Annotated in this window: 54 protein-coding genes and 1 tRNA gene (1 of these 55 cut by a window edge); 32 read left to right on the forward strand and 23 right to left on the reverse strand. The window is 61.0% G+C overall.

Features of this window, described 5'->3' with window-relative positions; genetic code table 11:
* Nucleotides 1–92: 92 nt before the first annotated feature.
* Nucleotides 93–2,315, reverse strand: a complete 2,223-nt coding sequence (locus ACROHD_RS11855; RefSeq protein WP_432678097.1) for a hybrid sensor histidine kinase/response regulator — start codon at nt 2,313–2,315, stop codon at nt 93–95.
* Between the two features lie 532 nt (nt 2,316–2,847).
* On the opposite strand from ACROHD_RS11855, the gene galE reads away from it, so the two are divergent.
* Complete coding sequence (gene galE, locus ACROHD_RS11860) at nt 2,848–3,834, forward strand: UDP-glucose 4-epimerase GalE (RefSeq protein ID WP_432678098.1); 987 nt, start codon at nt 2,848–2,850, stop codon at nt 3,832–3,834.
* Here galE and ACROHD_RS11865 read toward each other — a convergent pair.
* Nucleotides 3,831–4,343 (reverse strand): putative pterin-binding protein, encoded by a 513-nt coding sequence (locus tag ACROHD_RS11865; protein WP_432678099.1) that lies wholly within the window; start codon nt 4,341–4,343, stop codon nt 3,831–3,833. The genes galE and ACROHD_RS11865 overlap by 4 nt on opposite strands.
* A 527-nt stretch (nt 4,344–4,870) precedes the next feature.
* Here ACROHD_RS11865 and ACROHD_RS11870 point away from each other — a divergent pair.
* On the forward strand, nt 4,871–5,914 hold the full coding sequence (locus ACROHD_RS11870; protein WP_432678100.1) for a methyltransferase domain-containing protein: 1,044 nt from the start codon (nt 4,871–4,873) through the stop codon (nt 5,912–5,914).
* 433 nt (nt 5,915–6,347) lie between these two features.
* Here the strand turns inward: ACROHD_RS11870 and ACROHD_RS11875 are convergent.
* From ACROHD_RS11875 to ACROHD_RS11890, 4 genes are all read right to left on the reverse strand, one after another.
* A tRNA-Leu gene (locus ACROHD_RS11875) sits at nt 6,348–6,432 on the reverse strand.
* 149 nt (nt 6,433–6,581) lie between these two features.
* Nucleotides 6,582–7,847, reverse strand: a complete 1,266-nt coding sequence (locus ACROHD_RS11880) for a vWA domain-containing protein (protein WP_432678101.1) — start codon at nt 7,845–7,847, stop codon at nt 6,582–6,584.
* 70 nt (nt 7,848–7,917) lie between these two features.
* On the reverse strand, nt 7,918–8,400 hold the full coding sequence (locus tag ACROHD_RS11885; RefSeq protein WP_432678102.1) for a peptidase S1: 483 nt from the start codon (nt 8,398–8,400) through the stop codon (nt 7,918–7,920).
* A 139-nt stretch (nt 8,401–8,539) separates the two neighbouring features.
* Complete coding sequence (locus ACROHD_RS11890; RefSeq protein ID WP_432678171.1) at nt 8,540–9,436, reverse strand: AAA family ATPase; 897 nt, start codon at nt 9,434–9,436, stop codon at nt 8,540–8,542.
* A gap of 300 nt (nt 9,437–9,736) precedes the next feature.
* Here ACROHD_RS11890 and ACROHD_RS11895 point away from each other — a divergent pair, with 300 nt between their 5' ends.
* The gene (locus tag ACROHD_RS11895) at nt 9,737–10,672 is read left to right on the forward strand and encodes a phosphoadenosine phosphosulfate reductase (RefSeq protein ID WP_432678103.1); all 936 of its coding nucleotides are present in this window, start codon (nt 9,737–9,739) and stop codon (nt 10,670–10,672) included.
* Between the two features lie 59 nt (nt 10,673–10,731).
* On the opposite strand, the gene ACROHD_RS11900 is transcribed toward ACROHD_RS11895, so the two are convergent.
* Nucleotides 10,732–11,442, reverse strand: coding sequence for a hypothetical protein (locus ACROHD_RS11900; RefSeq protein WP_432678104.1), 711 nt, complete (start codon nt 11,440–11,442; stop codon nt 10,732–10,734).
* 239 nt (nt 11,443–11,681) lie between these two features.
* Nucleotides 11,682–11,978 (reverse strand): hypothetical protein, encoded by a 297-nt coding sequence (locus ACROHD_RS11905; RefSeq protein ID WP_432678105.1) that lies wholly within the window; start codon nt 11,976–11,978, stop codon nt 11,682–11,684.
* A gap of 413 nt (nt 11,979–12,391) precedes the next feature.
* Here ACROHD_RS11905 and pyrC point away from each other — a divergent pair, with 413 nt between their 5' ends.
* The 11 genes from pyrC to ACROHD_RS11960 all read left to right on the forward strand — a co-directional run bounded on the left by pyrC (nt 12,392) and on the right by ACROHD_RS11960 (nt 22,886).
* Nucleotides 12,392–13,435: a dihydroorotase gene (pyrC, locus tag ACROHD_RS11910; protein ID WP_432678106.1), complete on the forward strand. Its 1,044-nt coding sequence runs from the start codon at nt 12,392–12,394 to the stop codon at nt 13,433–13,435.
* Between the two features lie 45 nt (nt 13,436–13,480).
* Entirely contained in the window at nt 13,481–14,155 is a 675-nt protein-coding gene (locus ACROHD_RS11915; protein ID WP_432678108.1) for an orotate phosphoribosyltransferase, read from the forward strand.
* Between the two features lie 222 nt (nt 14,156–14,377).
* Entirely contained in the window at nt 14,378–15,874 is a 1,497-nt protein-coding gene (locus ACROHD_RS11920; RefSeq protein WP_432678109.1) for a replicative DNA helicase, read from the forward strand.
* Between the two features lie 21 nt (nt 15,875–15,895).
* Nucleotides 15,896–16,849 (forward strand): isopenicillin N synthase family dioxygenase, encoded by a 954-nt coding sequence (locus ACROHD_RS11925; RefSeq protein WP_432678110.1) that lies wholly within the window; start codon nt 15,896–15,898, stop codon nt 16,847–16,849.
* Nucleotides 16,850–16,879: 30 nt separating this feature from the next.
* Nucleotides 16,880–17,923 carry an alanine racemase gene (alr, locus tag ACROHD_RS11930; protein WP_432678111.1) on the forward strand — a complete coding sequence of 348 codons (1,044 nt, stop codon included), beginning with the start codon at nt 16,880–16,882 and terminating at the stop codon, nt 17,921–17,923.
* The gene (locus ACROHD_RS11935) at nt 17,920–18,702 is read left to right on the forward strand and encodes an MlaE family ABC transporter permease (protein ID WP_432678112.1); all 783 of its coding nucleotides are present in this window, start codon (nt 17,920–17,922) and stop codon (nt 18,700–18,702) included. The genes alr and ACROHD_RS11935 overlap by 4 nt, the downstream gene beginning before the upstream one ends.
* The gene (locus tag ACROHD_RS11940) at nt 18,699–19,445 is read left to right on the forward strand and encodes an ABC transporter ATP-binding protein (protein ID WP_432678113.1); all 747 of its coding nucleotides are present in this window, start codon (nt 18,699–18,701) and stop codon (nt 19,443–19,445) included. The genes ACROHD_RS11935 and ACROHD_RS11940 overlap by 4 nt, the downstream gene beginning before the upstream one ends.
* Nucleotides 19,446–19,508: 63 nt before the next feature.
* On the forward strand, nt 19,509–19,880 hold the full coding sequence (locus ACROHD_RS11945) for a hypothetical protein (RefSeq protein ID WP_432678114.1): 372 nt from the start codon (nt 19,509–19,511) through the stop codon (nt 19,878–19,880).
* A gap of 143 nt (nt 19,881–20,023) precedes the next feature.
* Nucleotides 20,024–20,962 (forward strand): nucleoside hydrolase, encoded by a 939-nt coding sequence (locus ACROHD_RS11950; RefSeq protein WP_432678116.1) that lies wholly within the window; start codon nt 20,024–20,026, stop codon nt 20,960–20,962.
* Nucleotides 20,959–21,432, forward strand: coding sequence for a GNAT family N-acetyltransferase (locus ACROHD_RS11955; protein WP_432678117.1), 474 nt, complete (start codon nt 20,959–20,961; stop codon nt 21,430–21,432). Before ACROHD_RS11950 ends, ACROHD_RS11955 begins: the two co-directional genes overlap by 4 nt.
* 26 nt (nt 21,433–21,458) lie before the next feature.
* Nucleotides 21,459–22,886 (forward strand): protein adenylyltransferase SelO, encoded by a 1,428-nt coding sequence (locus ACROHD_RS11960; RefSeq protein WP_432678118.1) that lies wholly within the window; start codon nt 21,459–21,461, stop codon nt 22,884–22,886.
* Here ACROHD_RS11960 and ACROHD_RS11965 read toward each other — a convergent pair.
* Nucleotides 22,883–23,530 carry a DUF2238 domain-containing protein gene (locus tag ACROHD_RS11965; RefSeq protein ID WP_432678119.1) on the reverse strand — a complete coding sequence of 216 codons (648 nt, stop codon included), beginning with the start codon at nt 23,528–23,530 and terminating at the stop codon, nt 22,883–22,885. The genes ACROHD_RS11960 and ACROHD_RS11965 overlap by 4 nt on opposite strands.
* A 96-nt stretch (nt 23,531–23,626) precedes the next feature.
* Between ACROHD_RS11965 and ACROHD_RS11970 the strand changes: the two genes are divergently transcribed.
* Entirely contained in the window at nt 23,627–24,349 is a 723-nt protein-coding gene (locus tag ACROHD_RS11970; RefSeq protein ID WP_432678121.1) for an endonuclease/exonuclease/phosphatase family protein, read from the forward strand.
* On the opposite strand, the gene ACROHD_RS11975 is transcribed toward ACROHD_RS11970, so the two are convergent.
* Complete coding sequence (locus ACROHD_RS11975; protein WP_432678122.1) at nt 24,318–25,214, reverse strand: DMT family transporter; 897 nt, start codon at nt 25,212–25,214, stop codon at nt 24,318–24,320. The two genes, ACROHD_RS11970 and ACROHD_RS11975, sit on opposite strands and share 32 nt — an antisense overlap.
* A 113-nt stretch (nt 25,215–25,327) precedes the next feature.
* Here ACROHD_RS11975 and ACROHD_RS11980 point away from each other — a divergent pair, with 113 nt between their 5' ends.
* The 9 genes from ACROHD_RS11980 to ACROHD_RS12020 all read left to right on the forward strand — a co-directional run bounded on the left by ACROHD_RS11980 (nt 25,328) and on the right by ACROHD_RS12020 (nt 33,862).
* Nucleotides 25,328–26,590, forward strand: a complete 1,263-nt coding sequence (locus ACROHD_RS11980) for a cation:proton antiporter (RefSeq protein ID WP_432678123.1) — start codon at nt 25,328–25,330, stop codon at nt 26,588–26,590.
* Entirely contained in the window at nt 26,587–27,636 is a 1,050-nt protein-coding gene (locus tag ACROHD_RS11985) for a hypothetical protein (RefSeq protein WP_432678124.1), read from the forward strand. The genes ACROHD_RS11980 and ACROHD_RS11985 overlap by 4 nt, the downstream gene beginning before the upstream one ends.
* 79 nt (nt 27,637–27,715) lie before the next feature.
* On the forward strand, nt 27,716–28,126 hold the full coding sequence (locus ACROHD_RS11990) for a Fur family transcriptional regulator (protein WP_432678125.1): 411 nt from the start codon (nt 27,716–27,718) through the stop codon (nt 28,124–28,126).
* 55 nt (nt 28,127–28,181) lie between these two features.
* A complete protein-coding gene (locus tag ACROHD_RS11995) occupies nt 28,182–29,057 on the forward strand; it encodes a DMT family transporter (RefSeq protein ID WP_432678126.1) in 876 nt (291 codons plus the stop codon).
* Between the two features lie 105 nt (nt 29,058–29,162).
* A complete protein-coding gene (locus ACROHD_RS12000; protein WP_432678127.1) occupies nt 29,163–30,059 on the forward strand; it encodes a DMT family transporter in 897 nt (298 codons plus the stop codon).
* A 145-nt stretch (nt 30,060–30,204) separates the two neighbouring features.
* Nucleotides 30,205–31,479 carry a phosphopyruvate hydratase gene (gene eno, locus ACROHD_RS12005; RefSeq protein ID WP_432678128.1) on the forward strand — a complete coding sequence of 425 codons (1,275 nt, stop codon included), beginning with the start codon at nt 30,205–30,207 and terminating at the stop codon, nt 31,477–31,479.
* A gap of 3 nt (nt 31,480–31,482) precedes the next feature.
* Complete coding sequence (locus ACROHD_RS12010; protein ID WP_432678129.1) at nt 31,483–32,481, forward strand: alpha/beta fold hydrolase; 999 nt, start codon at nt 31,483–31,485, stop codon at nt 32,479–32,481.
* Nucleotides 32,482–32,546: 65 nt separating this feature from the next.
* The gene (locus ACROHD_RS12015; RefSeq protein ID WP_432678130.1) at nt 32,547–32,939 is read left to right on the forward strand and encodes a hypothetical protein; all 393 of its coding nucleotides are present in this window, start codon (nt 32,547–32,549) and stop codon (nt 32,937–32,939) included.
* On the forward strand, nt 32,936–33,862 hold the full coding sequence (locus ACROHD_RS12020; protein ID WP_432678131.1) for a sterol desaturase family protein: 927 nt from the start codon (nt 32,936–32,938) through the stop codon (nt 33,860–33,862). Before ACROHD_RS12015 ends, ACROHD_RS12020 begins: the two co-directional genes overlap by 4 nt.
* A 9-nt stretch (nt 33,863–33,871) precedes the next feature.
* Here ACROHD_RS12020 and ACROHD_RS12025 read toward each other — a convergent pair whose 3' ends face one another.
* Nucleotides 33,872–34,297: a GFA family protein gene (locus ACROHD_RS12025; RefSeq protein WP_432678132.1), complete on the reverse strand. Its 426-nt coding sequence runs from the start codon at nt 34,295–34,297 to the stop codon at nt 33,872–33,874.
* Nucleotides 34,298–34,500: 203 nt separating this feature from the next.
* Between ACROHD_RS12025 and ACROHD_RS12030 the strand changes: the two genes are divergently transcribed.
* The 3 genes from ACROHD_RS12030 to ACROHD_RS12040 all read left to right on the forward strand — a co-directional run bounded on the left by ACROHD_RS12030 (nt 34,501) and on the right by ACROHD_RS12040 (nt 36,024).
* A complete protein-coding gene (locus ACROHD_RS12030; protein ID WP_432678133.1) occupies nt 34,501–34,647 on the forward strand; it encodes a hypothetical protein in 147 nt (48 codons plus the stop codon).
* A gap of 65 nt (nt 34,648–34,712) precedes the next feature.
* Nucleotides 34,713–35,132, forward strand: a complete 420-nt coding sequence (locus tag ACROHD_RS12035; protein ID WP_432678134.1) for a cupin domain-containing protein — start codon at nt 34,713–34,715, stop codon at nt 35,130–35,132.
* A 1-nt stretch (nt 35,133) separates the two neighbouring features.
* Nucleotides 35,134–36,024, forward strand: coding sequence for a fatty acid desaturase (locus tag ACROHD_RS12040; RefSeq protein ID WP_432678135.1), 891 nt, complete (start codon nt 35,134–35,136; stop codon nt 36,022–36,024).
* On the opposite strand, the gene ACROHD_RS12045 is transcribed toward ACROHD_RS12040, so the two are convergent.
* On the reverse strand, nt 36,021–37,115 hold the full coding sequence (locus tag ACROHD_RS12045; protein ID WP_432678136.1) for an anhydro-N-acetylmuramic acid kinase: 1,095 nt from the start codon (nt 37,113–37,115) through the stop codon (nt 36,021–36,023). The two genes, ACROHD_RS12040 and ACROHD_RS12045, sit on opposite strands and share 4 nt — an antisense overlap.
* Nucleotides 37,116–37,169: 54 nt before the next feature.
* Between ACROHD_RS12045 and tyrS the strand changes: the two genes are divergently transcribed.
* Nucleotides 37,170–38,423 carry a tyrosine--tRNA ligase gene (tyrS, locus tag ACROHD_RS12050; RefSeq protein ID WP_432678137.1) on the forward strand — a complete coding sequence of 418 codons (1,254 nt, stop codon included), beginning with the start codon at nt 37,170–37,172 and terminating at the stop codon, nt 38,421–38,423.
* 81 nt (nt 38,424–38,504) lie between these two features.
* Here tyrS and ACROHD_RS12055 read toward each other — a convergent pair whose 3' ends face one another.
* Nucleotides 38,505–39,428 carry an endonuclease/exonuclease/phosphatase family protein gene (locus tag ACROHD_RS12055; RefSeq protein ID WP_432678138.1) on the reverse strand — a complete coding sequence of 308 codons (924 nt, stop codon included), beginning with the start codon at nt 39,426–39,428 and terminating at the stop codon, nt 38,505–38,507.
* 84 nt (nt 39,429–39,512) lie between these two features.
* On the reverse strand, nt 39,513–40,682 hold the full coding sequence (locus ACROHD_RS12060; RefSeq protein WP_432678139.1) for an N-acetylmuramoyl-L-alanine amidase: 1,170 nt from the start codon (nt 40,680–40,682) through the stop codon (nt 39,513–39,515).
* A gap of 213 nt (nt 40,683–40,895) precedes the next feature.
* On the opposite strand from ACROHD_RS12060, the gene ACROHD_RS12065 reads away from it, so the two are divergent.
* Nucleotides 40,896–41,834: an SRPBCC family protein gene (locus ACROHD_RS12065; RefSeq protein ID WP_432678140.1), complete on the forward strand. Its 939-nt coding sequence runs from the start codon at nt 40,896–40,898 to the stop codon at nt 41,832–41,834.
* On the opposite strand, the gene ACROHD_RS12070 is transcribed toward ACROHD_RS12065, so the two are convergent.
* Nucleotides 41,812–42,963 carry a pyridoxal phosphate-dependent aminotransferase gene (locus tag ACROHD_RS12070; protein ID WP_432678141.1) on the reverse strand — a complete coding sequence of 384 codons (1,152 nt, stop codon included), beginning with the start codon at nt 42,961–42,963 and terminating at the stop codon, nt 41,812–41,814. The two genes, ACROHD_RS12065 and ACROHD_RS12070, sit on opposite strands and share 23 nt — an antisense overlap.
* A 52-nt stretch (nt 42,964–43,015) precedes the next feature.
* On the opposite strand from ACROHD_RS12070, the gene ACROHD_RS12075 reads away from it, so the two are divergent.
* Both ACROHD_RS12075 and ACROHD_RS12080 read left to right on the forward strand, forming a co-directional pair.
* Complete coding sequence (locus tag ACROHD_RS12075; RefSeq protein ID WP_432678142.1) at nt 43,016–44,338, forward strand: M48 family metalloprotease; 1,323 nt, start codon at nt 43,016–43,018, stop codon at nt 44,336–44,338.
* 2 nt (nt 44,339–44,340) lie between these two features.
* Nucleotides 44,341–45,099: a DsbA family protein gene (locus tag ACROHD_RS12080; protein ID WP_432678143.1), complete on the forward strand. Its 759-nt coding sequence runs from the start codon at nt 44,341–44,343 to the stop codon at nt 45,097–45,099.
* A 75-nt stretch (nt 45,100–45,174) separates the two neighbouring features.
* Here ACROHD_RS12080 and ACROHD_RS12085 read toward each other — a convergent pair whose 3' ends face one another.
* From ACROHD_RS12085 to ACROHD_RS12120, 8 genes are all read right to left on the reverse strand, one after another.
* Nucleotides 45,175–48,018 (reverse strand): Rne/Rng family ribonuclease, encoded by a 2,844-nt coding sequence (locus ACROHD_RS12085; protein ID WP_432678145.1) that lies wholly within the window; start codon nt 48,016–48,018, stop codon nt 45,175–45,177.
* 607 nt (nt 48,019–48,625) lie between these two features.
* Nucleotides 48,626–49,945, reverse strand: a complete 1,320-nt coding sequence (locus ACROHD_RS12090; protein ID WP_432678146.1) for a sigma-54-dependent transcriptional regulator — start codon at nt 49,943–49,945, stop codon at nt 48,626–48,628.
* 19 nt (nt 49,946–49,964) lie between these two features.
* Nucleotides 49,965–51,731, reverse strand: coding sequence for a sensor histidine kinase (locus ACROHD_RS12095; RefSeq protein WP_432678148.1), 1,767 nt, complete (start codon nt 51,729–51,731; stop codon nt 49,965–49,967).
* A 40-nt stretch (nt 51,732–51,771) separates the two neighbouring features.
* On the reverse strand, nt 51,772–52,440 hold the full coding sequence (gene purQ, locus ACROHD_RS12100; RefSeq protein ID WP_432678149.1) for a phosphoribosylformylglycinamidine synthase subunit PurQ: 669 nt from the start codon (nt 52,438–52,440) through the stop codon (nt 51,772–51,774).
* Between the two features lie 70 nt (nt 52,441–52,510).
* Nucleotides 52,511–53,554, reverse strand: a complete 1,044-nt coding sequence (locus ACROHD_RS12105; protein ID WP_432678172.1) for a zinc-dependent alcohol dehydrogenase family protein — start codon at nt 53,552–53,554, stop codon at nt 52,511–52,513.
* A 5-nt stretch (nt 53,555–53,559) separates the two neighbouring features.
* On the reverse strand, nt 53,560–53,790 hold the full coding sequence (gene purS, locus ACROHD_RS12110; protein WP_432678150.1) for a phosphoribosylformylglycinamidine synthase subunit PurS: 231 nt from the start codon (nt 53,788–53,790) through the stop codon (nt 53,560–53,562).
* Between the two features lie 79 nt (nt 53,791–53,869).
* Entirely contained in the window at nt 53,870–54,631 is a 762-nt protein-coding gene (gene purC / locus ACROHD_RS12115) for a phosphoribosylaminoimidazolesuccinocarboxamide synthase (protein ID WP_432678151.1), read from the reverse strand.
* Nucleotides 54,632–54,720: 89 nt separating this feature from the next.
* Nucleotides 54,721–55,335, reverse strand: a complete 615-nt coding sequence (locus ACROHD_RS12120; protein WP_432678152.1) for a hypothetical protein — start codon at nt 55,333–55,335, stop codon at nt 54,721–54,723.
* 200 nt (nt 55,336–55,535) lie between these two features.
* Here ACROHD_RS12120 and ACROHD_RS12125 point away from each other — a divergent pair, with 200 nt between their 5' ends.
* A protein-coding gene (locus ACROHD_RS12125; RefSeq protein WP_432678153.1) for a DUF1476 domain-containing protein crosses the window boundary here: on the forward strand, nt 55,536–55,753 show its 5' portion. The gene runs 97 nt beyond the window's last position; 218 of the gene's 315 nt are visible here — the first part of the coding sequence; its start codon is at nt 55,536–55,538; the stop codon falls past the right edge of the window.

A 55,753-nucleotide genomic window follows, 5' to 3' on the forward strand; every position in this document is an offset into this window, starting at 1 on the left:
GGGATTTCCTGGACCCACCCCAAACCGATCAACACCCGCGCCCTCCAGCCATAAAGGAGGGCGCGGTTTTTTGTTGGCAGCAGTCCGACAGGCTACCCTGTCACATGGTGGTTCTGGAACAGCTGCTTGGCTTCGGAAAGCATGACGCCCAGGGCCTCTTTTTCACCCGGTTCGCCCTCCAGTTCCGAAACTGCGAGCTCCAGTGTCACGAAGGCATCTTGAAGATCACTGAGACCACTCACCGCCGCCAAACCCGCCGCCAGATGAGCCGTGTCTGTCACCTCCTGCATGGAGCCGTTCCCGTCAATGAGGTCCGAAAGCCGGTCCAGAAGAGTCGCCAATTCCGCAATTGCAGAAGAAATGACCCCGGGCGTCACCACGCCCCCCTGCGATTGATCTGAGCCAGCCGCCTCGACCAGCTGACCGGGAAACAGACGATTGAATAGCGCGATCAGGGCCGCGCGCGTCAAGGGTTTGACCAGAACGTCATTCATTCCGGCCTCGTGGAAGCGCTCTATCTCTGATGGCAGGGCATGTGCGGTCAACGCAACGATGGGAACGGAGGCATTGGGGCCGTCACTGCCCCGAATGGCCTGGGTCGCCGCGATCCCGTCCTGTCGGGGCATACTGATATCCATCAGAATGAGCGCAAATGGCGTCGCGGCGGCCAAAGTCTGAGCCTCGATCCCGTCGGATGCCTGTACCGTCTTGCAGCCGAGATCCACCAGCAATTCCCTTACAATCAACCGGTTGATGTCGTTATCTTCGACGATCAGAACCGTTATGCTGTCCTTCAAACGCATCGGACGGGGCTGATCATCCGGCTCGGCCGCTACCCCTGCCTCGGGTGGCTCCATGTCCGCGTCTGAAGCTGGCGGAAGAGGGATGGAAAACCAAAATTCAGATCCCTGACCGGGCGCACTGCGCACGCCGATGCTGCCCCCCATTGCGCCGACCAGCCGACGCGCAATACCAAGACCAAGTCCGGTTCCCTCGACCTCTCGGGAATAGCGGGTATCGAGCGTCACGAAGTCATCGAAAATACGCGGTTGGTCCTCGGACGGGATGCCGATGCCAGTATCCGCCACGCAGAACTCGATCATGTCGCTGTCAGACTGTCTCTGGGCTGACAGGGTAATCTGACCATCGCGCGTGAACTTGATGGCATTCGCCACAAGGTTCACGATCACATGAAGGGCACGGGTTCTGTCTCCGACCACCTGGCCCAGATCATCCTCAATCCGAACATGCAGCTGGTTGCCCCGCGCCTCTGCCTGCATCGACTGACTGTCCGCAACATCCTGCAAAAGCGTTGCTGGATCAAAGGCTTCCGGGCGAAGTACGGTCTTGCCCGCATCATCGAGGGAAATGTCTAGCACAGAGTTGACGTGGTGCAGCAACATCTGTCCGGACCGGCCCATGATATCGACGAACCCTGTCTGACGTTGGGAAAGGTCGGTGCCTGAGAGCAGCTCCAACCCTCCGAGGATACCATTGAGAGGCGTGCGCATCTCGTGGCTCATGACAGCCAGAAACTCTGCCTTCGCCTTCTCTCCCGCCAACGCCTTGTCTCGGGCATTGACCAACTCTCGCTCGGCGGCGAGACGATCCGAGATGTCCCGGACGAAGGCGACGAAGATTTCTCCCTCTTCGCTTTCTGCGGTGTTGACTGACAGCTCTACCGGAAACACCCGACCCAGCCGGTCCCTTGCCTCCATTTGCACCAGCCCCTTCCCCAGAAGCCGTCGCTGCCCGCCTCGCAAATGGGCATCCATACCCGCTTGATGGGCTGCTTTCAGGTGATCCGGGATGATCAGATCAGCCATTTGCGCGCCAAGCGCCTCTTCGCGGGAATAGCCAAAGATCCGCTCGACCGCCCTGTTGCAATCCAGAATGGTGCCGTCGCGGTCTACCACCAGCACGCCATCAGACGACGTGCTGACGATCGTGCGAAGTCGTCCTCGGGCCCGTGCAATCTCGGCGGTTCTGCGGCGCCCCACCAAAAGAGACCAGACCAGAGCAACCACAGCGGTGGTCAGGACCATGACAAGCGACAGAACCAGAACAGCCAGATCTCGCAAAGCATCTGCAACCCGTTCCCGTTGTCGTTCAGAGAGGGTAGCAAACACTTGCAACGATTCCAGCGTGACGAACCGAAGATCCTGCCGCATTTCATCTATCTGATCGGCAAGTTCATCAAGACCCGCCCTCAGATCCGCATCTGGCCCATCAATTAAGGGAAGCGCCGTGTCGAGCTGAAGGACAATCTGGTCCACGGTCGAAGCCACTTCGGATTCCGCCCTGACCTGTTCCATCAGCCGAGAAAGCTGCAACGTTCGCATTCGCGAATAGAACACATCAAACCGTCGGCGGACATTCTGCAAGGCGGTCTCAGTATGGGCGTGCTGAGCATTGTGGACAGCAGCACTCAACGTCAAAAGCTCTACTTCCGACTGTGCAATGCTCCACTGAGAGCTTTCGGCATTTGCCGTGGCAAGGGCGTCAAGTTCACTTCGCGCATCCGCACTCAGCAACCAGATTCCCACTAGGCACGCGCTGATCAACGCTAGGACAATTGCGCCCCCAACCAGGTTGCTGTTTTGTCTGAGGGGCTTGTTCACTTTGTGTCTCTGGGGTGAAGGGCGGTCAGGGGCATAGGGTGACTTTCGGTCAAAGATATCCCGAGTGTAGGCGGCATACCCTTTGAACAAAACCTGTGCGATTGGACATCGACGGCACGTGCACACAAAAAACTACGCAGTATGATTGCCCGGGGCACTGGCATGATCGCCTGAAGATGTTATCAAATAAACGCAAAACCGATTGTTTCACCAATGAGGTAGTTCCTTGTCACAAACCGTAATCGTGTCCGGCGGCGCTGGCTATATCGGATCCCATGCCTGCAAAGCCCTGAATGCCGCTGGATTCATTCCTGTAGTGTTCGACAACCTGTCAACCGGCTGGCGGGACGCGGTCCAGTTCGGGCCCTTCGAAGAAGGCGATCTTCTGGACCGGTCCAGGCTGGACGAGGTCTTTGCCAAACATAATCCCGCCGCCGTCATGCATTTTGCCGCTCTGAGCCAGGTTGGTGACTCCATGAAGGATCCCGGCCGCTATTGGCGCGAGAACGTGGTTGGAGCGCTGAACCTGATCGAGGCAACCGTTGCCGCGGAATGCCGTCATTTCGTGTTCTCCTCGACCTGTGCCACCTATGGCGAACAGGACGCCGTAACGCTCACCGAAGATTCACCGCAAATACCGATCAACGCCTATGGCGGGTCCAAACTCGCGATAGAAGGCATGTTGCGGGATTTCTCGGCCAGATATGACCTGGACAGCGTGATCTTCCGGTACTTCAACGTTGCGGGTGCCGATCCGGACGCCGAACTGGGCGAGTTTCATCAGCCCGAAACCCATCTGATCCCACTCATGCTGGATGCGATTGAAGGAAAGCGCCCCGCCCTGACGATATTTGGAACGGACTATCCCACTCCAGATGGAACCTGCATCCGCGACTATGTGCACGTCATGGATCTGGTGGATGCCCATGTGCTTGGGTTGAAATGGCTTCAGGCCGACAAGGGTTCGCGGGTGTTCAATCTCGGCACCGGATCAGGCTTTTCGGTGCGTGATGTGGTCGAAGCAAGTCGCGCCGTTACCAATCGCGAAGTGCCGATGACACTTGGCGAACGGCGGCCGGGCGACTGCTCCAAACTGGTGTCGGGAAGCGCCCGCGCAATCGAGGAGCTCGGCTGGGAACCCAAACGCTCCACCCTGAACCAGATGATCGCGGATGCCTGGCGCTGGCATCAGGGCAAAGGTTTTGCCCGTTAGGGATCTTGAATAACGATGCGTTCAAGTTGCCAGATGCTACGCGAATAGATGATCTCGGACTGATATTCGGGATTGTCGTCATAGGGGTAGACCAGCCACAGCGGGCCTTGGTCGCGCAAGGACATCGGCTGGCCATTGCGCAAAAAGGCAATGATCGGGCCGCCTTCGACTGCGTCGCTCAGAGGAATTTCAACGGCGTAGTCATTGGCTGCAATGGCCTGCAGTACGCCAGCGTCCACCTCAAGGGCTTGCACGAAATCAATCAGCGGCGTGCCGGTGAATTCCTGCTCCCCTTCGGTCCAGATCGTCGAAGTTGTGAAGGTTTCTGTTGCGATGGCTTCCAGATCCGCGCGGGTAAAGCTAATTTCGGTTTCGGGCCCTGTGACGCTGAGCAAGACGGCGTCATGCCCGTCGGCCCAGGCCTGCCCCCCCAACTGCACCAGCACAAATGTCGTCATGACCGCCAGCAAGCGGCAGACAAATGACCAACAGGGGTGCACTACGTTCATTCCATCCTCCACTTTTGGCGAACCCTACCGATCCCAAATCAAGCAATAAAGCTTCGATACGGGCAAGCAGATCAGTTTTCACCTGTCCAACCGGATATAGACCTATACGATAGAATAGGTCTCTGGTGCCGATGCTTCGAAACACCCGAGCAACGGCTTTGAGCCAGTTGCGCAAACGCTATCACAGGTTAGGATCCCAAACTGGATTAGACCAGGATGAGCAGTCGCGGATCTGCCCAAGATCACACTCCGTCATGCCTGGGTAGGCTAAACTGAACAGGAGACGTCCTTTCTCAAGATAGCCCTAGGCAGGTTCAAACCTTGGACAGCACGCGTAATGGCTTTGGCCCCACGCCAAGTCGTTCGCCTGAAGGACGGCAATAGCGCGTCAGCATTTCCTCAGAACATCTGCCGGGCCTTGCAGTTTTGGCGAAGGTAGGTAGCTCGAAAAACGCATGGCCAGGCCTCGCTTGCACCAACAAAACACCTCGTATAATAGTTAAGAACTCAACCTTGAAAGATTAAAGATGAGCCGGAAAGAATATCTTCTTAAATATGCAAAGACTTCCGGACGCGGAATGGAAGTGGCACCCTATTTTAACCCCACATTAAAAAAGTCTGATGGATTTGACATACTAACCCTAGACGTCTTTAATTCTCAAGAGCTGCGCGAAAGGGCCACTCAAGACGAAAACATTGACGCCGCGAGCGTTTTGGAAATAGAGGATGTCGATCTTGTCGGTGACGCGTCTCGGCTTGGCGAGATCATCAAGGAACAAGGATTGGAAGGACAGTTTGATTATGTCATTTCGTCTCACAATTTTGAACATCTTCCGAATCCGATTCTCTTTCTCCAAGGTGTGAGCGTTGCACTTAAACCCGGCGGAATACTGTCAATGGCGCTGCCAGACTGCAGGGCATGTTTCGATCATTACCGCATGCCCACGCGGCTTGTTGATTGGTTGCGTGCGTATCATGAAGAACACAAGCAGCCGACGCCGGAAACGATCTTCGACTCTTCCGTGAATTTCGCGAACTATATGCGCGGTGGTGTCGAAAAACTGGGCATGCACGTAGGTAAAGACTCTCTCAATAACTTCCGGCCGACCGAAAGGGTTCGCGCCTCTTATGCCGCTTATCTGGAAAATCGCGCAACCCCCGGCCCCTACCAAGACAGTCATTGTAGCGTTTTCTTTGCTGAAAGCCTGGAGCTAATGCTTCTCGATTTACGCCACTTGGGCCTGATTGATCTGAATACTATTGAAACAATTCCAACCAATGGTTTGGAGTTTTACATCCACTTGAGAAAATCAGATAACGTAAATGAAGAACAGATTGATGATTCCGAATTTTATATTCGACGCGCTGCGCTTATGAACCTAGTAGTCGAAAACCTCGGAAACCCAGGAATTCGCAATATTCAGGGAAATTCAGGGAAAGCAATCCTAGCGCGATCATTTAGAAAAGTAGAGTCCGGAGCACGGATGCTAAACTCCAAGATTCTTGGCAATGAACGCGCGAAGAAGATAGATCAATGGTGGAGAAGTAAAAGGAAGAGAAGGTCAAATTAGTTTTCCTATCTGCATCAAATCTCCTTACAGTCAGATTTGAAGACTAATTTTCGAATGAACCCGGCCCAATTCAAGAGGTGCGCATTCCCAACTGCTGTAAGAAAAGAAGGTTATTTTAATCACCTACTACCCAAATCTTGTGAAAATACCGTCGCACCACGCGGAAAGCTAACCCTTTTGCGAAGACTGGAATCTACAAGCAATTGACTGGCTCCGGAGCGGGGAACCTCCAACGGCCGTTCTAATGGTTCGCTTGATGTTGCTCTTGCAACCGTCACCCTAGAGCACCAGGACAACCGCCACAGACGGGCGGCAAGAATTTGGAAACGAAATCAGGAGTTCAGTGTGTTCCGGGCTGAACGGCCAAAACCCGGCGCGACCTGACAAACCAGCACGCTGGCATGGAGCAAAGGTCAGAGCTGGATCAAGAATATGGTACCCGTGGCCGGACTCGAACCGGCAAGCCTTGCGGCGGCGGATTTTGAATCCGCTGCGTCTACCAATTCCGCCACACGGGCAACGCAAGATGCGGTCTAACCGCGCCCCGTGGCAGCGTCAACGGGTAGAATGCGCTTTGCTGTCCATTCTTCGCGGGCCGACAGGCCGGCCCCAGTTCCATAGCATAGCGTGTGTATTCAGGCCTGTGGCCTCGTGGCCTTTCCATCGGTCAGCCCGAACCGGACAGCATCCGCATCAGCCGTGCCTTTTCGCCCATGTCATCGGGCCGGGACAACGCTTCGGCCAACCCTTGCAACGCAGCGATGTTGTGGCCTGCTCGAAAGCTGTCAACATGGGGCAGCATCGCCTTGATCCCCGCCGCCTTGGGCGCGAACCCGTCCCATCTGAGCAGAGGGTTGAGCCAGATGAGCTTGCGCGAGGACAGGTGTAGCCGCTCCATCTGGGCGGCCAGCGCATCGGGGTCGTCTCGATCCAGCCCGTCGGTGATCAAAAGCACCACGGCCCCCTGCCCCAAAACCCGGCGTGACCAGTCGCGGTTAAACGCAGTCAGGCACTGGCCGATCCGTGTGCCGCCCTCCCAATCCTGCGCCTCTGCCCCGGCAGCAGCCAGCGCCGCGTCCACGTCGCGAGCGCCCATATGTCGGGTGATATTGGTCAGCCGCGTGCCAAAGGTGAAGGCATGGACCTTCGCCCATCCCTGCCCTTTCCGGTTCGCCACAGCGTGCAGGAAATGCAGCACTGCCCGGCTGTAAGAGGACATGGAGCCCGAAATATCGCAAAGCACCACAAGATTGGGCCAACGGATGCGCCGCGCCTTCATCTCGAACCCGGTGATCTCGCCGCCCTGCCGCATGGCGCTGCGCATCGTGCGCCGCCAATCGGGCAGCCTTCCATGCGTTGCGGCCATGGTGCGACGGCTTTGCAGGGGCTTCACCGGCAAGGACATCCCCGCGATGATCCGGTTTGCCTCGGCCATTTCGGCATTGCTCATCTGTTCGAAATCGAGCGTGCGGAGACGTTCCTCATGGGACATGGTCAAGGTCGCATCAACCTCGATCTCCGTCCCCTCTTCCCGTTGCCCGGCCCCTTCGGGCAGATCGCGTGCCACCCCGTCCAGCAACGCCTCTGCCGCCCGTTTCTCGGCCGGTTTCACCTGCCGTTCCTCGGCCACACCACGGATCGCGGGCAGCATCATCGCCATCATGTGCTCGATATACCGCGGATCGCGCCAGTAGAGCCGGAAGACCTGGTCAAAGGTCGCCCTTTCCTCTGGACGGCTTACGAAACAGGCTTGCAGCACATGGTAAAAATCGGCGCGTTCACCAAACCCCGCCGCCTCTACCGCGCGCACTGCGTCCAAAACGCGCCCGGGCCCGGCCTTTAGGCCGCCCGCCCGAAGCGCACGGGCGAAATGGGTGATATTGGCAGTGAGCTGCGGATTGTCCGGCAGCTCCAGCGGTAATTGTTCAGCCATGGGCCCTCAAGACAGGGGCCCCGGTCGCGATGCCGAGGCCCCGTTTCCTTTCACCAATCCACCGACCGGATCAGTAGTTGTATTCCGTCACGATCAGAACCGCGGGGTTGTTGGAACTGCGGTTATAGCTGCCCGCCCAGATATCATACTGGCCCGACATCGGGTTGAAGAAGACGATGGCGGGGTCGTAGCCACGGTAGTCGTCATTGTAGTGCCAGGATCCGTCGGGCGCATTCACCACCAGGATCGGATCGACATTGGACCGGGCCTGAATGGCGATGGTCAGCCGACCGGTTGGGGACTGACCATAGTATTGCAGGCGGAAGTCAGGCCGCGACACGACCCAGCCCGGACCCAGATAGGGATAGCAATTGGCCAGATTCACCCGCCCGCCAGCGGTGATGTTGCGCACATAGGGATCAGGCAGGAAGCCGGCATTCAGGTAGTGCTGGCCGAAAACGGTGGGATTGTTCCAGTTTGGACAGGCCAGCGTCTGGCTGGCGCCCAGAACGCCCGCGATCAGCGTCGCTAGCGTAAAAAATCGTCTTATCATGGCAATTGCTCCTCGCTTTCAAACGATCCAGGAACATGCCGGGCCGTCCCCCGGCGTCCCTGCTGCGACTAGATTATCAGAAAAAAGCCTGCGAGTCCCTGCATTTGCGCATATCAGGTGAACCGTGTGACCCGTTTGGTCAGGCCAGAACCTCTGCCTGCACCTCGTCCAGCAGTCGCTTGGCCTCTGATCCTCTCAACTTCTGAATGTCGTCCTGATACTTCAGGATCGCTCCGATTGTATCGGCAATGACCTCGGGCGACAGTTCCAGCACGTCGAGCGCCAGCAGGCATTTGGCCCAATCGATGGTTTCCGCCACGCCGGGGCGCTTGAACAGATCCTCGGTGCGCAGTTTCTGGACGAACCCAACCACCTCGCGGCTCAGCTTCTCGGCGGCCTCCGGCGCGCGGGCGTGCAGGATTTCCATCTCACGGTCGAAGGTGGGATAATCGACCCAGTGATACAGACAGCGGCGCTTTAGCGCGTCATGGACTTCGCGGGTGCGGTTCGAGGTCAGGATGACAATCGGCGGTTCGGGGGCCTTGATCGTGCCCAGTTCCGGGATCGTGACCTGAAAATCCGACAGCGCCTCCAGCAGGAAGGCTTCGAACGGTTCATCGGTGCGGTCGATCTCGTCGATCAGCAAAACCGGCGCGCCGCCATCCTGCGGGCGCATGGCCTGTAGCAGCGGGCGTTCGATCAGGAAATCTTCTGTAAAGAGCTCGGTTCTCAGCACGTCGCGATCTGCCCCACCGGCGGCCTCGGCGGCGCGGATGGCGATCATTTGTTCGGCAAAGTTCCATTCATACACGGCGCTAGAAGCATCGAGCCCTTCGTAGCATTGCAGACGGATCAGGCGCCGCCCGAGGCTGGCCGCGATGGCCTTTGCGATCTCGGTTTTGCCGGTGCCGGCCTCACCCTCAAGAAACAGGGGCCGCCCCAGTCGCAGGGACAAGAACAGCACGGTCGCCAACGCACGACCGCACACATAGTTCTGTTCGGCAAGCGCGCTCTGAACCTCGTCGATGGACTGCATGACCTCTCCCTCTTTGTTGACCATCAAGGCCCGGCCTTGGGGTCCGGGTCAAGGCCTGGCCCTCGAATCTCCACCTGACGCGTGATGGCCAGATCGTCGCCATAGCGGTGAACAGGGATTTAACTTTGCGCGTTCAGAGATCAATGCGCAGGCTGCCTTCGCCATTGTTGCCCCTCCCCAAACAAGCCGCCCAAATGGCGTCAGAAACCTCATGGTAATTTCCCGCCGAGCCCATAGCGACGCCTTACTCTCCGGCCAGGTTTGCATTAAGTTAAACAGTGCCGACGTAGTGAGACCCCCATGAACGACATGCAAATGCCCACGCAAGGTGACCGCCCGACACATTCCGACTGGTTGGCCAGGATGGACCAGATCGGAAACATGCACGGGTTTTTTGACCGGGTCGGCGCCCATCACCGGGCGCTGTACGTGCAAGAGAGCGATACGCTGCTTGTCACCTTCGACGAGGTCGGGCGGGTCATGAAACAGGGTCGCGATGCGCTGCCAATCGGGTTCGATGCCGTCAGCAAGCGGGAATGGTCCTATCTCAGCCTGATGGCCGAGGGCGATACCTGGTTCCGCGATGCTGCGCTTTATCGGTTCTTCGACAGGCTTGTTCAGGAAGGCTTTTTCAAAAGCTTCGACAAGGTGCTGTTCCTTGGTGCGGGCCCAATGTGCGGCTACGCGGCCGCCGCCTTTTCCGCCGCATCCCCCGGCGCAACGGTTGTGGCGCTGTCCCCCGCCGCCACCCTGAACCGGGAAGCCGCCCCATATGAGCTGCGCTTTCGCAAGGCGTGGCGCAAGGATTTCACCAGCCACTATGGCTTTGCCCCGGTGATGCTGGAAACGGCGCAAAGCGCCTTTATCGTCTATGATCCACTAGAATTGCTGGATGCCGCCCATGCGGCGCAATTTCGGGGCGACAACATCACCCGGATTCGCTTTCGCGGGGCGGGTCGAAACCTGCTGCGGCTATTGGAACCGAATTCCACTTTCGACCGGTTCATGAAGGCCGTCGGCAACGGGCGCATGTCCCCGCTTTGCTTTGCGCAGATTACCCGTCAGTTGCGGCAGACCAACCCAGACTACCTTAAAGGTTTGCTCAAACGGGCCGAAGAACGGGGCGGCACGACACTGCCCTATATCCTGGCCAAGCACGGGCTTGCGGCAACCGGCGACGTCGATTTCGCCCGCAGCATGTTGTCGATCGAGGCAGAACGCGCGGGCTCTGCCTGATCACGACGTCATCGCATCTGCCCCTCAGGGCAGACGCGACTGTCTGGCCTGCAACCGGCCTACTTGGATGGATCGGGTGATGGCGCAGGTGCCGGTGCGGGCGCTGGCGCTGGCGACGGGTTTCCGACGGCGGCACCGATCATCGCGCCGTTGCTATCAACCGTCGGCGGCTCGGTCGAGATAGCCACCGGCACATCGGGAACAAACGCTTCCCCTGCATCGGAGCCGCCATGATAGATGGCAAAGCCAAGGCTTGGCAGGTAGGTCAGCCGGTCAATATAGGCACCGCCGTCTGATCCTGTGGTGGTCACCCGAATGGGCCAGGTCGTGTAGTTGCACGCGCCGAGAGAAATCGAGCTTTCCGGCTCCATCAGCACATCCACCGTTTCCACATTCGTGGTCCCGTCATCATGACGGCGCACGGTGCTGCCTTGCCAGGTCAGACCAGGGAAAAGCGTCGGCAGGTTTTCCACCCCAATGGCGTAGCTGGTGACTTCGGACGTGTTACTGACCAGAGCACCATAGCTTGTGTCCCAGCTTTGCAGAACGAATGCGCCTGAAACGCTGTGGACACGGAACCCGGCCCCGTCCTCCAGATAGACCTCCTGCTCCAGGACCGATCCATCCGCCTGCCTGTCATAGCGCACGTAGAAATCGTTGAAGCTGACATAAACACCATCGCCCGTATCGGACATGGATTGTGGGCAATCGGCAATGGCTGCCGACCCGGCGCAAACTAGGGCCAGTGAAAAAAGGGATCTTTGGATCATGACGTGGACCTCCGAAATGTTTGGCGGCGAATGAATATCTGATCTGCCCCGGTTGACCGGAGTCTTGTGGCGCTTGGCTGAATGGCAGGTCTCAGCACTTAACTATATTTGACCGCAATATCCGTCTTGGCCAGCCCCTGTTGCGAAACAAAGGCCGGTCACTGTGTCAGAGGAACGCTTGTCGGCCTATCCCTTAGACGGCCAGCGACCAGAAAAGGTTCAAAGAAACGAAAGGTCTGTCAGTTGTCGTCGCGTGGACCTGGGCGGATATGCACCTCGGTCAGCGCTATGTAGAAGCGCTTGCCAAACAGCGCCAGGAAAGTTCCAACCAAGAGCGGGACGGTCATCGACACAGACAGCAACGAGGCCAGAAGACTCGCCATCAGCATCAGAAACAACAGGGTCACCATGTCATATTCGCTGCGCCCCTGCGGGATCTGGATGTCAAACACATCCTCGATCGCCTTTTGCACATGCGGCTTGGCAATGGGTTCGAGATAACCGGCCGCAAGACCGAGGAGAAAGCTCAGAAACATGAGACGGGCCCGTTTGCATAATTCACTTTGCACGGGCAGCATAAACAAGGCACCCACATGTTGCACTGCGGCATCATGCGTAACCTCACGGATCGGCAAGCTGTTGCCCAACCGGAACCGGCTGGCGCGTTTCCCTGGGTTTGCACGCTCTGCGCGAGAAATCCGCAAAGGCCAGCCTCATCCTGATCGACACGATCACCTGCTATGCCCCTACTGGTCCACGTAAATATTTGGGCGGTCGACAAGTGGCGCCAGGCGCCAAGCCTGCCGTCGCGGGTGCGGATGTCCGGCATCCCCAGTTCCATCATGATGCGGGGCCGCATGGGACCGGGTGATAGCCGGGGCATTGCAGCGGGGCGTTTTGTGATGCTTTCCCTTTGCATGGATCACCAATCCGGTGTAGCGCAAGCGCCATGACCGAAAGACTGACGATCCGCCGCCCCGATGACTGGCACCTGCACCTGCGCGATGGCGCGATGCTACGTGCTGTCCTGCCCGAAACTGCGCGCCATTTTGCCCGCGCAATCATCATGCCGAACCTGGTGCCGCCCGTCGTCACCGGGGCCGATGCGACGGCCTACCGCGACCGGATCATGGCCGCCTTGCCCGAGGGGATGCAGTTCACCCCCCTGATGACGCTCTACCTGACCGAGCAGACCGACCCCGACGATGTGGCCGCCGCCCATGCCTCGGGCCTGATCACCGCGGTCAAGCTCTACCCCGCTGGTGCCACCACGAATTCCCAGTCGGGTGTGCGCAATCTCGACCACGTGCGCCCAGTCCTTGAACGCATGGCCGAGATTGGCCTGCCGCTCTGTATCCACGGCGAAGTCACCGATCCGGCAACCGATATCTTCGACCGCGAGGAAGCGTTCCTGAACGGTGTTCTGCGCCCGCTGACGCAGGAAATCCCCGATCTCAAGATCACGCTTGAACACATCACCACGCACCACGGCATCCGCTTCGTGCGCGAGGCTGAGGGCGACGTGGCCGGAACGATCACCACGCACCACCTGATGATCAACCGCAACCACATGCTGGCGGGCGGCATCCGGCCCCATTACTACTGCCTGCCGATCGTCAAACGCGCTTCGCATCAACGTGCCCTGATCGCGGCGGCCACCTCGGGCGATCCACGCTTCTTCCTAGGCACGGACAGTGCGCCGCATCTCGACCACGCCAAGATCTCTGAATGCGGGTGCGCGGGCGTTTTTTCGGCGCCCAATACGATGTCCTGCCTCGCGCAGCTGTTCGAGGAATACGAGGCGCTCGACAAGCTCGAAGCCTTTACATCGCTGAATGGTCCCGCGCGCTACGGCCTGCCGGTCAACGAGGAAACGATCACTCTCGAAAAGCGCGACACGCCCTGCAACTATCCGGCGAAATACCACACCCCCGACGGCACCCTCACCCTCTTCGACCCGACCGTGCCGCTCTACTGGCATGTGCTGGACTGACCCTGTCTGACACTGGTTCCAAATATCAAAAAAAGTAGGCAAGCCATGATCCCTTCCACCTACCCCGATCAGGCCACAATCGCACAGCTGACCGCCCGAATGCTGTTGGACATCAAGGCCGTTCATTTCAACGCTGAAACGCCGTTTGTGCATTCCAACGGCAAAGAGGCCCCAACCTATGTCGATTGCCGCAAGCTGATCAGCTACCCGCGTATCCGGTCGACGCTGATGGATTTCCTGACCTGCACGGTCTTCCGCAACGCGGGGCTGGAAGCGTTTGACAATATCGCCGGTGGGGAAACGGCAGGCATTCCCTTCGCGGCCTTTGTGGCTGAACGCATGGCGCTGCCGATGACCTACGTGCGTAAAAAGCCAAAGGGCTATGGCCGTGACGCGCAGATCGAAGGCCAGATGACAGAAGGCGAGCGTGTGCTGCTGATCGAGGATCTTACCACCGATGGCGGCTCGAAGCTGAAATTCGTCGATGCGATCCGGAAGACAGGCGCCACCTGCGGTCACACGGCGGTGATTTTCTATTACGGCATCTTCGAAGAGACGATCCCGAACCTGCGCGCCCATGGGGTGGAACTGCACTACCTGTGTACCTGGTGGGACGTTCTGGCCGAGGCGCGTCGCGCGGGCGACTTTGATGATGCGACGCTCGACTCGGTGGAAAGCTTCCTCAACGATCCGGAAGCCTGGCGCGCGGCCAGAGCCTAGCGCCAAGGCGTTTGCAAACGCCTTTTTGGAAGGGCCTTGCAAGGCCCTTTTTCACCGCAAGTGGCAAGCGGCGGTCTGTCCTGTCCGGGTGGTTTCCGGTGTGAGCCAAGCGTGTTCGACACGTTCTCCACACCCTATCCACAGGATATCCAGATTGCCCGCCCGCAGGCCGATTTGCTATGACACGAGCCTCAGGGGCGGACACAAAACAGGGGATCAGCGATGAATGAGATCAGCAATCTGCCGGGGAACCTGCCGCAAGCTGCTGAAACCGCTGATCTTCCTCAGAACGTCGAGGCTGAACAGCAACTCCTCGGGGCGATTCTGTCTTCAAACGATGTGCTGGACCGGATCGAGGATCTGGTAAAACCGGACCATTTTTACGACCCCGTCCACGCCGATATTTTTGAGCTTGCGTCCAAGCGCATCACCTCCGGCATGCAGACCGATGCCACGACGCTCAAGAATTTCATGGCCGATCATCAGGGCCTGAAAGCGCTTGGCGGGGTGGAATACCTGCTGCGTTTGCAGCTCTCGGCCATCGCCACCACGGCGGCACGCGACTATGCACAGCTGATCCATGATCTCGCACTGCGTCGGTCGCTGATCCAACTGGGCAAGAACATCGCCGACAAGGCCACCACGGTGCGCGATGAAAGCTCACCCGATGATCAGATCGTCGATGCCGAGGCGCAGCTTTTTCAGCTGGCCTCCTCCGGTACGGCATCGAAAGGTTTCCAAAGCTTCCTGCGGGCGCTGACCGATGCGGTCGACATCGCAAATGCCGCCTATAATCGGGGCGGCGGTCTTGCTGGCCTGTCTACGGGTCTCACCGATATGGATAAGATGCTGGGGGGGCTGCACCATTCCGACCTGCTGATCCTCGCCGGGCGTCCCTCTATGGGGAAAACCTCGCTGGCGACCAACATTGCCTTCAACGTCGCAAAGGCGTTCAAGCGCGGGCCGAAGCCCGACGGGACGGAAGGCACAATATCCGGTGGTGTCGTGGGCTTTTTCAGCCTCGAAATGTCGGCCGCACAGCTGGCGCAGCGGATTCTGTCCGAAGCTGCCGAAGTGCCCTCTGAACTGATCCGCAAGGGCGACCTCAACGAACAGGAATTCCAACGCTACCTGCGTGCGGCACAGGAACTGGAAACCTGCCCGCTCTATATCGACGATACGCCCGCCCTGCCCATCTCTCAGGTCGCGGCAAGATCCCGGCGATTGAAACGCTCGCGCCTCGGGCTCGACTTGATCATCGTGGACTATCTTCAGCTGCTGCGCGGGTCGGGCAAAAGCGACAACCGGGTGAACGAGGTCTCAGAAATCACCCAAGGCCTCAAAGCCATCGCAAAGGAACTCAACATCCCCGTCATCGCGCTCTCGCAGCTCAGCCGTCAGGTGGAAAGCCGCGAAGACAAGCGCCCGCAGCTGAGCGACCTGCGGGAGTCCGGCTCGATCGAACAGGACGCGGACGTTGTGATGTTCGTGTACCGGGGCGAATACTACAAGGAACGCGAAAAGCCGGGCGAAGAGAACCTGGAGGCCATGGCGCAATGGCAGCAGGATATGGAACAGCTCCATGGCAAGGCCGAAGTCATCATCGGCAAGCAGCGCCACGGGCCGGTGGGGTCCATCGATCTTAGCTTCGACGGGCGTTTCACCAGGTTCGGCAATCTCGTGAAGCCGTGGCAGCAGGGCAGCGATCAGGGATACTGAGACCTTGGGCATGGGGATAAGATGACCGAATTCACCGACATCCCCGTGCTGGACCTCGCGCCACTGACCGAGGGGCGGGACACAGACGCGCTCGCCCAAGAATTCGCCCGCGCCTATGGCGAGACCGGCTTTGGCTACGTGGTCAATCACGGCATCCCCAAGGACTTGTGTCAGGGCATTTTCGACGCCTCCCGCCGCTTTCACGCCCTGCCATTGGCCGCGAAACAGGCGATTGCCGTCAATCGCAACCACCGCGGCTATATCGCCATCAACACCTCAACCGATGTGACGACCGATCTGGCCGAGGTCACGAAACCCAACCAATCCGCCAGCTTCATGATGATGCGCGAGGATGCGGCGCATGATCCGGCCGTGTATCTCTCCGGCCAGAACCAGTGGCCCGACCTGCCCGGCTTTCGCGAAACCTGCGAGGCCTATGCAGCCGCGATGAGCAGCCTTGGCCAACGCCTGATGCGCCTCGCCCTGCAAGCCATCGGCGCCTCCGACAGCACGATCCTGACGTCCTTTGACGACCCGACCATCTGGCTACGCCTGCTGCACTATCCGCCCATGCCCCCGCAAGCACCTGATGATCTTTACGGTTCGGCTCCGCACAAGGATTTCGGCTGCCTGACCCTTCTTGCCCAGGACGATGTGGGCGGGTTGCAGGTGATGACGCCGTCGGGCCTTTGGGTCGATGCGCCGCCAATGAAAGGGGCCTTTGTGGTTAATGTGGGCGACATGCTGCACCGGATGTCGAACGGGCAGCTTTTGTCCACCCCGCATCGGGTGATCAACCGGTCGGGCCGCGAACGCTATTCCTGCCCTTTCTTCTATGACCCGCACGTGAATACGACGATCGCCCCCCTGCCCGGAACCGGCACCCCGCGTTTCGATCCACTGATCTTCGCCGATTTCCTGCGAAGCGAGCTGGAAGCGGGTTATGACGCCCACAAGGTCACCAAGGGGGCTTGACCCGTCGCGCCCGGCACGGAACAAGGCGCCATGGCTACTGGAACTCTTCATATCGACCTCGACGCGGTCGCGGCCAACTGGGCCGCGCTGGATAGCATGACCAATGTTGAAACCGCCGCCGTGGTGAAGGCGGATGGCTATGGGCTGCGCGCAGATAAGGTCGCCCTGCGGCTGGCACGCGCGGGTGTTCGCCGGTTCTTCGTGGCCACCGCCGAGGAAGGCATCAAGCTGCGCACCGCCCTTGGGCATGGGTACGAGATCAACGTCTTTTCCGGCCATATGGAGCGCGACACGCCGCTGATCCACGAGGCCGGACTTGTCCCCATGCTGAACAGCGCTGAACAGGTCACGCGCCATCGGGCCGCGCTGCCCGAGGCCGCCTATGGCGTCCAGCTCGACAGCGGCATGAACCGGCTTGGCATGGAGCCCGCCGAATGGGCCAGCCTGCGCAGCGATCTGGAAACCGGGCCACTGACACTTGTGATGAGCCATCTGGCCTGTGCTGACGACCCTGCGCATCAGCAGAACGCCGCGCAACTGGCCGCTTTCACCGAGATGACCCAAGGCATCACTGTTCCCCGCAGCCTGGCCGCCACCGGCGGTACGCTCCTTGGCCCCGAGTTTCATTTCGACCTGTGCCGACCTGGCGTGGGTCTTTACGGCGGCTTCCCCTTCGAGGAGGCGACGCCCGTTGTGCGCCTGTCCCTGCCCGTTATTCAGGTCCGTGACCTCGCTCCGGGCGAAACCGTCGGCTATTCCGCAACATGGACCGCCACGCGACCTTCGAGAATTGCAACGCTGTCGGCGGGCTACGCCGACGGGCTTATCCGCAGAATGAGCGATGTGGCCCATCTATGGGCAGGCGACATACCCTGCAAGCTGGCTGGTCGCGTGTCGATGGACCTTTTGACCGTGGACGTGACAGACCTGCCAGAGATCCCCGAATCCCTCGACATTCTCGGCCCTCACCAGACGGTGGACCAATTGGCCGACGCAGCCGAAACCATCGGCTATGAAATTCTCACCTCGCTCGGCCCCCGATACCGGCGCCGATATAGCGGAGACGTGGCGTGATCCTGACCGCCCCCCTTGCGGCGCTCGGCCGCTCGACCCTTGCGTTGCTGGCCTCTGTCGGGCGGGTGGCGATCTATGCCGTGCAGCTCTTGCGCCACATGCTGACGCCTCCTTGGTATCCGCGTGAATTTCTGGTGCAGGTGCTGCAGATCGGTTGGCTGTCCCTGCCCGTCGTCGGGTTGACAGCACTCTTCACAGGTGGTGCGCTGGCCCTGCAAATCTACGCAGGCGGGTCGCGCTTCAACGCTGAAACGGTGGTGCCATCCATCGTCGCCATCGGTATCGCACGAGAGCTTGGCCCGGTGCTTGGTGGTCTTATGGTGGCAGGCCGTGTCGCCGCCGCCATCGCCGCCGAAATCGGCACAATGAAGGTGACAGAACAGATCGACGCCCTTGTCACCCTTTCCACCAACCCGATGAAATACCTGACCGTGCCACGGGTTCTGGCGGCCACCCTGACCCTGCCGATCCTTGTCGCGGTCGGTGATTCCATCGGCATTTTCGGCGGCTACCTCGTGGGCACCACGCGCCTTGGCTTCAATCCGGCCAATTACCTGCACAACACCGCCGATTTTCTGGAGGCATGGGACGTTATTTCCGGCCTGATCAAAGGCGCGGTCTTTGGCTTCATCGTGGCGCTGATGGGCTGCTATCACGGAATGAACTCGGGCCGGGGCGCGCGCGGTGTGGGCAAGGCCACGACCAACGCGGTTGTCTCTGCCTCGATCCTGATCCTCGCCGCCAACTATCTGCTGACGGGGCTGTTCTTTACATCATGATTGAAATCAGCACCCTTCACAAAGCCTTCGGCCCCAACCGCGTCTTGCAAGGCGTTGATCTGACAGTGGAAAGCGGAACCTCCACAGTCATAATCGGCGGCTCTGGCACCGGGAAATCGGTGCTGTTGAAATGCATTCTGGGGCTGGTGAAACCTGATGGCGGCACCATCCTTCTCGATGGCGAAGACGTGGCAAAGGCCGAACGCGATGCCTTCCTAGCCAAGTTCGGGATGCTGTTTCAGGGCGGCGCGCTTTTTGATTCCATGTCGGTCTGGCAGAACGTCGCCTTTCGGCTGCTGCGCGGGTCTTTGAAACGCCCCGTCGCAGAGGCGCGAGAGATCGCGATTGAAAAGCTGCGACGGGTTGGCCTGACGCCCGATGTGGCTGACAAATTCCCCGCTGAATTATCGGGTGGTATGCAAAAACGCGTGGGGCTGGCGCGCGCCATCGCGGCAGAGCCTCAGGTGATTTTCTTCGACGAACCGACGACCGGGCTCGACCCGATCATGGCGGGGGTCATCAACGAGTTGATCCGAGAGATTGTCGTTGAAATGGGCGCGACCGCGATGACCATCACCCATGACATGAGCTCGGTGCGCGCCATCGCCGACCGGGTCGCCATGCTGCATGTAGGCGTCATTCGGTGGGAAGGCCCGGTTGCGGAAATGGACAACGCAGACGACCCCTATTTGCGGCAGTTCATTACCGGGTCGGCTGATGGCCCGATCGAGGCGGTGCGCTGACCTGCCCTCTGGTGGCGAGGTGGAGGCTGGCTTAGGTCAGGCTTAGTCACAAGGGCCCCAGCCATGGATATCTTTCCCCTCATCCTGCCGTTTGCAACCCTGGTCAGCTTCTATGCGATCCTCACAAGCCTCAGTTGGCTGCGCCGCTTCATCGGGGAACGCATGGCCGCCCGGCGCAAGGGTATGATCCTGAACCTCACACGCCGCGCGGTGCCTCCGATCATTGCCGGCCTGATCCTGCTGATTGCGGGCGGTGCTTTGGGGCTGGTCGATTACATCCCGCTCGCCATCTTGCTCATTGCAGGCGGCGTCGCCTTTGGTGTGCACAAGGGGCTCTCTGATCTCCACAGTCAAAACTGGCGCGAGCTGGCCCTTCGCGGCGCGATCACATTGGCACTGACACTCTTCACCCTATGGCAACTGGGCGTTATCTGACCCGTTAACAAACCCTGAATGGCCCGCCGATAACCTTAACGCGGCGCTCTTCCCCTTCTTCTTGGCCCAAATACTCCCGCCGGAGGCGTTGCAAAGCACGTTTCCATGGATACTCTGACATCTCGCGCGCAACAGGAGACCCCATGCCCCGCAAGATCATCATCGACACAGATCCCGGTCAGGACGACGCGGTTGCCATCCTTCTGGCTCTGGCCAGCCCCGAGGATATCGAGGTTCTGGGGATCACCGCCGTCGCCGGAAACGTTCCTCTTGACCTGACCGCCAAGAACGCCCGCAAGGTCTGCGAGGTGGCCGGTCGACCTGACGTCAAGGTGTTCGCTGGCTGTGACAGGCCGCTCGCTCATACGCTGGTGACGGCGGAACATGTGCATGGCAAGACAGGGCTGGACGGGCCGGACCTGCCGGAACCTCAGATGGAACTGCAAGACCAGCACGGCGTCGATTTCATCATTGACACCTTGCGCGCAGAAGCCGCTGGTCGCGTCACGCTTTGCCCGCTTGGGCCGCTCACGAACATCGCCACAGCTTTGCAAAAGGCACCTGATATCGCCGAGAAGGTACAGGAAATCGTGCTGATGGGCGGCGCATATTTTCAGGTTGGAAACATCACGCCGGCGGCAGAATTCAACATTTACGTTGACCCGGAAGCTGCTGATATTGTGTTCAAATCCGGAATTCCCATCGTGGTCATGCCGCTTGATATCACCCACAAGGCCCTGGTCACCGGCCCACGCAACGAGGCGTTCCGCCAGCTTGGCACTGACCCCGGCCGCATTGTCGCGGAATGGACCGATTTCTTCGAACGGTTCGACAAGGAAAAATACGGCTCTGCCGGCGCACCGCTGCATGACCCCACTGTGATCGCCTACCTGATCCGCCCCGATCTGTTCACCGGGCGGCACATCAATGTAGAGATTGAAACCAAGTCCGATCTGACCCGTGGCATGACGGTCGCGGACTGGTGGCGCGTGACCGACCGCGCGCCCAATGCGATGTTCATGGGTGGCATCGACGCTGACGGGTTCTTTGCGCTTCTGACCGAACGCATCGCCCGGCTATGATCCTGCGACCAGCGACCCCCGAAGATCTGCCCAGATTGCTGCCCCTCGTTGCGTCCTATCACGCCCATGAAGGGATAACTTCGCGACCTGACCAGGCCCTTGCCGATACGCTTCTGGGGCTGCTGGCGCATCCAGACCGGGGCCGGATATGGCTGATTGAACAGGACGGTCAGCCCGCCGGATATCTTGCCATTGCCTTCGGCTACTCTATCGAGCTTGGGGGGAGGGAAGCGGCGATCGACGAAATCTTCGTTACTCCCGACCACAGGGGCAAGGGCCTCGGGGCGAAAGCGTTAACCTCGTTTCTGGATTGGGCAAAGCACGAGCATCTTGTGGCCATCCATCTGGACGTGGCCCCCGACAATGACGGGGCGCGCAGGCTCTATGCGCGGCTCGGGTTCGAAAGTTTCATGGGCTATGAGCTGATGTCCTGCCTGCTGCCCTCTGGCATTGCGCCCGAGGGGCATTAACTATGTCAAGGTAAGAGGACACCCCCATGCAAATCGCCTTCGACAATTCCTATGCCCGCCTGCCCGGCCGCTTTTTCGCACCCCTCGCGCCGACGCCGGTTCGCGCGCCTTCGCTGATCAAGGTAAATGACGGCCTTGCACGAGATCTCGGCCTTGACCCGGCGGCGTTAACCACGCCTGACGGTATTGCCATGCTTGCCGGAAATCAGGTGCCCGATGGCGCCGCGCCGCTGGCGCAGGCCTATGCGGGCCACCAGTTCGGTGGCTGGGTACCGCAGCTTGGCGACGGACGGGCGGTGCTGCTCGGTGAGGTGATCGACCAAACCGGCATCCGGCGCGACATTCAGCTGAAAGGCTCTGGCCCCACGCCGTTTTCGCGCCGGGGCGACGGGCGCGCCTGGCTGGGACCAGTCCTGCGCGAATACGTGGTCAGCGAAGCGATGCACGCGCTCGGCATTCCCACAACACGCGCGCTTGCGGCGGTGACAACGGGTGAACAGGTCCATCGCGAACGGGTTCTGCCCGGTGCCGTTCTGACCCGTGTTGCCAGTTCCCATATTCGTGTCGGCACCTTTCAGTTCTTTGCCGCGCGCGGGGACGAAGAGGCGCTGAAAGCGCTGACAGATCATGTGATCGCCCGCCATTACCCCGAGGCGGAAACGCCGCTTGATCTGCTGTCTGCCGTTGTCGCGGCACAGGCGCGGCTAATTGCGAAGTGGATGGGGGTGGGGTTCATCCACGGGGTGATGAACACCGACAATATGTCCATTGCAGGCGAAACCATAGACTATGGCCCCTGCGCCTTTATGGATGACTATCACCCCGACACGGTGTTTTCCTCCATCGACCGGATGGGGCGCTATGCCTATCGCAAACAGCCCGAGATTGCGGTCTGGAACCTTGCCCAATTCGCCACCGCGCTGTTGCCGATCATGGGCATGGCGCACAAAGACGCGGTCGAAGTTGCGACACGGGTGATCGAAGGGTTTGCCGATCTCTTCGGCGCGGCCTGGGAGGCAGAGTTCACCGCCAAGTTGGGGTTGGCCCAAACGGAGGAAGAAGATGTCGCACTCACCTATGACCTGCTGATGCGCATGGCCAAGGGTCAGGCGGATTTCACACGGGTCTTCAGGGCCTTGTCAGGTGAGAATCCCGAAAACGCTCGGACGGAATTCAGCGATCCCACCCTGTTTGATGCGTGGTTGCCTCGTTGGCAGGCGCGCATACTGACCACGGGTCGCGTGGCCCGGATGCAAGCTGCAAACCCTGCCTTCATCCCGCGGAATCACCGGGTGGAGGAGGCGATTGCGGCTGCCGTCGACGGCGACTACGCCCCGTTTGAACGCCTGACTGCCGTCCTCGTCCACCCTTTCAGGGATCAACCGGAACACGTTGAGCTGATGGCCGCGCCAGCGCCAGAGGAAATCGTGCAAGCGACCTTCTGCGGCACCTAGCGCCTGCGCCGGAAGCGCCGGAACAGACGGCTGTTCAGGGCAACAAAGTCATCGACCAACGCCGAAACGGACCCATGCGCCTGCCCACGCAGGTAAAGCCCGCCCATGGTGCCGCCAAGGCTTGCGCCGATCACATCGACGATCAGGTCGCCCATCGTGTCAGGCAAGCCCGATTTCTGCATGTTGAGGCCAAAGGCCTGATCCATTGCGAACTCGAAGATTTCCCACAAGACCCCGATCATGATCCCGATAGAGGCCCCCAACAGCCCCATGGCCCATGGCGGCGCGGCATAGCGGTCGCCTTCGAACAGGATGAAGACGAACAGGAACCCCGCAATACCAAAGCCCACGGCAGACAGCCCGTGCAGCGCGATGTCCCACCACCAGAGCCGTTCGTAGAAGTCAAAGACCTCGCCCAGAAAGAGCGTTGCGAAGACGAAGACCACGGCCATCGCAACGATGCTGGGTGGCAGGCGGATATGCAGCCGCGACGCCAGGAACAACGGCGTCATCGACAGCGATAGCGTTCCCAAGGCCACGAAGGCCGCCGTCCAGCGCCCTGTGATCAGGGCGGCAACCACTTCCAGCGCCAGACCACCCCAGATCAGATAGGTCAGACGGCTTTGATTTCTGAGCGCCTGCATCCGCCGCAATCCTCCGTTCTGCCTCAAGATAGGCACCTTGCACGCTGTCGCAATGGCAGGGCTTGCACCGGACGCTTGCACAGGCAAACTGTCCTCATGCCCTATCCTCCCGCGAAAGCCCCCGGCCTGATCCGTGTCGCCAGCTACAACCTGCACAAATGTGTAGGGCTGGACCGCCGCCGCGATCCGCATCGGGTGGCGCGGGTGTTGGCCGGGCTTGGTGCGGATGTTGTCGCGGTACAAGAGATCGACAAACGCCTGCCCCCGCGCCCCACGGCCCTGCCAAGAGAGGTGATTGACGCGGAAACCGGGCTGCACCCTGCACCGGTTGCCGAAACCACGGTCAGCCTAGGGTGGCATGGCAATGGGCTGCTGCTGGCCCCCGGATGGCGGATGGACCATCTGCATCGACTGCCTCTGCCGGGGCTGGAGCCACGCGGCGCGCTGATTGCCGATCTGTCCGGCCCGAATGGCCCGCTAAGGGTGGTGGCCACGCATCTCGGCCTGCGCCGTTTGGATCGGCAGCGCCAGATGACCCAGATCATGGCGTCGCTGAACCTGCGGCCCGACATGCCGACCGTGTTGCTCGGTGATCTGAATGAATGGGCCCCTCACGAAGGGTTCGCGCCATTGGACCCGTTCTTCACCCTCCACAACCCCGGCCGCAGCTTTCACGCCCGCCGGCTTATCGCCGCGCTGGACCGGGTGGCGACCGGGCCGGGTATCGCGGTGTCAGATCTGGGCACCTGCCGATCGGGCGAAGCTGGCCGCGCCTCGGACCACTTGCCTATCTGGGCTGATTTGCACGTGGTCGGTTGATCAGCACCAGCCCGACACAAACCAGAACCAGCGATATCAGGATGGTCGGGCCCAGTGTCTCGCCAAGCAGCGCCCATCCCAGCACAACCCCCAGAACCGGGGTCAGAAAGCTGAACGAGGCGACGCTGGAGGCTGGATAGATGGACAAAAGCCAGAACCAGAACAAGAACCCCATCGACGCGACGCAGACGATCTGAAAGATCAAAAGGCCCAGGTGATACACCTGAAAATCCCGAATGAAGGGGCCGAACCACAGCGACAGGATCAGCAAGGCCGGTGCCGAGATAACCAACTGCCAGAACAGTTGCATCTCGGGCCGGGTTTTGCTGACCGGCGCAACGCGCGCCAAAAGAGCGATCCCCGCCCAGCACATCGCAGCACACAACGCCAGCGCGTCGCCCAGCAACGTGGCCTCCCCCGATCCGCCACGGTCCAGCACCGCAATGGCAACACCCAGAACCGCCAGCCCCTGCCCGGCCAGCTTCAGCGGTGTCAGCCTATCGCCGTCCAACAGGAAATGCCCGGCAAACCCCAGCCAGACGGGCATGGTGTAGAACAGGATCGAGGTGCGTGCGACGGTGGTCCAGTCTAGCGCGAAAAAGAGACAGCTGAACTCGATGGAGAAAAGCAGCCCCATCAGCACGCCAGAGGGTACTGTCCCCGGACGAATGCGAAACTCCACCCCGCGCAACCGCATCCACACTAGCAACACCAGCAAAGCGCCCAGCGACCGGATCCCCGCCATGAACACCGGCTGCAACCCGGTATTGCCCAGTTTGATCGCCACCTGATTGATGCCCAGCAGCATCGCAAAGCCGGTCAGGGACAGCATCCCGAACATGTCGAGTGAGGTCTTGCGCTCCATCCCTTGTCCTTCACAGGTGAACCATCTGCCCACAAGACCCGACCCATGGACAGTGTCAAGCGTTGCCTGACCGTGCTAACCACTGTGCAACTCCATTCGCCAGGACTGTCGCGATGTCGCTTCTTCAGATCACTTCACTTCTAATTGTGCTGGCCGGTGCTTTTGGGGCGATTAACTATCTCTACCTGCGGCTGCCTGCCGCGATCGGCATCATGGTCGTGGCGCTGACGGCCTCTCTGGTGGTGATGGGTCTGGACGCCGTGCTGCCCCGCTTTGGCATTGACGATCAGTTGCGGCTGCTGATTTCCGAGATCGATTTTTCCGAGGCGCTGCTGGAAGGGATGCTGGGTCTTCTGCTTTTTGCCGGCGCGCTGCATGTGAAGCTGGAAGACCTGCGGGCGGAATGGAAGGTGGTTGCCTTGATGGCAACCATCGGCGTGGGTCTGTCGACCGTCATCATCGGGGTTGGCTTTTCGTGGATCACCGGAATGCCACTGCTGGTGGCGCTGGTCTTTGGCGTCATTGTCACCCCCACGGATCCGGTTGCCGTCATGGGCGTTCTGCGCGCCGCCGATCTGCAAAAGTCGCTGGAAACCAAGATCGCGGGCGAAAGCCTGTTCAATGACGGGGTGGGCTATGTGGTCTTCCTCGTCCTTGTGGGGCTGGCCTTTTCCCACGGTGGCGACCATCACAGCGGCGGCGGGCTGTCAGACGCGGCGCGCCTGTTTGCGCAAGAGGCGTTTGGCGGCGCCGTTCTTGGTGCCTTGCTCGGGTGGCTGACCTTCCGGGTCATGCGTCGGATCGACGACCCCTCGTTAGAGGTTCTTCTCACGCTCGGGCTTGCCTTTGGCGGCTATGAGCTGGCCATCTGGCTGCATGTCTCTGCCCCGATCATGGCCGTGGTGGCCGGGCTGCTGATTGGGCACACCGGCCCCAAAGGCGGCATGAGCGAGGCGACTCGCGCCCATGTGGACAGTTTCTGGACCCTGATTGACGAGATCCTGAATGCGGTGCTGTTCCTGCTCATTGGCTTCGAGGTCTTTGCCGTGGCTTTCTCTGGCGATGTGTTGATGACAGGTGCGGCTGCCATCGCGCTGGCTTTGCTGGCGCGGCTGGCTGCCGTGGCCATTCCGATCTATGCCCTGTCGCCCTTCCGCGCGTTTTCCCCCGGCGTCATCCCGATCATGACATGGGGGGGCCTCAAGGGCGGCATCTCGGTCGCGCTGGCGCTGTCCCTGCCTGACAGCGAATGGAAACCGCTGATCCTAGGGGCGACCTATATGATCGTGGTCTTCTCGATTATCGTGCAGGGGCTGACAGTGGCGCGCCTTGCCACACGCGTGGGCCGCGAGCCGGAACTGGAGCTTGAACCATGAGCACCCCTGACCCGACACTGGCTAGCGCGCTTCTGGTCTTGTTGGAAGGCGAAGCAGGGTTCGCAGAGCCGGACCTGACGGATATCGCGCGGGCCGAGGTGGCGGAACGGTTGGCCGCCGGGGCCGAGGTCAACGGCTGGTACGAAGGGCGCACGCTGCTGTCTCATGCCGTGGGCTGGAAACGGGCAGATTTCGTGGAGACGCTGCTCGAGCACGGGGCGCGGATCAATGACCCGACCGAGGGGCCGGACGTGCGTTTCGCACCCTGTACCGTTGCAGCCGAGACCGATGAGCCGGAAATCGTGCGGTTGCTGGCCCGGCATGGCGCGAAGTTCGCCGATTTCGACCGGGAAGTCATGTCAATTGCCATCGGATCAGACCGCATCCCGGCTCAGCGGATCGACCCAAAAGACGTTCCGCGCCTGGCGCCCGTCACACGTGGCACCCGCAACCCGAGCGCATTCGACAACCCATTTTACCTGGAGATGATCCGTAGCTTCGACAGCGCCTATGCTGGGATGAAAACACATAGCAGTGCCACGCGCGCCTCATGGGGGCCCGGTCCCATCTTCAGCTTTGACCGGTTTGGACGCACAGTTACGCGGCTGCCGGACGGACGGCTGGTGCTCATTGCAGGCGAACACGAGGATCATTACGATCCCGATTTCTGCATCTATAACGATGTCTGCGTTCTGGATGGCAAAGGCGGGGTCGAATACTTCACCTACCCAGTTGATGATTTCCCCCCGACCGATTTCCACACCGCCACGCTGATGGAAGATCACATCCTGATCATCGGCTGCCTCGGCTACCCCAAGCAGCGGCAAGAGGGCGTCACGCAAGTGCTACGGCTGGATTTGCGCACCTGGCGCGTGACCCCTGTCCAGACGACCGGCGACAATCCCGGCTGGATTCACCGGCACGAGGCCGAGCTGATACATGACGAGATCGTCGTCTCTGGCGGAAAGGTGGAACCTGGCTATCAGACCTTTGATGGTGTCCACGCCCTTGACCCGCGCAAAATGCGCTGGCGAAAGATTTCCTGACCGGGGTAGCCCAAAAGGGCTTTTCCCAACCGCACCCTTTGGGCTAGACCCCTCTCCCAAGACGATCACGGGGACCGCCATGCCGGAGACCATCGAACAGCGTTGCGAGGCCAAGGGCCTGCGCATGACGGGGCAGCGGCGGGTCATCGCGCAGGTGTTGGAAGACTCCTCCGATCATCCTGATGTGGAAGAGCTCTATACTCGCGCCAGCGGGCAGGATCCGAACATCTCGATCGCCACGGTCTATCGGACGGTCAAGCTGTTCGAAGAGGCCGGCATTCTGGAAAAGCTGGAATTCGGCGATGGTCGCGCCCGCTATGAAGACGCCGAGCGCGATCACCATGACCACCTGATCGACATGCATTCGGGCGAGGTGATTGAATTCGTCGACCCCGAGATCGAGGCGCTTCAGGAAAAGATCGCCGAAAAGCTCGGTTACCGGCTAAAGGGGCACAAGCTGGAACTCTACGGCGTGCCAATCCGCAAATAGGCTGGACCCCGGCGAGCAGACAGGATCAAAGGGGGCATGTTTCGGAATCCTCCCCATGCCCCTCGCCTCTGACAATCTGCGCGGAATCTTTCTGATGCTGCTGGCCATGGCTGGCTTCGCTATCGGTGATGTCGGCATCAAACTGTTGGCCGGGGCGGTGCCGCCGGGGCAGATCATGGGCACGATGGGGATTGTCGGAACCGTGGTGTTCGCCATCTGGACCCGCTTGCGTGGCTTGCCGCTGTTGCCCCGTGCCATCTGGCACCCGGCCATTGCCTTGCGGTTTGCGGCAGAGATCATGGCTGGCGTCGGCATGGTCCTGTCTCTAACGCTGAATCCGCTGTCGCTGGTCACTGCGATCTTACAGGCCGGGCCATTGGTCGTGACCATGGGCGCGGCCTATTTCTATGCCGAACGCGTCGGCCCGCGTCGCTGGCTGTCCATCTTTGCCGGGCTGGTCGGCGTTCTGTTTATCCTTCGTCCGGGGTTCGAGGGCTTCTCGCCGCAGGCGCTGTGGATCATCGTGGCGCTTCTGGGCCTCTCGATCCGCGATCTGGCCACCCGCGCTGCGCCCGCGTCGCTGGACAATCTGCAAGTGGCCACCATCGGCTTTTTCGCCCTTGTCCCCACTGGCGCGCTGCTGATCCTGTTCGGACAAGCGCCGATTTGGCCGACCGTTGGCAATTGGGCGACGCTCACCCTTGCCATCATCGCCACCATCGGCGGCTACTACGCCATCACCGCCGCAATGCGCGTGGGCGAGATTGCCGCTGTTACCCCGTTTCGCTATTCCCGGCTGGTCTTCGGCCTGGCACTTGGCATGATCATCTTTCACGAACGCCCCGACACGCTGTCTTATGTCGGGACGGTCATGATCCTGTCTGCGGGGCTTTATTCCGCTTGGCGAGAACGTCTGCATTCGAAACGCTAATCCCACCCATCAGGGGAAATCATCGCCACCCGCGCAGTCTGTGCTTGCGCACACGCCCGCAAAGCGCCAAGCGAGATCCAGACCCACCTTTCGGACCGAGCGCAGATGAACAACATCAACGGCATTCTCCTGGTTATCGGGGCCATGGCAGCCTTTACGCTGGAAGACGCGCTGATCAAGCATTTGTCCGCGTGGTTCCCGACCGGTCAGATCCTGATTGCGCTTGGCATCGGGGCTGGTCTTGTGTTCGCGGTTCTGGCCACCGCCCGCCGTCAGTCGCTATTTGCGCGCGCCGCGTGGCAGGCGGCACCCCTGATCCGGGCCCTATCCGAAGCCATTGCCGCGACCGCCTTCATCACCGCCCTCTCGCTGATTGACATCTCGACCGTGGCCGCAGTCTTTCAGGCCACTCCGCTGGCGATCACCATGGGCGCGGCGCTGTTTCTGGGGGAACAGGTCGGCTGGCGAAGGTGGAGCGCCATTCTGGTCGGTTTTTGCGGTGTTCTGCTGATCATCCGGCCGGGTCTGGACGGGTTCAACCCCGCCACGCTCTTCGTTCTAGTTGCCGTGGCCGCAATCGCCGTGCGCGATCTGTCCACCCGCTTTATCGCGCCCGAGGTCAGCTCTCTGGTTGTGTCATTCCAGGGCTTTGCCTCGCTCATCTTCTCCGGTGCGCTATTGCTTTGGATGCAGGGTGACAGCCTGGTCGCGCCGGAACCACGCCACTACGCGCTTATCGCGGCCACCCTCGTCTTTTCGGTCACGGGCTACTACGCCATCGTACAGGCGATGTGGGTGGCTGATGCCTCTGCCGTGCAGCCCTTCCGTTACACACGCTTGGTCTTTTCCATGTTGGCGGGCGTGTTAATCTTTGACGAGCAGCCCGACGCACTGACGCTGATCGGCGCTGGCTTGATCATCGCGACCGGGCTTTATACATTCCTGCGTGAACAGCATCTGGCGAGGGTTGCCAGACGCGAGGCCCGGCGGACTGCGGCGTAAAGTCCCTGTCGCAGGATGTTGGCGCAAACAGCGGGGTTGGCCTGCAAAACAAGGGCCGTTAGCGCTATCATTGACGGTTTACTTTCGCTCCGCCCCTGCTATAGCTCTGCACGACCCATTCCTGTTCGTCAGAGGATAAAATCCCATGAGTACCATCATCGACATCCATGCCCGCGAAATTCTGGATAGCCGCGGCAACCCGACCGTCGAGGTCGACGTGACCCTTGAAGACGGCACCATGGGCCGCGCCGCCGTGCCCTCGGGCGCATCGACCGGCGTGCACGAGGCCGTGGAAAAGCGCGATGGCGACAAGGCGCGCTATATGGGCAAGGGCGTGCTGGAAGCCGTGGCCGCCGTAAACGGCGAACTGGCCGAAGCTCTGGTCGGCTTTGATGCCACCGAACAGGCCGCCATCGACGCGGCAATGATCGAACTGGATGGCACTGACAACAAGGGCCGCCTCGGCGCCAACGCCATTCTGGGCGTGAGCCTCGCCGTGGCAAAAGCCGCCGCTGACTACACCGGTCAACCGCTGTATCGCTATGTCGGTGGAACCTCTGCCCGGGTTTTGCCGGTGCCGATGATGAACATCATCAATGGCGGCGAACATGCCGACAACCCGATCGACATTCAGGAATTCATGATCATGCCCGTCAGCGCGGCGAATATCCGCGAAGCTGTGCGCATGGGGTCCGAGGTTTTCCACACCCTGAAGAAAGAGCTGTCGGCTGCGGGCCTTGCCACCGGTGTGGGCGACGAGGGCGGCTTTGCCCCCAACCTGAGCTCCACCCGTGACGCGCTTGATTTCATTCTGAAATCCATCGAGAAAGCAGGATACAAAGCGGGCGAAGACATCATGCTCGCGCTTGACTGCGCGGCGACCGAATACTTCAAGGATGGCAAGTATGAGATGGCCGGTGAGGGCATCAGCCTGACCCCCGCCGAAAACGTCGCCTATCTGGAAGCGCTGGTAAATGACTACCCGATCCTGTCCATCGAGGACGGCTGTTCCGAGGATGACTGGGAAGGATGGAAACTGCTGACCGACGCCATCGGCGATCGCGTGCAGCTGGTGGGCGACGACCTGTTCGTGACCAACCCTGCCCGTCTGGCCATGGGGATCGAACAGGGCGCTGCGAACTCGCTTCTGGTAAAGGTCAACCAGATCGGCACCCTGTCCGAAACGCTGGCAGCTGTTGATTTGGCCCATCGCAACCGGATGACCTGCGTCATGTCGCACCGGTCCGGCGAGACCGAGGACGCCACGATTGCGGACCTCGCCGTTGCCACCAATTGCGGTCAGATCAAAACCGGATCGCTGGCGCGTTCTGACCGGCTGGCGAAATACAACCAGCTGATCCGCATCGAAGAAGCTTTGGGTGAAACGGCGGAATATGCGGGCCGCTCGATCCTGCGCTGACCGATGCGGCGGGTTCTTCGTGGCATAGGTTTTCTGATTGCGCTCCTGCTCATCGCAGTGGGGGCACTCTATGTCGGGACCATGGGGGAGTATCCCGTGCCCGCCACCGTCAGCGATGACGCCGCCCTGCCCCGGATCGAGGTTGGCGGCGTCGCCCTGCACGCAGAAAGCTTCGGCGACCCGGAAAACCCCGCGATTGTCGTGCTGCATGGCGGACCGGGGGCGGATTACCGGTCTCTTCTGCCCTTGCAGGCGCTGTCTGACAGCTATCACGTCACCTTCTACGACCAACGCGGTGCGGGCCTGTCAGAGCGGGTGCCCGCTGAGGACCTGACCTTTGAGACCCATATCACCGAATTGGAAGGCGTGCTCGACCTCGTCAGCCCTGACGCCCCCGTGATCCTGATCGGTCATAGCTGGGGCGCGATGCTGGCCAGCGCTTTTCTGAGCGCACAGCCCGACCGGGTGGCCTCGGCGGTTCTGATCGAACCGGGCTTCTTGTCGGCGGCAGAGGCCGATGCCTGGGGCGCACGGTCGCAAGAGATCATTCAGCAGCCGCTGATGTTATGGCGCGGGCTGCGCACCGGGTTTGAATCTGCCCATGTGGACGGGCCGGATGCCGCCGCCGCTCAGGATTACCTGATTGGCCGGATGATGGGGTTCTTCGCCTCTGATCCGCTGACCGGTTATGCCTGTGCGGGCGAGAGCTATGACAGCCCCAGCTGGCGCGCGGGCGGCATCGCGGGTCAGGCGGTGCAAACGCAGGCATCTGACGCGAATTTCGACGCGCTCGGCGGCAATGCACGCCGTTTCCCGGGCCGTGTCCTGTTGATCGCAGGGGCCTGTTCCACCTGGATCGGTGAAGACCACCAGCGCGGGCATCTGCCGCTTTATGCGGATGCGCGGCTTGTCGTGATCCCGGACGCGGGCCATGACAGTGTCGATGATGCGCCCGAAGCGGTGATCACTGAGATCCGCAACTTCGTGAACGCGGCCCCTTGACGCCACGCCACGTTTGACAGCCCCCGTCCCCGCCCGGTTTGATACGCCGCGGGAGGAGACGGGCCATGCCCCTGCATATCTTGATCATATTGGTGGTGGGCGGCATCGGCCTGATCGCCCTGTTGACCCATTTTCTGGGTCTCTCTCGTGCCCTGCGCCTGACGTCCGCGGACGAGGCCCGGACCGCTTGGCTGCGTGGCTGGCCCGAGGATACCGTCACCGCCGCCCATATTGCCCCGGATGGCAGCGCAGCCCTTGTTGAAACCGACCACGGCCTTGGCATCGTTTTCGTACTTGGCGCGGACAGCTGCGCGCACCGGCTGGATGGCTCGGACATCCACGAAACCCCCGGCGGCCTGCGCATCCTGTTCCACGATTTCGCCACGCCGCGCCTTGACGTGGCGCTGGACCCCGAAGCCCTTACCCATTGGCGACAGATCCTGTCGGAGAAAAGATGACCGACCAACTGACCTATCCCGACGTCGTCCAATACGCCGTACCCTTCTTCATCGCCGCGATTCTGGTGGAGCTTCTGTGGATCGTCCTCAAAGGCAAGGGCGGGCGCTATGAAACGCGGGATGCGGTCACATCCCTGATCATGGGTGCGGGCAATGTCGCCAGCGGCATCGCGCTTGGCTTCATCGCCTGGGGCTTTTTCATGGTGTTGTGGCAGATCACGCCGCTGGACCTGGGCACATCTTGGTGGGTCGTGGCGCTGTGTTTCGTGCTGGATGATTTGCGCTACTATTGGGTGCACCGCTTCGGCCACCGGATCAGGTGGGTCTGGGCGAGCCACGTGAATCACCATTCCAGCCAGCATTACAACCTGACCACGGCGCTGCGTCAGACCTGGACCTATACGTTCACCTTCATGATGGTCGTCCGTGCACCGCTGATCCTTCTTGGCTTTCACCCGGCCATGGTTCTGTTCGTGGGCGGGCTAAACCTGATCTACCAGTTCTGGATTCACACCGAGGCGATCGGCAAACTGCCCCGCTGGTTTGAGGCCGTGATGAACACGCCCTCACATCATCGCGTCCACCATGGCCGCAACGCACGCTATCTCGACTGCAACTATGCGGGCGTTTTCATCATCTGGGACCGAATGTTCGGCACCTTCGTGCCAGAGTTGGAAGAGGACCGCGTCGATTACGGCCTCGTCCACAACCTGGGCACTTTCAATCCGCTGCGCGTCGCCTTCCACGAATGGGTGGGCATCTTCAAAGACATGACACAGCGCGGCCTAACCCTGCGCGAGCGGCTGATGTATGCTGTCGCTCCGCCGGGCTGGAGCCACGACGGCAGCCGCCAGACCTCGGAAGGCATCAAGGCAAGCCACCTTGAACGCCATCCCGAGGATCGGGGCACACCGGGGTTTTAAAGCGGCGGGCTACTCTTCCACCATCTCCCCGCTGCCGCCGAATTCTGCCGGGAAATCCCTGAATTTCGGAAGGCCATCTTTCATCGGCAAGACGGTCTCGGCATAGTTCACATGAACGCCGGGGGCGAATTTCAACGAAGGAATGGTCGCGGCATAGACATCTGTCAGCCCCAACCCCGGATGGTCGGTCATGACGTGACCACCGCATTCGGTGCAATATTGGCGTCCGCTGTTCTCCGTCTTCATGAACCGGGCCAGCTTGTCCGCGCCTTTGGTCACTTTCACCGCATCCGGCTGCCAAAGGGTAAACGCATTAACCGGCCCTGCCGACCAGGATCTGCAAGATTCGCAGTGGCAATAGCCCATGCCTTCGGGGTCTCCCTCGACCTCGATTTCAACTGCTCCACAAAAACACTGTCCACGATGTACCGGCATAGTTCCCTCCCTCATGTCTTGGGAATGTTAGAAGTATGCCCCTCGTCCGACCCCCAGGATAACACAGCTGGTGTGATTTCTCCTAACCACGCCGCAATCGGTTTGCAGGGGCATTTATTGACACAGATCATTACCGACATGTCTGATCCCGATCATGATTTCGGTGAGCCTGGAAAGAACCGGCTCCGAAATGGAGGTGACCCATGAACAAGTTTCTTTATGCCCTCGCCATCCTCGGCTTTCTGGCAGCGTGTACGCCGCCCGATACCTACCCCATATCCGGCGAGGAATGCGGACCGGATGATCCGGTGCAGGACATGTCCGCGCATGATTGCGATCTTCCGATCTGAGCGAGGTTTTCAATCCCCGGTCCCTCGCCTAAGGTTTCGCCAAAGGGTATCGGGGGCCGGGACGCATGACCGCTGAGGAAATCATCGCAACACTCGGGCTTGAGCCGCATCCAGAGGGCGGACATTACCGTCAGACCTGGGAGGCAGAGAACGATGGTCGGGCCACCGGCACCTGTATCTTTTTTCTTCTGAAAGAGGGTGAGGCGAGCCATTGGCACAAGGTCGATGCCGCCGAGATCTGGCTATTCCACGCGGGCGCGCCGCTGGTCCTGTCGATCAGCGAAACGGATGATGGCCCTGCCACCGACCACCTGCTGACGCCGGACCTGACCCGGGGCCGCCCGCAGATCCTCGTTCCCCCACACCATTGGCAGGCGGCGCGGACGACGGGTGATTACACGTTGGTCAGCTGCGCGGTTTCGCCGGGGTTCCAGTTCGACGGATTCGATCTTGCCCCGCCCGGATTCGACATCCCGAGGGGCTGAGATGGATCACAAGTCCGCCCTTGCGGCACTTCCGACCGAGCGCAAGGCGGCCCTGCAGGAACGCTCCGATCTGCGGGGCCTTCTGCACCTCGCCGGGCATGTCGGGCTGATCGTGGGCTTTCAACTGATTATCGCTCTCCGCCTGCCCTTGTGGCAGCTGGCGCTGCTGCCGCTTGGCATTCTGACGGTGTTTCTCTTCACCCTCAGCCACGAATGCACACACTACACGCCCTTCAAGTCGCGCTGGCTGAATGACGCTCTAGGCCATGCAACCAGCCTGCCCCTGATGCTGCCCTTCACCTGGTTTCGCTATTTCCACCTGGCGCATCACAAACACACCAACGACCCCGAGCGCGACCCGGAATTGGAACACGGGCCACGCCCCGAAACATGGCCGCAATTCCTGATCTACCTCAGCGGATGGGGCTATTGGCGGGGCATGGCGAGAACGCTGTGGCGCAATGCCTTTGGCAGCATCGACGCCCCCTACCTGCCCGCCCGCCAGCATGGTACGATCCGGCGCGAGGCGCGGGTGCTGCTTGCGCTTTATGCGCTGATCGGGCTGAGCCTGCTCTGGTCGCCGCTGGCGCTGTGGCTCTGGATTGTGCCGGTGCTGATCGGGCAGCCGTTCCTACGGCTCTACCTGCTGGCCGAACATGGCCGCTGTCCGCCGGTGGCCAATATGCTGGAAAACTCCCGCACCACCTATGCGGGCTGGCCAGTGCGCTTCATCGCGTGGAATATGCCCTTCCATGCGGAACATCACAGTTTCCCGAACGTGCCGTTCCACAAGCTGCCGGAACTTAACCGCGACCTTGCACCGTTGTTGCAAAGCACATCGCCCAGCTATCCGGCCTTCGCCAAGGACTATGCGGACAACCTGCGCCCCTAGCTGCGCGGCCGGCTGATCCGTCCGCCGCCCACTTGCGCGGCGACTCCCGTGGTCATCGGGCCCGAGGTCGACATCTTGCGCACCACCCGCACGGCGAGGAATGCAAAGGCCTGCGCCTCCAGCATGTCGCCGTTCAGCCCGACCTCCTCGACCGGATCAACCGGGCAGGACAACGCGCCCGCCAAACCCTGCATCATCGCCGCATTGTGCCGCCCACCACCGCAGACCAGAACGCGGGTGGGTGGTATGGGGCAATGGCGCAGCCCCTCTGCCACGCAGGCCACAGTGACCGCCACCAGGGTCGCGGCGGCATCTGCATCCGACAAAGCATCCACCCGCGAACAAAGATCATTAAAATCATTTCTGTCCAATGACTTCGGAGGCATCCTTGACATGAACGGTCGGCGCAAGGCTGCCTCTACGATGCTGTGATCCACCGTCCCTGACAGTGCCAGCGCGCCGCCCTCATCCCGTGTCACGCCACGGCGGGCGCTTAGCAGGTCGTCTAGGGGCGCATTCCCCGGACCGGAATCGAAAGCCAGAACCGCGCCATCCTTCTCCGGTCCTTCAAGCCGGGGATCGACCCAGGTCAGGTTCCCCACACCGCCGAGATTGAGAAACACAAGCGGCTCGGTCGCGCCGATCCATTTGGCACAGGCGAAATGGTAGTAAGGGGCCAGTGGCGCGCCCTCACCGCCCAACTGCACGTCAGACGACCGGAAATCCCAGACCACCGGCAGCCCCAACACATCGGCCAATACCTGGCCATTACCCGCCTGATGGGTGCCACGTCCTTGCGGATCATGGGCGAGTGTCTGGCCGTGAAATCCCACCATCTCGGCGCCCTTTAGCCGCGACAGAACCGCGGCATGGGCGGTTTCGACCACCTCTGCCGCGGCCTCGACGCCTGCATCACCCGACCATTTTCCAAACGCCGCGCGGATCACCTCGCGCTCCTCATCGCGATAGGCCCGATAGCGGGTTTCTCCGAATTCATATATGCGCCGCCCGTCGGTCTTCAGCAAAGCCGCGTCTACGCCATCAAGGGATGTACCCGACATCGCGCCTGCAACCCATATCGGCCCTTCCATCATGGCTTCCTTCCCGCTATCACGCCGCCATTCCTATCATTGGACGGACGAGACATGACCTACCACCCCAAATCCGACTTCATGCGCGTGATGATCGAGCGCGGCTTCATGGCCGACTGCACCGATTATCAGGGCCTTGACGAAGCGCTGATCAAGGGCGTGGTGCCGGCCTATATCGGCTTTGACGCGACGGCGAAGTCGCTGCATGTGGGCAGCCTGATCCAGATCATGATGCTGCGCTGGCTGCAAAAGACCGGGCACAAGCCGATCACCCTGATGGGCGGGGGCACGACGAAAGTGGGCGACCCCAGTTTCCGCGCAGATGAGCGCCCCTTGCTGACGCCCGACCAGATCGACGACAACATTGCCGGGATCAAGCAAGTCTTCTCGAACTACGTTACGTATGGCGACGGCCCGGCCGATGCGCTGATGCTGAACAATGACGAATGGCTGGCAGATCTGAACTACCTCGATTTCCTGCGCGATATCGGGCGGCATTTCTCGGTCAATCGGATGCTGTCATTCGAGTCCGTGAAATCGCGTCTTGATCGGGAACAGAGCCTCAGCTTCCTAGAATTCAACTACATGATCCTGCAGGCTTATGACTTCCTGGAACTCAATCGCCGTTATGGCTGCCTGTTGCAGATGGGCGGGTCGGACCAGTGGGGCAATATCGTGAACGGCATCGACCTGACCCGCCGGGTGCTGGATCATGAGATCTATGGCCTCACCTCGCCGCTGCTGACCACCTCGGACGGCAAGAAGATGGGCAAGTCAGCCGATGGCGCGGTCTGGCTGAACGCGGAAATGCGCTCGCCTTACGAGTTCTGGCAGTTCTGGCGTAACACGACTGATGCGGATGTGGGGCGGTTCCTGAAGCTGTATACCGAGCTTCCGATCGAAGAATGCGACCGTCTTGGCGCGCTGGAAGGGTCCGAGATCAACGAGGCCAAGATCGTGCTGGCCAACGAGGTGACGACCCTTCTGCACGGGGCCGAGGCCGCGGCAGCAGCAGAAGCAACCGCGCGTGAGGTCTTCGAGAAGGGCGGCACCGGCGACGATCTGCCCACCCTGACCCTGACCGCCACCGACATTGGCGACGGGATCTCGATTGTACAGCTGATCACACGAGCGGGACTGGCAAAGTCGGGCAAAGAGGCCAAGCGGTTGATTTCGGACAACGGTGCGCGTCTGAACGACGAGCCGCTGACGGATTCGGGTCTGATGATTTCAGCAGCCGATCTAGCTGAACCGATCAAGCTTAGCGCCGGGAAAAAGCGCCATGCGCTGGTGATGTTGGAGGGCTGAGCGCCATGCTCTGGCGCTTGTCAATGGAACACAGGCAAGCGCCAGAAGCCGGAAATCAGCCCTGCATGTGACCTGATGCTGTCATCCGTCGTTCACAAGGTCGACCCAGACCGGATGATGATCTGACGGCCAGAGATCCCCCTGGCGCACCCGAAGCACAGTCGCAGGGCCGATGGCTGCGATCCCGTCTGCGTGCAGGATATGATCGATGGCGGGAAACAGATTGAGTCCCGCGTTGAAGTGAAAGCTGGACCCGGTCGAGGGCACCAAGGTTAACCCCGCACGGTTCAGGTGCCGAACGGAGCCAGAACCGGCAAGCTCGTTGAAGTCGCCCAGGACGATTACCGCATCCCCGCGCTGCGTTGCTTCGTTCACAAGCTCCTGCGCCTTATCCGCCCCTGTCAAACGCCGAAGCCGGTCAGTAAAATGCAGGTGCAGGTTGATCACGGTCATCCTTCGCCCTGTCATCCGGTCCCGAAACCGCGCCCAGGTGATCCGGTCGGCATAGCCTGCAAAGGCCCCTGATATTCCTGGCGTTTCGGGCAATTGCGCGCACCCCTCTTCGAGCAGGGTCAGTCGCGCACGCCTGAAAAAGACCGGCTGTCCGGTTTCGGCTCTCAGGCTGCATGTCGCGGCCGCACTGCCATACTCGGGCATCTGCTGTGTCAGCCACTCTCTCTGGATGGGCGGATGACCCTGCGGTTCCCCGGTCCAGCTTTCCATCTCCTGAAACGCAATCAGATCAGCATCTATCTGTTGCAGGGCCGCCAGAACCAGGGGGCGGCGTTCCTGCCATGCATCCGGGCCTCTTGGATGGTCCACGCCTGACTGTGTCAGGTCGAGATAGCGAATATTGTACGTGGCAACCCGCAGGGCGTGATCCGGTCGGAGGGGCGTTTGCGGGCCGTCGGGCTCAAACGCCGCGCAGCCCGCCATAAATGGAAGAGGCACAAGAGCCGACATTCCCCCCAGTAATGTGCGCCGTCTGCTGAGAATGATCGCCATGCCCCCAAAATGTCCCCTCGGCCGGAACCTTGCGGTGACCATGCCAGAGCGGTGAGGCCAGGTCGAGCTTGACGCGCGCCGCCCCTATTGACGCAGCAGGGCTGACTGGGCCTGGTCCTCGGCAGCCCAGGCTACCAATGCATCCCGGATCGCCTCTTGCGCCTGTTCCCGCCAAGTCGCGTCCATCAGATTTGCCAGGTCTTCCGCGTCGGACAAAAAGCCAAGCTCGATCAGGACGGAGGGGATATCGGCAGCCTTCAGCACCGAGAACCCGGCCTCCAGACGGGGATGCCGATGCAGGTTCGCGCCCGCATTATCAAGCGCTGCAACGATGTGGTCGGCCAGCGCCTCGGATCGAGGGGCGTTTTCCAGCCGGGCCAGGTCCAGCAGCACTCCTGCCACTTCGTCATCGCTGCCCGCAAGATCGACGCCCGCCAGCAGATCGGCACGGTCATGGGCCTCTGCCAATGCCTCTGATGCCGCATCCGAGGCGGTTTCGGACAAGGTGTAAACCGTCGCCCCGCGTGCTCTGCCTGCTTCCAACGCATCAGCGTGCAGCGATAGGAAGGCCTGAGCGCCAGCGCTGCGCGCGATGGTCACCCGCTCGGGCAGCGACACGAACCAGTCGCCTTCCCGCGTCAGAACCACGTCGAACAAGCCCGACCGCAGAAGCACCTCGCGCAGTTCGATGGCAAAGACCAGCATCAGGTCGGCCTCATCCTGTCCACGCCGTTGCGCTCCGGGGTCAACGCCGCCATGACCGGGATCAAGCGCGATCATGATAGGTCCGCCTTCAGGTCGGGCCGGCGGGGCAGTGTCAGCAACAGGAACCGGCGGCAGGCGCACGCCTGGCGGGGTATGGGCCGCAAGTTCGGCAAACTCATCTGCCGATACCGGTGAAAGCCTGAGACGAACATGGGCGGTGCCGTCGGTGTCGTCGGTTTCCATCCCGGCCTGGGCGATCTCCATCGGGCGGTCGAGGGACAGCACCATACGCGACCAACCGGCATCACCGCGCCCCATGGCCACGGCTGTCACCTGATCTGCGTCATCGAAGTCAGGGCCAAGCGCGGCCCAGTTCACCTCGCGAAAATCGAGCACCACGCGTTCCGGCTCATCCAGCACGAATACCCGGTACGGCACGGCCTGAGTCAGGGAGAGATCAAGCACCACGTCCCGCCCGTCATCTTCCAGACGGCTGTCATCGGCAAGAACCCGCGCAAGTGCCCTGAGATCCTGCGCCGCGGCGGGCATGACTGACAAGAAAATCACAATAAAAACAAAGACTGCCCGGATCATCGGTCTTCCGCCGAAGGTTGCTGTTCTTGGCAGGATAGCAGGTCCGCTGCCATGCCCCAAGCCATGCCCGCACGCAAGTTTCATGAAATGGCGCGGGACTTGCCTTATTCTTCCCGCAAACCGGCTTCAGGATCGGATCAATGTGAACCAGTTGTTGCCGAGAGACATATGAAACCGACTCTTCTTCACCACGCTGCTTACCGGATTTACCGGCTGCGCCGCCTGATTTCCGTTTCAGTTCTGGTGGTTGTACTGGGGGCGGTTCTGTCCTTGGCAATCTCTCCTGACTTCAATCTCTTTCGCGATCCGCTGAACCTGTTTCTGCTGATGCTGGTATGGGGGGGAATCGTGTCCAGTGCGGCGGTGGCCTTTCCGGCTGGCTGGATCGACGTTCTGACCGCTTCGGTCGCATTCGCGCTGTTGCTGCTGGCAACACCCTATCTGCAACTCGCCGTAATGGGCGCGCCAATTGTCGAAGGCGGCATTAGCGATCACATGGCGATTCTGTTGATGTCGCTGGCTTGGTTCATGGTCTGGCTGCTGGTTATGGCCCTGTTCATTTATGCGGGCCAGAATCTGCCCATGGGCAAGCGCAAGCACCATACGCGGGTGTTCTGCCCTGCCCCGCCCGATCGTGTGCGCCGGGCCCTGTGCCCGCTGCCAGACACCACTGTGGCCGGTCGCATCTGTGGACCCGAGGAACCGAGCGGCTTTTTCCCGGTCCGGTACGAAACGGCGGCCCCAAACGGCGACAGTTTTGCTATCGCCCGCCAGGCACATAGCTATCGCTATCGCATCTTGCACGAAGACCGTTTGACCCGGCAATCAGAGGCCACCGTCAGGCTGGAAGGCCGCCAAAGCCGGTCAGAGATCTTCGAAAGGCTGGAACCGGTCGAGGGTGGCACGCTGTATACCCTTGTCGAGAAGCACGACCATTTCAACCTGCTGTCCGCCATCGGCTTCTGGATCAACGACTTCGGCGCAGACCATGCGCTGGCCTATCTGGACGAGGCCGAAGGCCACCCGTCGCTGGCGATTTTCAATCAACGCCAGCGCAGCCCGATTTCCATCGTGTCGCGGCTGTTCAAGAAGACCGGGACGCCATGAACGTCTGAAGCCGGGCGATCCCTTCCCGGATATCCTCTGTCGAGCGTGCGTAGGAAAACCGCAGGGTGGTTGCCCCCCGGATCGGGTCAAAGTCGAGCCCAGGCGTCACCGCCACCCCCGCATCGCGCAGGATCTCCGCACAGAAGGCAAGCGAGTCGCCGGTGTGATCCGAGACATCCGCATAGACATAGAACGCCCCGTCCGCAGGTGCGACCTTGTCAAATCCCGCTTGTGCAAGCCCCTCCAGCATCAGCTGCCGGTTCGCGGTGTAGACCTCGCGATGCGCGTCCAGTTCTGCCCGGCCCTCTGGCGATAGCGCCCCAAGCGCTGCAACCTGTGCCGCATGGGGCGGGCAGATGAACATGTTCTGCGCCAGACGCTCGACTATGCGCACATGATCCTCTGGCACCACCAGCCAGCCAAGCCGCCAGCCTGTCATGGAAAAATACTTTGAGAAGGAATTGACCACGTAGAGATCGTTGGACATCTCAAGCGCAGATATCGCCCGCCCCTCATATTGCAGCCCGTGGTAGATCTCGTCCGAGATCATGGCAATGTTCCGATCTGCACAGGCGCCGACCAGATCACCAAGAGCCGGTTTGTCCAGCATCGTGCCCGACGGGTTCGCAGGCGAGGCCACGATCAGGCCCGCCATATCTTCGGTCAGATCGCCCGGCACCGGCTGATAGCGGTTGGCCTCAGTTGTCTGGAACCCGACCGGCGTCAGGCTCAGCGCCTTCAGGATCTGGCGATAGCTGGGATAGCCGGGTTCACCCAAGCCCACCTTTTCGCCCGCATCAAAGAGCGCCGTAAACGCCAGCAGAAAGGCCCCTGAAGCGCCCGCCGTCAGAACGATCCGACCGGGATCGAGATCAACCCCGTACCATTCATCATAAAGCGCTGCGATGCCCGCCCGCAGGTCGGGTCTGCCCAGGGCGACGGTATATCCAAGCGGCCCTTTCTCCATCTCGGCGGAAAGGCGCGCACGGGCAGCAGCAGGCGCGCCGGACCCCGGCTGGCCCACTTCCATGTGAATAATATGGCGTCCGGCCTCCTCTGCCGCGCGCGCCTGTTCCATCACATCCATCACGATAAAGGGATCAACGCCGGAGCGCCTTGAATATCGCATCTGCCTCTCCTTAAGCTGGCAAAGGTTGAACCAGTCAAAGACAGGAAGGTCAATGTCACTTCTCGCCCGCCTAACGGCCCTGATCCTGTTCCTGTCCACCATGGCCGCGCAGGCGCAAAGCATCATCCGCGATGCCGAGATCGAACACGGGCTACAGGCCCTCGCCGCGCCCATTCTGCGGGCGGCGGGTTTGCCCAGTTCGGTGCGGATCATCGTTGTCAATGACAGCTCGCTGAACGCCTTCGTCGTGGATACCAACCATATCTTCATTCATTCCGGCCTGCTGATGCGGCTGGAAGAACCGGCACAAGTTCAGGCGGTCATTGCCCACGAAGCCGCCCATATCGCCAGCGGTCATTTCACACGGCGCGCAGCCAATGTGGGCCATGCCAATACGGTGGCGCGCATCGGGCTGCTGCTTGGGGTTGCGGCGGGCGTGGCTACCGGCGATTCCTCTGCCGGTTTCGGCGTCCTTGCTGGCACCACCGCGGCGGCACAGCGCGTGCTTTTCGCCCATACCCGCGCGGAAGAGGCCAGCGCCGACACCGCTGGCATCCGCTTCATGATTACGGCCGGAGTGGATCCGACTGCGATGCTGGACGTACTGGATATCTTTCGCGGGCAAGAGGCGCTGTCGGTTGGTCGTCAGGATCCGTACCTGCTGACCCACCCGATGACACGCGAACGCCTGCGCGCCGTGCGTGCACTGGTGGCCGGTCACGAAGGGGGCGAGCCGGACAATACATCCATGTACTGGTTCCAGCGCATGTCCGGCAAGCTGACCGCGTTTTTACGCGCTCCCGGCTGGACCCTGCGCCGGGTCGGACGCAACGACACTTCCGAAATCGCCCGCCTGCGCCGCGCCATCGCCTATCACCGACAGCCCGATACCGACCGCGCCATGGCAGAGGTCGACGCGCTGGTCGCGATGCGCCCCAACGACCCCTATTATCATGAGCTGCGCGGTCAGATCCTGTATGAATCCCGGCTTTATGCCAATGCGGTCGCGGCCTATGCCAGGGCTGTCGAGCTTGCACCGCGCGAACCGCTGATCCTTGCGGGATATGGCCGGGCGCTTTTGGCCGCTGACACCGCCTCGGGCAACCGGCAGGCGCTGGAGGTGCTGAACCGCGCCCGCGCCCGTGACCCGTTCAACCCGCGCCTGCTGCGCGACCTTGGCCTTGCCCATGCCCGGCTTGGCCAGAATGGCATGGCCTCGGTCGCGACAGCCGAACGATACGCCCTTCAGGGGCGCTTTGATGATGCCCAGATCCACGCTAACCGCGCCTCGGGCCTTCTGCCACAAGGCAGCCCGGGGTGGCTGCGGGCGCAGGATGTGCTAGGTGTTGCCCAAACCGTCTTGAACCGGAGATAGACATGAAGAGATTTGCCCCCGCCGCGCTGGCTTTTGCCGCGGCCCTGACCGCCGCGCCGCTGGCCGCGGATGGGATCGCCGACATGAGCGATGCCGAGCGCGCCACATTCCGTGCAGAAGTCCGTGACTACCTGCTGGAGCATCCCGAGGTGCTGCTGGAGGCGATCGCCGTCCTGGAAGAACGTCAGGCTCAGGCTGAAACCGTTCAGGATCAGGCCATGGTGCTGGCCAATGCCGAGGCGCTTTTCGACAGCCAGTTTGACTGGGAAGGCGGCAACCCGGATGGCGATATCGTGCTGGTCGAGTTCATGGATTATCGTTGCGGCTATTGCCGCCGAGCACAGCCCGATGTGGAACGGCTGATCTCCTCTGACGGCAATATCCGTTACATCGTCAAGGAATTCCCGATCCTTGGCGACGAATCCGTCATGGCCTCGCGCTTTGCCATCTCGACGCGCCAGAACATCGGCGACGATGCCTACGAACTGGTGCATGTGGCGCTGATGCAGATGCGCGCCGAAGTGACCGAGGACAGCCTGCGCCGACTGGCCGAAGGGCTGGAGCTTGATGCCGACGTTATTCTTGCGGGCATGGATGCGCCAGAAGTGGACCAGGTGATTGCCGCGAACCACGCATTGGCCGGGGTGCTGCAAATCTCTGGTACGCCGACTTTCGTGATGAACGACCAGCTGCTGCGTGGCTACCTGCCTTATGAGGGCATGGCAGCTTTGGCGGCGGAAATCCGGTCCCAGACCAACTGACGCTTCCTAGCTATTCTAAGCAGAAAGCCCCGGGTCATCCCCGGGGCTTTTTGATTGCGTCGGATCAGGGCTGGATCAGCCCATTGACCACCAACCGCGTTTTTTCGGGCGATCGTCATCAAGCGTGTCGTTCGCCACTGCCGCAGCGGGTTCAGGCTCTGCCTCGGATACGACAGGTTCTGCCTCCGGGGTTGCCTCTTCCTCTGCCACGGCGGCTGCCTGGGTTGTTTCAACCTCTGGCTCCGGTGCAGCGGCAGGTTCTTCCTGCGGGGCGGCTGCTTCCTCTGGCGATTCCACTTCTGCCGGAGCCTCTGGCGCTGTCTCTTCCGCCGCAGCATCAGTTTCAGCCACTTGCGCCGGGGTCTCCACTTCAGGCGCAGCGTCCGGCTCTGCCGGGGTTTCCGCGTCCGCGGATGGCGCTTCAGCCTCCGCAACCACGGGTTCCTCGACCTTCTTCTTGCGGCGGGTGCGTGGCTTGCGCTTGGGCTTTTCCTCGGCTGCCGGTGCTGGCGTCTCAGCTTCGGCTGGTGCCTCGGCGGCAACCTCTGCCACGACCTCTGCCGGCGCGTCCGCAGGTGCGGTGCCTTCGGCAGTCACGGACTCGGCTTCCGCCTGTTCTGCTTCACGGTTCTCACCGTTCTCGCCGTTTTCGCCGTTTTCACCATTGTCCGTCTTGCGGCGCCCGCGCCCGCCACGACGGCGACGGCGCTTTTTCTTGGGCTGATCATCCGTCGCCTCGGGCGCTTCCGCCTCGGGGACCGCTTCGGCGGCCTCCTCGGCTGCAACCTCTTCGGCGATGGTGTCCATCAAGGCGCTGTCCATCGAGATGACCGGGGCAGCTGCTGCAACCCGACGGGTGGCTGTCTTGAACTTCTCAATCTTGAAATCCGGCGACACGAGCATCGGGTCCGCTTCGATCCGGATCGACATGCCATAGCGCGCCTCGATCTCGGCCAGGTATTCGCGCTTGGCGTTCATGATGAAGTTCACGATACCCACGGGCGCCGTTACCAGGACCTCTCGCGAGCGGCGGCGCGTGCCTTCCTCTTCCAACTGGCGCAGAATGCTGAGCGCAAGACTGTCGTCCGAACGCACCAAACCGGTGCCATGGCAGGCGTGGCAGGGCTGCGTCGTTGCCTCAAGCATACCGGGGCGCAGGCGCTGGCGGCTCATTTCCAACAGGCCAAAGCCCGAGATACGACCCACCTGGATACGGGCGCGGTCGGTTTTCAACTTGTCCTTCAGACGCTTTTCCACGGCGGCGTTGTTGCGCCGTTCATCCATGTCGATGAAGTCGATGACGATCAGACCGGCCAAATCGCGCAGGCGCAACTGACGGGCAACCTCTTCGGCGGCCTCAAGGTTGGTCTTGGTCGCCGTGTCCTCGATCGACGCTTCCTTGGTGGCGCGGCCAGAGTTCACATCAATGGCGACCAGCGCCTCGGTCACACCGATCACGATGTACCCGCCCGAGCGCAGCTGCACCACCGGGTTGAACATGTCGGCCAGATAACCCTCGACCTGATGGCGCGCAAAGAGCGGCATCGGTTCGTTGTAGTGTTTCACGTTCTTGGCGTGGGACGGCATGATCATCTTCATGAAGTCCTTGGCATGGCGGTAGCCACGCTCGCCCTCGACCAGAACCTCGTCGATATCGCGGTTATAGAGATCGCGGATCGACCGGTGGATCAGGTCGCCTTCTTGATAGATCGCCGCCGGTGCAATGGATTTCAGGGTCAGATCGCGGACCTGTTCCCACTGGCGTTGCAGATATTCATAGTCGCGCTTGATCTCGGACTTGGTGCGCTTGGCACCGGCTGTCCGCACGATCAGCCCCGCGCCCTGCGGCACGTCGAGCGACACCGCGATTTCCTTAAGCTTCTTGCGGTCCACCGCATTGGTGATCTTGCGGGAAATGCCACCGCCACGCGCGGTGTTGGGCATCAGAACGCAATATCGGCCTGCAAGGCTCAGATAGGTGGTCAGCGCGGCGCCCTTGTTGCCACGCTCTTCTTTGACGACCTGCACCAGCATGATCTGGCGAACTTTGACCACTTCCTGAATCTTGTAGCGGCGTGGGCGTGGCTTGCGCACCGGACGAATATCTTCGTGGTCATCATCATCGGCCACGGTCGAGATATTGGGGTCAACATCGGCGGCATCCGCGATGGTGTCATCGCCTGCATCGCTATCGTCATCCGCGCTGTCGTCATCCGCAGCCTCGGTGCTGGTATCAGCCTCGTCACCATCATCGGCATCAGCCTCTGAGTCTGCCGCTTCGGCAGGGGCTTCAACGGCTTCGACAGCTGGCGTGTCTTCCTCCGGTGCTGCGTCAACTGACGCGTCGGACTCTGCATCAGACGATATGTCCTGCGGCTTTTCGGCTGCGTCGGGGGCATCGGCTGCCATCGGTGCAACCAGCGTCGTTTCCTCTTCGTCAGACGACAGATCAACCACATCCATTCCGGACGGAGAGCCGCGCTTGCCGCCCTCAACCTCGCCCGTGGTCACCGCATCGCTGCGGCTATCGGCGGCCTGTGTCTCGCTGCCGTTTGCGGGCTTGCGACGGCGACGGCGCGACCGCTTGGGTCTGTTTTCAGCATCCGCCTCAGCCTCGGCCTGAGCGCGGGCGTATTCCTGTTCCTCCGCGATCAGCGCTTCGCGATCGGCGGTTGGTATCTGGTAGTAATCGGGGTGAATTTCCGAAAAAGCGAGGAATCCGTGGCGGTTGCCACCATAATCCACAAAGGCAGCCTGCAACGAGGGTTCGACCCGCGTGACTTTTGCCAGATATATGTTTCCTGCCAGTTGCCGCTTGTTCAGTGACTCGAAATCGAATTCCTCGACCTTGTTTCCGTCAGCCACGACGACGCGGGTCTCTTCCGCGTGCGTGGCATCGATGAGCATTTTCTTAGCCATGTGATCCTTGCACATGAACCCCGGATCGGCGCGCCAGGTGGCGCGCTTCCCGTGAATCCAAGCTGTCCTGAAAGGGCGACGGCGGCGGCGCACCCGGACGGGGCGCGGGCATCTGCCCTGCCTTGCCGTCCCTCAACTCTGCGCACGCGTTGCATCGCGGTTTATCTCCGATGGCCGGTCATCGCCTGCCACCCGTTATTTCGCCCGAAACCCGGGCAATTTCTGTGTCAGGACCATCCCGGCCCCGGTGATCTTCCCGAAAACCGCGCCGCTTTTTCGCGCGCCGGAGATCGGTCAGAGAAACTTTGCGCAAGGCCCTTAAACACCGGACCTGCAATTTGTGACATTAAGGGCACTTCCGGGGGGATTACAATGGCAATTCGTCATCTGACGGTTGCATGCAGGGCGCCATTTGCGGGTGCAACCAGCCGTGGCTCTGGTTCTTGGCCGAAATGTTCAAGCCGAAGGCACTGCAGCCTCTCAGCTCTCACCATGGCTGTGATTTTCAATACGCCATGCCATCCGCGCCCAAGCGGCGGGCGAAGCCACCCCCTTGTGGGTTGGTTGAGAGCGACGCCCCCCGGTCCGCCAGCTTGCTGGCGAATTATCAGAGATAGTCCGACCTGCTGAGCCCGTATTTGGCCATCTTCTCGTTCAATGTCCGGCGCGGCAGGCACAGCTCTTCCATGACGCTGGCGATAGATCCGCGATGGCGACGCATGGTGTTGTCGATCAGCATCCGCTCAAACGCTTCTACATATTCCTTAAGCGGCTTGCCCTCGCTGCTCATCTGCGATCCGGTCTCCTCACCTTCGCTCATCAGAAGCGAGGCAATCGACCCCGATCCGCGTCGTTGCTGCAGGATCGCGCGCTCCGAGATATTGATCAGCTGGCGCACGTTGCCGGGCCACGGTGCTTGCAGCAGCTGTGCGGCCTCCTGTGCCGTCACCTGCGGCGCGTCGGTGCCGTATTCTTCGGCGAACTGCTCACCAAAGCGATTGAACAGCGTCAGAATATCCTCACCGCGCGCGCGTAGCGGCGGCAGGTCGATGCGCATGGCGGCAAGACGATAGAACAGATCAGGACGCAGCGCCTGTTCGCAGCCGGTGTCCGGGTCCGGCGCGTTGCAGATCGCAACGATCCGGGTCTCTGCAGGGGTGCCCATGTCCTCAATGGTTTTCAAAAGCCGTGCCTGAAGAGCCTGCGGCAACGCCTCCACCCCTTCCAACAGCAAAGATCCCCCGCGCGCCTGCTCGATAAGGGGCAGGTCCTGCCCCTCGCCCACGGGGCCAAACAGCATCGCGCCAAGCGCCGCCTCGTCATGCGCCGCACAGGCGACCGAGACCAGCGGCTTTCCCGCGCGCGGGCCCACGGCATGTAGCGCATGGGCCACCAGAGTCTTGCCGGTGCCGGTTTCCCCGGTAATCAGAACGTGGCCATCCGCCTGACCCAGATCCAAGATGTCCTCGCGCAGCCGCTCCATCACAGGTGAAGACCCAATCAGCTTGCGCATCAGAACGGTGCCATCCGACAGCTCTTTGCGCAGCGCCCGGTTGTCGAGCGTCAGACGGCGGGTCTGACCTGCGCGCTTGGCAAGCTCGGTCATCCGGTCGGGGTTGAACGGTTTTTCCAGGAAGTCATAGGCCCCAAGCCGCATCGCCTCCACCGCCATGGGCACATCGCCATGACCGGTGATCATGATTACCGGCAGGCTGCTGTCCATGCCCATCAGGCGTTTCAGAAAGGCCATGCCGTCCATGCCCGGCATCTTGATGTCGGTGACCACAACCCCGGAATAGTCCGGGCCGATATTCTTCAGCGCCTCTTCGGCGCTGCCATAGGTCTCGGTCTGAAAGCCCGACAGCGCCAGCCATTGGCTGATCGACTGGCGCATGTCCTGTTCGTCATCGACGATTGCAATCCGCATGGCTCTTCCTCTGTTTCATTTACTCGGCGGCGGCGCTGCCGTGATCTGCCCGTGGCAGGCGCACTTCGAAGACGGCGCCGCCCTGATCCCCATTGCGCGCGGTCAGCCGCCCGCCGAGATCCTTGACGATGCCGGACGAAATGGCGAGCCCGAGGCCCACCCCGTCGCCGGGTTTCTTTGTCGTGTAGAATGGCTCGAACAAAGCGTCGAGATCGTCAATACCCCGTCCGTTGTCGCGCACGGTCAGCACAACCTCGTCACCCTCCGCAACAATCAGGTCCAGTTCACGCACGTCCTCGCCCTTCATTGCGTCCAGAGCATTGCGCAGCAGGTTGATGATCACCTGCTCCAATCGCAGCCGGTCGGCCATAACCAGTACCGGCTGACGCGGGATGCTCTGTGTGATCTCGACCGTCATCTTCCGAAGCTGCGGTTCCATCATCGTCAGGGCCGAGCTGAGCGCCTCGCGCATATCGACCTCCTGAAACGCCTCGCCGCCCTTTCTGGCATAGGATTTCAGCTGCCTTGTGATGGCCCCCATCCGGTCGATCAGATCGTCGATCCGCTGGAACGAGGACAGCGCCTCTTCCGACCGTCGGCGTTGCAAGAGCAGCTTGGCTCCGGCCAGGTAGGTCTTCATCGCCGCAAGGGGCTGGTTCAGCTCGTGGCTGACCGCGGCAGACATTTCGCCAAGCGCCGCGAGTTTGGAGCTTTGGGCAAGGCTTTGTTCCGCCTCTTCGAGGGTCTTTTCGACCTTCTGACGTTCGGCGATTTCCCGCTGTAGCCGGTCATTCAACCGGCGAAGCTCCGCCGATTCCCGTTGAAAGACAACCGATTGCAGCCTGGCCCTGCGACTGAGCAAATAGAACGCCGCCGCCAGAAACAACGCGAATCCCATGATCTCCAGCGCCAGGACCCCGTTCACGCGTTCCCGGACCGAGTCGTAGGCCGTGAACGAAACAAGCATCCAGCCCCGAAACGGGATGCGACTTTCAAGTCTCAGAGTAGACGAGCCGCTGAAATATGGTCCGGGATTGGCAAACGCCCAGTCCCCTGCCGCTTCGATCGCACGCTCGATAGCACTGTCAGGCGACTGCACCGCGACGGCTTCCGCTTCGTTGCGGCCCCGCCAACGCGGCTCCGTCGACAGGATGATCCGACCTTCCGAATTGGCGACGAACACCGCCTCTGACGTGCCGCGCCAGCGGTCGGAAAGACGCCCCAGATCGACACGAACAAGGATAACTCCGAGCAGTAGAGAGTCATCCTCGACCCGCCGCGAGAAGGTGAAATTAAAGGCGCCCGTATCCAGTTCCGTGGTCGTGAACACCGTGTCGTTCGATCGCTGCGCTTCAACAAAATAAGGCTGATCGCGGTGTTGTTCTCCGATCTGATGCCGGTCTGTCGCCGCCACCACACGCCCTTCGCGATCCAGAAGCTCAATCGAGGCCGCGCCGATTTCCTCCCGGTAAGAGATCAGCCGCTGCGACGTGGTGGAAAACTCTCCGACGGACAGAGCGCGCACCAAAGTGGGATCGCGTGACAACAATAGCGGCACGACGGAATTGCGCTGAAGTTCCGAGATGATCGAGCCGGAATAAAGCGCCAGCCGCAGTTCCGCCCGGTTGCGGGTGGTCTCGGTAAAGCGGTCTGTGAGCCAGATGTTAGAGACCCAGACGACAACCCCGGCAACCGCCAGGAACACGACCAGAAGACCGCGCAAGATCCATGCACGGCGCCCTGACGATGCTCGCAGGGCCACATCAGAACGCAGCGGCCTGTTCATGAAGTAAATCTAGGGGTTTGACGGCAGAGCCTCAAGCCCGTCAGGCTGCGACAAGCGCCTGTGACAGCCCGGTGAACATCGCCCACCCGTCGGTACCGCCATGGTTGGCGTCGACGACCCGTTCGGGGTGGGGCATCATGCCAAGCACCCGGCGGTTTTCAGATAGCACCCCTGCAATGTCATCGGTCGCGCCGTTGGGGTTGCCCACATAGCGAAAGGCAACGCGATCATCGGCCTTGAGCGCCGCCAGCCCGTCCGCGTCGATGACATAGTTGCCATCATGATGCGCCAGCGGGATGTCGATCTGCTGACCTTTGGCATACCCTTGCGTGAACACGCTGTTGCTGGTTTCGACCGAAAGCGTCTGCATCCGGCAGATGAATTTCAGCCCCGCATTGCGCATCAGCGCGCCGGGCAGCAAACCGGTTTCGCAAAGCACCTGAAAACCGTTGCAGATGCCAAGGGCATAGCCGCCCCGGTTCACATGCGCCGCAACCGCCTGCATGACCGGCGATTGCCCGGCAATGGCCCCGCAGCGGAGGTAGTCGCCAAAGGAAAATCCGCCAGGAATGCCCACGATATCGACGCCCTCAGGCAGCGTCGGATCCTTGTGCCAAACCATGTCGACCGAGAACCCCGCCTTGCGGAAGGCCACGGCCAGATCACGGTCGCAGTTTGAACCGGGGAAGACGATGACGGCAGCTTTCATGGGGGCACCTTTCCTTGGGTGGCGATCTTGATCCGCCCCTTACCGCAAATGCGGGCGGGGGCAAAGGGGCCTATCGCGTGAAATCGGTGATCACGGCCACGCCAGGCGGGGTCGGCCCGTCAAAAGCGGCCAGTTCGGCGCTGGCATCCGACAGGCTCACGCGGCGGGCAATCATCGGGGTCAGGTCCAGCGCACCCCCTTCAATGAGCGACAGCAGCGAGGGATAGCGCCAGGACGGCATACCGCGCGTGCCGTAGATGGCAAGTTGCCCGGAATAGACCGCATCCCATGGCAACGTCATATTGACGTGATCCCCGGCCGGCATTCCGACTTGCACCATGCGCCCAAGCTTTCGCAATGATTTCATGGCATTGATCGTGGTCACTTCGAATCCGAGCGCCTCAACCGCCAGATCTGCGCCGCCTTTGGTGATTTCCCTGATCTCGCCCACGGGATCGGCCCCGGCCGCGTTGACAGCTGCATCAATGCCAAGTTCGCGCGCGTGATCCAGTTTTTCCTGCACCACGTCCGCGACGACAACACGCGCGCCAAGCGCCTTGCCAATAAGGGCTGCGGCCAGGCCGATGCCGCCTACTCCCCAGATTGCCAGCCACTCCCCCGGACGAAGCGCCGCACGCCCCGTCAAAGCGTGCCAGGCGGTCGTGACCCGGCACCCAAGCGCGGCGGCAAGGGCGGGGTCCATCCCCTCTGGCAGACTGGTCAGGTTGGCATCCGCCCGCGCCACCGCCAGCCTTTGGGCAAAAGCACCTGGGGCGGTGAAGCCGGGAATGATCTGTGTGGCACAGACAGTCTGATGACCGGCACGACAATCCGGGCAGGTGCCACAAGCCAGGATAAAGGGAGCAATGACCCGGTCACCAACCCGCCACTGGCTGACCTCGCGGCCAACTTCGCACACCACGCCGCAATATTCGTGTCCAGGGATCTGCGGCAGCGGCACGTCGGGTTCATGCCCGCCCCAAAGATGCCAGTCGGACCGGCAGATGCCACAGGCCAGCACGTCCAGCACCACCCCATCGGGCGGACATTCCGGGTCGGGCAGGTCCGTGACCTGCAAGGCCGTGCGGGGCTGGATCAGCTGCGCGGCCCGCATCAGGTTCAGCCCATGGCGATCGAGTAGCTCTCGATCACCGTATTGGCGAGCAGTTTTTCGCACATCGCCTTGACCGTGTCCTCAGAGGTGCCATCGGCCAGATCGAGCTCGATCACCTTGCCCTGGCGGACACCCTCGACGCCGTCGAAGCCCAAAGCCCCAAGCGCGTGGCGCACGGCCTCGCCCTGCGGGTCCAGAACGCCTTGTTTCAGCATTACGGTCACGGTTGCGCGCATCGCCCCTGCCCTTTTCTTCTTGGTCCAAATACTCAATCGGCGCGCGCTGATCACGCGCGCATCGGTTCATTTCGCCAGCTTAGTTCACCAGCGTCGGCTTGCCACCGTGACCGGTGCTGGTGGGCATCACGCCAAGGCGACGGGCCACTTCCGTGTACGCGTCGGTCAGGCTGCCCAGATCGCGGCGGAACACGTCCTTGTCCAGCTTCTGGCCGGTCTCAATGTCCCACAGGCGGCAACTGTCGGGGCTGATTTCATCGGCTACGATCAACCGCATGAAATCGCCATCCCAGGCGCGGCCGATCTCGATCTTGAAATCGACCAGACGAATGCCGACGCCCATCATCATGCCAGACATGAAGTCGTTCACCCGCAGGGCCAGCGCGACGATATCGTCGAGATCCTGCTGCGAGGCCCATCCAAATGCGATGATGTATTCCTCGGGCACCAGAGGATCGCCCAGTTCGTCGTTCTTGTAGGAAAACTCGATGATCGGACGCGGCAGCTGTGTGCCTTCTTCCATCCCCAGGCGCTTTGCCATCGACCCGGCGGCGAAGTTGCGCACGATCACTTCCAGCGGGATGATCTCGACCTGGCGGATCAGTTGTTCGCGCATGTTGATGCGGCGGATGAAATGGGTCGGCACGCCGATATTGTTCAGCCCGTTCATGAAGAATTCAGACAAACGGTTGTTCAGAACGCCCTTGCCTTCGATGGTCGCCTTCTTCTCGGCGTTGAAGGCAGTGGCGTCATCCTTGAAGTACTGAACCAGAGTTCCCGGTTCCGGGCCTTCATACAGGATCTTCGCTTTGCCTTCGTAGACCTTTTTGCGCCGTGCCATGTGCTTGTCTTCTCCGAATCCATCACCCGGCGCCCCAGGCACCGTTTGAGGCGCGTATACGCCCAAGGCCATCGAAAGGGAAGCGGCCCTTACTGCGCGCTAAAGCCCCAGAAGCCAAGCCGCCCGCTGCCGACAGCGATTATACCCGCGCGGTTGTTAAAGGGGCGGTGCGTCAGGTCGTAATTGCGAAAGAACTCATCGTTGAGATACATCCGCGCCTGAGTTCCGCTAATCCGCACCTCCAGCACGTCCGATCCGTCACCGCGCCCCACCGGGTCGCCGGCTTCACCATAGATCACATCCATGGTTTCGACGTCACGGTTGATCGCCATCAACGTATTATCCGCCGTCAGCAGAAAGGCGATGTAGGTGCTATTGGCTTCGCCGAAGTCATATAGCAGCCCGGTCGCCGCCACACCTTGCCCGTCATCATTGCGGGCATAAACATTCGCGCGAAGGATCAGCGTACCGTCGTCGTTCAGCAACGGCATCTCATAATAGCGGATTGCGCCCGAATCCGTGGTGTTCTGAAGAACGAACCAGCCGTTTTCTTCGTATCCGCGCCATAACTGGTCCTGAAACTCGCCCAATCCCAGGGGCTGAAGATACTCTCCTAGCACCGCATCGACTGTTGCCTGGGCCAAAACCGGGGATGCGGACAGCATGATTGCCGTCGAAAGGGCGGCTATTGTAGATCTGAACATGGCGGGTTCTCCTGCAAAAGGCTGAGTAAAATCGGGTCGCTATATGGGGCTAATATGAGGTCAAGGAGGCGATTCGGTCCAGTTTTCTGCACAAAAACCGTTCAGCAGCGGCCTCCAGCCGCACAATCCACCCTTGTGCGACCCACCCTGCCCGGCCTATTTGAAAAGCAACAAATGCATCTGAGTCAGGAGAGCCCAAGATGACCACCTTCGATGACCGCGAACACGCGTTCGAAGCCAAGTTCGCCCATGACGCCGAAATGGTGTTCCGCGCCGAAGCCCGCCGCAACAAGCTGGTTGGCCTGTGGGCCGCGGAGATTATGGGCAAAACCGGCTCTGACGCCGATGCCTATGCCATCGAAGTGGTGAAGTCCGATTTCGAGGAAGCGGGCCACGAAGATGTGGTGCGCAAGGTCGC

It is taken from the genome of Nioella aestuarii (genome assembly GCF_050896395.1).
GTDB classification, from domain to species: Bacteria; Pseudomonadota; Alphaproteobacteria; order Rhodobacterales; family Rhodobacteraceae; genus Nioella; species Nioella aestuarii.

Excerpts from the sequence above, each read along its gene's own strand:
- ACROHD_RS11855 (WP_432678097.1), bottom strand. The coding sequence starts at position 2,315 with ATGGAACAGGTCAGGGCGGAATCCGAAGTGGCTTCGACCGTGGACCAG.
- ACROHD_RS11865 (WP_432678099.1), bottom strand. The coding sequence starts at position 4,343 with ATGAACGTAGTGCACCCCTGTTGGTCATTTGTCTGCCGCTTGCTGGCG.
- ACROHD_RS11870 (WP_432678100.1), top strand. The coding sequence starts at position 4,871 with ATGAGCCGGAAAGAATATCTTCTTAAATATGCAAAGACTTCCGGACGC.
- ACROHD_RS11880 (WP_432678101.1), bottom strand. The coding sequence starts at position 7,847 with ATGGCTGAACAATTACCGCTGGAGCTGCCGGACAATCCGCAGCTCACT.
- ACROHD_RS11885 (WP_432678102.1), bottom strand. The coding sequence starts at position 8,400 with ATGATAAGACGATTTTTTACGCTAGCGACGCTGATCGCGGGCGTTCTG.
- ACROHD_RS11890 (WP_432678171.1), bottom strand. The coding sequence starts at position 9,436 with ATGCAGTCCATCGACGAGGTTCAGAGCGCGCTTGCCGAACAGAACTAT.
- ACROHD_RS11895 (WP_432678103.1), top strand. The coding sequence starts at position 9,737 with ATGAACGACATGCAAATGCCCACGCAAGGTGACCGCCCGACACATTCC.
- ACROHD_RS11900 (WP_432678104.1), bottom strand. The coding sequence starts at position 11,442 with ATGATCCAAAGATCCCTTTTTTCACTGGCCCTAGTTTGCGCCGGGTCG.
- ACROHD_RS11905 (WP_432678105.1), bottom strand. The coding sequence starts at position 11,978 with ATGTTTCTGAGCTTTCTCCTCGGTCTTGCGGCCGGTTATCTCGAACCC.
- pyrC (WP_432678106.1), top strand. The coding sequence starts at position 12,392 with ATGACCGAAAGACTGACGATCCGCCGCCCCGATGACTGGCACCTGCAC.
- ACROHD_RS11915 (WP_432678108.1), top strand. The coding sequence starts at position 13,481 with ATGATCCCTTCCACCTACCCCGATCAGGCCACAATCGCACAGCTGACC.
- ACROHD_RS11920 (WP_432678109.1), top strand. The coding sequence starts at position 14,378 with ATGAATGAGATCAGCAATCTGCCGGGGAACCTGCCGCAAGCTGCTGAA.
- ACROHD_RS11925 (WP_432678110.1), top strand. The coding sequence starts at position 15,896 with ATGACCGAATTCACCGACATCCCCGTGCTGGACCTCGCGCCACTGACC.
- alr (WP_432678111.1), top strand. The coding sequence starts at position 16,880 with ATGGCTACTGGAACTCTTCATATCGACCTCGACGCGGTCGCGGCCAAC.
- ACROHD_RS11940 (WP_432678113.1), top strand. The coding sequence starts at position 18,699 with ATGATTGAAATCAGCACCCTTCACAAAGCCTTCGGCCCCAACCGCGTC.
- ACROHD_RS11945 (WP_432678114.1), top strand. The coding sequence starts at position 19,509 with ATGGATATCTTTCCCCTCATCCTGCCGTTTGCAACCCTGGTCAGCTTC.
- ACROHD_RS11950 (WP_432678116.1), top strand. The coding sequence starts at position 20,024 with ATGCCCCGCAAGATCATCATCGACACAGATCCCGGTCAGGACGACGCG.
- ACROHD_RS11955 (WP_432678117.1), top strand. The coding sequence starts at position 20,959 with ATGATCCTGCGACCAGCGACCCCCGAAGATCTGCCCAGATTGCTGCCC.
- ACROHD_RS11960 (WP_432678118.1), top strand. The coding sequence starts at position 21,459 with ATGCAAATCGCCTTCGACAATTCCTATGCCCGCCTGCCCGGCCGCTTT.
- ACROHD_RS11965 (WP_432678119.1), bottom strand. The coding sequence starts at position 23,530 with ATGCAGGCGCTCAGAAATCAAAGCCGTCTGACCTATCTGATCTGGGGT.
- ACROHD_RS11970 (WP_432678121.1), top strand. The coding sequence starts at position 23,627 with ATGCCCTATCCTCCCGCGAAAGCCCCCGGCCTGATCCGTGTCGCCAGC.
- ACROHD_RS11975 (WP_432678122.1), bottom strand. The coding sequence starts at position 25,214 with ATGGAGCGCAAGACCTCACTCGACATGTTCGGGATGCTGTCCCTGACC.
- ACROHD_RS11980 (WP_432678123.1), top strand. The coding sequence starts at position 25,328 with ATGTCGCTTCTTCAGATCACTTCACTTCTAATTGTGCTGGCCGGTGCT.
- ACROHD_RS11985 (WP_432678124.1), top strand. The coding sequence starts at position 26,587 with ATGAGCACCCCTGACCCGACACTGGCTAGCGCGCTTCTGGTCTTGTTG.
- ACROHD_RS11990 (WP_432678125.1), top strand. The coding sequence starts at position 27,716 with ATGCCGGAGACCATCGAACAGCGTTGCGAGGCCAAGGGCCTGCGCATG.
- ACROHD_RS11995 (WP_432678126.1), top strand. The coding sequence starts at position 28,182 with ATGCCCCTCGCCTCTGACAATCTGCGCGGAATCTTTCTGATGCTGCTG.
- ACROHD_RS12000 (WP_432678127.1), top strand. The coding sequence starts at position 29,163 with ATGAACAACATCAACGGCATTCTCCTGGTTATCGGGGCCATGGCAGCC.
- eno (WP_432678128.1), top strand. The coding sequence starts at position 30,205 with ATGAGTACCATCATCGACATCCATGCCCGCGAAATTCTGGATAGCCGC.
- ACROHD_RS12010 (WP_432678129.1), top strand. The coding sequence starts at position 31,483 with ATGCGGCGGGTTCTTCGTGGCATAGGTTTTCTGATTGCGCTCCTGCTC.
- ACROHD_RS12015 (WP_432678130.1), top strand. The coding sequence starts at position 32,547 with ATGCCCCTGCATATCTTGATCATATTGGTGGTGGGCGGCATCGGCCTG.
- ACROHD_RS12020 (WP_432678131.1), top strand. The coding sequence starts at position 32,936 with ATGACCGACCAACTGACCTATCCCGACGTCGTCCAATACGCCGTACCC.
- ACROHD_RS12025 (WP_432678132.1), bottom strand. The coding sequence starts at position 34,297 with ATGCCGGTACATCGTGGACAGTGTTTTTGTGGAGCAGTTGAAATCGAG.
- ACROHD_RS12030 (WP_432678133.1), top strand. The coding sequence starts at position 34,501 with ATGAACAAGTTTCTTTATGCCCTCGCCATCCTCGGCTTTCTGGCAGCG.
- ACROHD_RS12035 (WP_432678134.1), top strand. The coding sequence starts at position 34,713 with ATGACCGCTGAGGAAATCATCGCAACACTCGGGCTTGAGCCGCATCCA.
- ACROHD_RS12040 (WP_432678135.1), top strand. The coding sequence starts at position 35,134 with ATGGATCACAAGTCCGCCCTTGCGGCACTTCCGACCGAGCGCAAGGCG.
- ACROHD_RS12045 (WP_432678136.1), bottom strand. The coding sequence starts at position 37,115 with ATGGAAGGGCCGATATGGGTTGCAGGCGCGATGTCGGGTACATCCCTT.
- tyrS (WP_432678137.1), top strand. The coding sequence starts at position 37,170 with ATGACCTACCACCCCAAATCCGACTTCATGCGCGTGATGATCGAGCGC.
- ACROHD_RS12055 (WP_432678138.1), bottom strand. The coding sequence starts at position 39,428 with ATGGCGATCATTCTCAGCAGACGGCGCACATTACTGGGGGGAATGTCG.
- ACROHD_RS12060 (WP_432678139.1), bottom strand. The coding sequence starts at position 40,682 with ATGCCCGCCGCGGCGCAGGATCTCAGGGCACTTGCGCGGGTTCTTGCC.
- ACROHD_RS12065 (WP_432678140.1), top strand. The coding sequence starts at position 40,896 with ATGAAACCGACTCTTCTTCACCACGCTGCTTACCGGATTTACCGGCTG.
- ACROHD_RS12070 (WP_432678141.1), bottom strand. The coding sequence starts at position 42,963 with ATGCGATATTCAAGGCGCTCCGGCGTTGATCCCTTTATCGTGATGGAT.
- ACROHD_RS12075 (WP_432678142.1), top strand. The coding sequence starts at position 43,016 with ATGTCACTTCTCGCCCGCCTAACGGCCCTGATCCTGTTCCTGTCCACC.
- ACROHD_RS12080 (WP_432678143.1), top strand. The coding sequence starts at position 44,341 with ATGAAGAGATTTGCCCCCGCCGCGCTGGCTTTTGCCGCGGCCCTGACC.
- ACROHD_RS12085 (WP_432678145.1), bottom strand. The coding sequence starts at position 48,018 with ATGGCTAAGAAAATGCTCATCGATGCCACGCACGCGGAAGAGACCCGC.
- ACROHD_RS12090 (WP_432678146.1), bottom strand. The coding sequence starts at position 49,945 with ATGCGGATTGCAATCGTCGATGACGAACAGGACATGCGCCAGTCGATC.
- ACROHD_RS12095 (WP_432678148.1), bottom strand. The coding sequence starts at position 51,731 with ATGAACAGGCCGCTGCGTTCTGATGTGGCCCTGCGAGCATCGTCAGGG.
- purQ (WP_432678149.1), bottom strand. The coding sequence starts at position 52,440 with ATGAAAGCTGCCGTCATCGTCTTCCCCGGTTCAAACTGCGACCGTGAT.
- ACROHD_RS12105 (WP_432678172.1), bottom strand. The coding sequence starts at position 53,554 with ATGCGGGCCGCGCAGCTGATCCAGCCCCGCACGGCCTTGCAGGTCACG.
- purS (WP_432678150.1), bottom strand. The coding sequence starts at position 53,790 with ATGCGCGCAACCGTGACCGTAATGCTGAAACAAGGCGTTCTGGACCCG.
- purC (WP_432678151.1), bottom strand. The coding sequence starts at position 54,631 with ATGGCACGGCGCAAAAAGGTCTACGAAGGCAAAGCGAAGATCCTGTAT.
- ACROHD_RS12120 (WP_432678152.1), bottom strand. The coding sequence starts at position 55,335 with ATGTTCAGATCTACAATAGCCGCCCTTTCGACGGCAATCATGCTGTCC.